At 58.4% G+C, this 56,825-nt stretch carries 53 protein-coding genes and 4 pseudogenes (2 of these 57 only partly in view); 20 read left to right on the top strand and 37 right to left on the bottom strand.

The features are described from left to right. Positions 1-146: the beginning of a transcriptional regulator gene (locus tag AC1ROI_RS15540; RefSeq protein ID WP_102594245.1), read on the bottom strand. It extends 244 nt beyond the left edge of the window; the window shows 146 of its 390 coding nt (coding positions 1-146); it begins with the start codon at positions 144-146; its stop codon lies off the left edge, out of view. Between the two features lie 176 nt (positions 147-322). Here AC1ROI_RS15540 and AC1ROI_RS15535 point away from each other — a divergent pair, with 176 nt between their 5' ends. Continuing rightward, positions 323-1,057: a DUF899 domain-containing protein gene (locus tag AC1ROI_RS15535; protein ID WP_102594244.1), complete on the top strand. Its 735-nt coding sequence runs from the start codon at positions 323-325 to the stop codon at positions 1,055-1,057. Between the two features lie 4 nt (positions 1,058-1,061). Here the strand turns inward: AC1ROI_RS15535 and AC1ROI_RS15530 are convergent, their stop codons facing one another. From AC1ROI_RS15530 to AC1ROI_RS15495, 8 genes and pseudogenes are all read right to left on the bottom strand, one after another. Further along, positions 1,062-1,391, bottom strand: coding sequence for a hypothetical protein (locus AC1ROI_RS15530; protein ID WP_077749142.1), 330 nt, complete (start codon positions 1,389-1,391; stop codon positions 1,062-1,064). A gap of 110 nt (positions 1,392-1,501) precedes the next feature. Continuing rightward, entirely contained in the window at positions 1,502-1,630 is a 129-nt protein-coding gene (locus tag AC1ROI_RS15525) for a hypothetical protein (RefSeq protein ID WP_256577996.1), read from the bottom strand. A gap of 107 nt (positions 1,631-1,737) precedes the next feature. Further along, entirely contained in the window at positions 1,738-2,295 is a 558-nt protein-coding gene (locus AC1ROI_RS15520; RefSeq protein WP_102594243.1) for a hypothetical protein, read from the bottom strand. Between the two features lie 362 nt (positions 2,296-2,657). After that, a complete protein-coding gene (locus tag AC1ROI_RS15515) occupies positions 2,658-2,894 on the bottom strand; it encodes a hypothetical protein (RefSeq protein ID WP_102594242.1) in 237 nt (78 codons plus the stop codon). Positions 2,895-2,981: 87 nt separating this feature from the next. Then, positions 2,982-3,554: pseudogene (locus tag AC1ROI_RS15510) on the bottom strand (hypothetical protein); the annotation flags it as partial. Positions 3,555-3,870: 316 nt separating this feature from the next. Beyond that, positions 3,871-4,158, bottom strand: a complete 288-nt coding sequence (locus AC1ROI_RS15505; RefSeq protein ID WP_102594259.1) for a barstar family protein — start codon at positions 4,156-4,158, stop codon at positions 3,871-3,873. A 10-nt stretch (positions 4,159-4,168) separates the two neighbouring features. Beyond that, positions 4,169-4,531, bottom strand: a complete 363-nt coding sequence (locus tag AC1ROI_RS15500; protein ID WP_102594240.1) for a ribonuclease domain-containing protein — start codon at positions 4,529-4,531, stop codon at positions 4,169-4,171. 79 nt (positions 4,532-4,610) lie between these two features. Continuing rightward, positions 4,611-4,964, bottom strand: coding sequence for a DUF596 domain-containing protein (locus tag AC1ROI_RS15495; RefSeq protein ID WP_102594239.1), 354 nt, complete (start codon positions 4,962-4,964; stop codon positions 4,611-4,613). Positions 4,965-5,387: 423 nt separating this feature from the next. Between AC1ROI_RS15495 and AC1ROI_RS15490 the strand changes: the two are divergent. Beyond that, positions 5,388-5,850, top strand: a pseudogene (locus tag AC1ROI_RS15490) (IS3 family transposase); the annotation flags it as partial. 266 nt (positions 5,851-6,116) lie between these two features. Here the strand turns inward: AC1ROI_RS15490 and AC1ROI_RS15485 are convergent. The 5 genes and pseudogenes from AC1ROI_RS15485 to AC1ROI_RS15465 form a co-directional block, all read right to left on the bottom strand. Next, a complete protein-coding gene (locus AC1ROI_RS15485; protein WP_102594238.1) occupies positions 6,117-6,467 on the bottom strand; it encodes a hypothetical protein in 351 nt (116 codons plus the stop codon). 230 nt (positions 6,468-6,697) lie between these two features. After that, a complete protein-coding gene (locus tag AC1ROI_RS15480; RefSeq protein WP_146012945.1) occupies positions 6,698-7,078 on the bottom strand; it encodes a hypothetical protein in 381 nt (126 codons plus the stop codon). 400 nt (positions 7,079-7,478) lie between these two features. Then, positions 7,479-7,787: a hypothetical protein gene (locus AC1ROI_RS15475; RefSeq protein WP_102594237.1), complete on the bottom strand. Its 309-nt coding sequence runs from the start codon at positions 7,785-7,787 to the stop codon at positions 7,479-7,481. Between the two features lie 211 nt (positions 7,788-7,998). Further along, positions 7,999-8,241, bottom strand: a complete 243-nt coding sequence (locus AC1ROI_RS15470) for a hypothetical protein (RefSeq protein WP_102594236.1) — start codon at positions 8,239-8,241, stop codon at positions 7,999-8,001. A 309-nt stretch (positions 8,242-8,550) separates the two neighbouring features. Next, a pseudogene (locus tag AC1ROI_RS15465) lies at positions 8,551-9,402 on the bottom strand (ShlB/FhaC/HecB family hemolysin secretion/activation protein); the annotation flags it as partial. 201 nt (positions 9,403-9,603) lie between these two features. On the opposite strand from AC1ROI_RS15465, the gene AC1ROI_RS15460 reads away from it, so the two are divergent. From AC1ROI_RS15460 to AC1ROI_RS15450, 3 genes are all read left to right on the top strand, one after another. Further along, a complete protein-coding gene (locus tag AC1ROI_RS15460) occupies positions 9,604-9,879 on the top strand; it encodes a hypothetical protein (protein ID WP_010462036.1) in 276 nt (91 codons plus the stop codon). 259 nt (positions 9,880-10,138) lie between these two features. Further along, positions 10,139-10,723: a papain-like cysteine protease family protein gene (locus tag AC1ROI_RS15455; protein ID WP_010462038.1), complete on the top strand. Its 585-nt coding sequence runs from the start codon at positions 10,139-10,141 to the stop codon at positions 10,721-10,723. Between the two features lie 12 nt (positions 10,724-10,735). Beyond that, entirely contained in the window at positions 10,736-11,335 is a 600-nt protein-coding gene (locus AC1ROI_RS15450) for a hypothetical protein (protein ID WP_010462039.1), read from the top strand. A 231-nt stretch (positions 11,336-11,566) separates the two neighbouring features. Here AC1ROI_RS15450 and AC1ROI_RS15445 read toward each other — a convergent pair whose 3' ends face one another. Then, positions 11,567-12,913: a DEAD/DEAH box helicase gene (locus AC1ROI_RS15445; protein WP_008153197.1), complete on the bottom strand. Its 1,347-nt coding sequence runs from the start codon at positions 12,911-12,913 to the stop codon at positions 11,567-11,569. Positions 12,914-13,106: 193 nt separating this feature from the next. Between AC1ROI_RS15445 and AC1ROI_RS15440 the strand changes: the two genes are divergently transcribed. Then, positions 13,107-14,405 (top strand): mechanosensitive ion channel family protein, encoded by a 1,299-nt coding sequence (locus AC1ROI_RS15440; protein ID WP_102594235.1) that lies wholly within the window; start codon positions 13,107-13,109, stop codon positions 14,403-14,405. Between the two features lie 40 nt (positions 14,406-14,445). On the opposite strand, the gene AC1ROI_RS15435 is transcribed toward AC1ROI_RS15440, so the two are convergent. From AC1ROI_RS15435 to AC1ROI_RS15425, 3 genes are all read right to left on the bottom strand, one after another. Further along, positions 14,446-15,309 (bottom strand): carboxylate/amino acid/amine transporter, encoded by an 864-nt coding sequence (locus tag AC1ROI_RS15435; RefSeq protein ID WP_010462042.1) that lies wholly within the window; start codon positions 15,307-15,309, stop codon positions 14,446-14,448. A 335-nt stretch (positions 15,310-15,644) separates the two neighbouring features. Further along, a complete protein-coding gene (locus AC1ROI_RS15430) occupies positions 15,645-16,244 on the bottom strand; it encodes an FMN-dependent NADH-azoreductase (RefSeq protein WP_102594234.1) in 600 nt (199 codons plus the stop codon). 237 nt (positions 16,245-16,481) lie between these two features. Next, positions 16,482-16,796 carry a hypothetical protein gene (locus AC1ROI_RS15425; RefSeq protein WP_010462048.1) on the bottom strand — a complete coding sequence of 105 codons (315 nt, stop codon included), beginning with the start codon at positions 16,794-16,796 and terminating at the stop codon, positions 16,482-16,484. Between the two features lie 49 nt (positions 16,797-16,845). Between AC1ROI_RS15425 and AC1ROI_RS15420 the strand changes: the two genes are divergently transcribed. From AC1ROI_RS15420 to aqpZ, 5 genes and pseudogenes are all read left to right on the top strand, one after another. Continuing rightward, entirely contained in the window at positions 16,846-17,769 is a 924-nt protein-coding gene (locus tag AC1ROI_RS15420; protein ID WP_010462050.1) for a PA3225 family LysR-type transcriptional regulator, read from the top strand. Positions 17,770-17,783: 14 nt separating this feature from the next. Further along, a pseudogene (locus AC1ROI_RS15415) lies at positions 17,784-18,589 on the top strand (alpha/beta fold hydrolase). A gap of 3 nt (positions 18,590-18,592) precedes the next feature. Then, entirely contained in the window at positions 18,593-19,153 is a 561-nt protein-coding gene (locus AC1ROI_RS15410; RefSeq protein WP_010462054.1) for a peptidylprolyl isomerase A, read from the top strand. An 85-nt stretch (positions 19,154-19,238) separates the two neighbouring features. Beyond that, positions 19,239-21,071 (top strand): ABC transporter ATP-binding protein, encoded by a 1,833-nt coding sequence (locus tag AC1ROI_RS15405; protein ID WP_010462056.1) that lies wholly within the window; start codon positions 19,239-19,241, stop codon positions 21,069-21,071. A 362-nt stretch (positions 21,072-21,433) separates the two neighbouring features. Further along, a complete protein-coding gene (gene aqpZ / locus AC1ROI_RS15400; protein WP_010462058.1) occupies positions 21,434-22,129 on the top strand; it encodes an aquaporin Z in 696 nt (231 codons plus the stop codon). A gap of 15 nt (positions 22,130-22,144) precedes the next feature. On the opposite strand, the gene AC1ROI_RS15395 is transcribed toward aqpZ, so the two are convergent. Then, entirely contained in the window at positions 22,145-23,269 is a 1,125-nt protein-coding gene (locus tag AC1ROI_RS15395) for a GNAT family N-acetyltransferase (RefSeq protein WP_010462060.1), read from the bottom strand. A 284-nt stretch (positions 23,270-23,553) separates the two neighbouring features. On the opposite strand from AC1ROI_RS15395, the gene AC1ROI_RS15390 reads away from it, so the two are divergent. After that, on the top strand, positions 23,554-24,870 hold the full coding sequence (locus AC1ROI_RS15390) for a putative porin (RefSeq protein WP_010462062.1): 1,317 nt from the start codon (positions 23,554-23,556) through the stop codon (positions 24,868-24,870). A 133-nt stretch (positions 24,871-25,003) separates the two neighbouring features. Here the strand turns inward: AC1ROI_RS15390 and AC1ROI_RS15385 are convergent, their stop codons facing one another. The 5 genes from AC1ROI_RS15385 to aceK form a co-directional block, all read right to left on the bottom strand. Further along, positions 25,004-25,240 (bottom strand): anti-sigma factor family protein, encoded by a 237-nt coding sequence (locus AC1ROI_RS15385; RefSeq protein ID WP_010462064.1) that lies wholly within the window; start codon positions 25,238-25,240, stop codon positions 25,004-25,006. Further along, on the bottom strand, positions 25,234-25,845 hold the full coding sequence (locus AC1ROI_RS15380; protein ID WP_102594233.1) for an RNA polymerase sigma factor: 612 nt from the start codon (positions 25,843-25,845) through the stop codon (positions 25,234-25,236). Before AC1ROI_RS15380 ends, AC1ROI_RS15385 begins: the two co-directional genes overlap by 7 nt. A 153-nt stretch (positions 25,846-25,998) precedes the next feature. Beyond that, positions 25,999-27,120 carry a beta-ketoacyl-ACP synthase III gene (locus tag AC1ROI_RS15375; protein WP_077749153.1) on the bottom strand — a complete coding sequence of 374 codons (1,122 nt, stop codon included), beginning with the start codon at positions 27,118-27,120 and terminating at the stop codon, positions 25,999-26,001. A 344-nt stretch (positions 27,121-27,464) separates the two neighbouring features. Continuing rightward, the gene (hrpA, locus tag AC1ROI_RS15370) at positions 27,465-31,376 is read right to left on the bottom strand and encodes an ATP-dependent RNA helicase HrpA (protein WP_102594232.1); all 3,912 of its coding nucleotides are present in this window, start codon (positions 31,374-31,376) and stop codon (positions 27,465-27,467) included. A gap of 231 nt (positions 31,377-31,607) precedes the next feature. Next, a complete protein-coding gene (gene aceK, locus AC1ROI_RS15365; protein ID WP_102594231.1) occupies positions 31,608-33,326 on the bottom strand; it encodes a bifunctional isocitrate dehydrogenase kinase/phosphatase in 1,719 nt (572 codons plus the stop codon). Positions 33,327-33,484: 158 nt separating this feature from the next. Here aceK and AC1ROI_RS15360 point away from each other — a divergent pair, with 158 nt between their 5' ends. Beyond that, positions 33,485-34,393, top strand: coding sequence for a DMT family transporter (locus AC1ROI_RS15360; RefSeq protein ID WP_010462074.1), 909 nt, complete (start codon positions 33,485-33,487; stop codon positions 34,391-34,393). 109 nt (positions 34,394-34,502) lie between these two features. Here AC1ROI_RS15360 and AC1ROI_RS15355 read toward each other — a convergent pair whose 3' ends face one another. From AC1ROI_RS15355 to AC1ROI_RS15330, 6 genes are all read right to left on the bottom strand, one after another. Then, the gene (locus AC1ROI_RS15355) at positions 34,503-36,083 is read right to left on the bottom strand and encodes an aldehyde dehydrogenase (NADP(+)) (RefSeq protein ID WP_102594230.1); all 1,581 of its coding nucleotides are present in this window, start codon (positions 36,081-36,083) and stop codon (positions 34,503-34,505) included. 42 nt (positions 36,084-36,125) lie between these two features. Then, positions 36,126-37,121: an AraD1 family protein gene (gene araD1, locus AC1ROI_RS15350; protein ID WP_102594229.1), complete on the bottom strand. Its 996-nt coding sequence runs from the start codon at positions 37,119-37,121 to the stop codon at positions 36,126-36,128. Positions 37,122-37,149: 28 nt separating this feature from the next. Next, positions 37,150-38,325 carry an L-rhamnonate dehydratase gene (locus tag AC1ROI_RS15345; RefSeq protein WP_010462080.1) on the bottom strand — a complete coding sequence of 392 codons (1,176 nt, stop codon included), beginning with the start codon at positions 38,323-38,325 and terminating at the stop codon, positions 37,150-37,152. Positions 38,326-38,638: 313 nt separating this feature from the next. Continuing rightward, positions 38,639-39,643 (bottom strand): 4-hydroxythreonine-4-phosphate dehydrogenase PdxA, encoded by a 1,005-nt coding sequence (locus tag AC1ROI_RS15340; RefSeq protein ID WP_102595481.1) that lies wholly within the window; start codon positions 39,641-39,643, stop codon positions 38,639-38,641. After that, on the bottom strand, positions 39,640-40,611 hold the full coding sequence (locus tag AC1ROI_RS15335; RefSeq protein WP_010462085.1) for an amidohydrolase family protein: 972 nt from the start codon (positions 40,609-40,611) through the stop codon (positions 39,640-39,642). The genes AC1ROI_RS15340 and AC1ROI_RS15335 overlap by 4 nt, the downstream gene beginning before the upstream one ends. Further along, a complete protein-coding gene (locus AC1ROI_RS15330; protein ID WP_102595480.1) occupies positions 40,604-41,944 on the bottom strand; it encodes an MFS transporter in 1,341 nt (446 codons plus the stop codon). The genes AC1ROI_RS15335 and AC1ROI_RS15330 overlap by 8 nt, the downstream gene beginning before the upstream one ends. 377 nt (positions 41,945-42,321) lie before the next feature. On the opposite strand from AC1ROI_RS15330, the gene AC1ROI_RS15325 reads away from it, so the two are divergent. From AC1ROI_RS15325 to AC1ROI_RS15310, 4 genes are all read left to right on the top strand, one after another. Next, on the top strand, positions 42,322-43,338 hold the full coding sequence (locus AC1ROI_RS15325; protein WP_077749158.1) for a Bug family tripartite tricarboxylate transporter substrate binding protein: 1,017 nt from the start codon (positions 42,322-42,324) through the stop codon (positions 43,336-43,338). A gap of 52 nt (positions 43,339-43,390) precedes the next feature. Further along, a complete protein-coding gene (locus AC1ROI_RS15320; RefSeq protein WP_010462091.1) occupies positions 43,391-43,924 on the top strand; it encodes a tripartite tricarboxylate transporter TctB family protein in 534 nt (177 codons plus the stop codon). Beyond that, on the top strand, positions 43,921-45,450 hold the full coding sequence (locus tag AC1ROI_RS15315) for a tripartite tricarboxylate transporter permease (protein WP_010462093.1): 1,530 nt from the start codon (positions 43,921-43,923) through the stop codon (positions 45,448-45,450). Before AC1ROI_RS15320 ends, AC1ROI_RS15315 begins: the two co-directional genes overlap by 4 nt. Positions 45,451-45,519: 69 nt before the next feature. Continuing rightward, positions 45,520-46,461, top strand: a complete 942-nt coding sequence (locus tag AC1ROI_RS15310) for a LysR family transcriptional regulator (protein ID WP_010462095.1) — start codon at positions 45,520-45,522, stop codon at positions 46,459-46,461. Positions 46,462-46,507: 46 nt separating this feature from the next. On the opposite strand, the gene AC1ROI_RS15305 is transcribed toward AC1ROI_RS15310, so the two are convergent. From AC1ROI_RS15305 to cysK, 3 genes are all read right to left on the bottom strand, one after another. Beyond that, positions 46,508-47,371 (bottom strand): DMT family transporter, encoded by an 864-nt coding sequence (locus AC1ROI_RS15305; protein ID WP_010462097.1) that lies wholly within the window; start codon positions 47,369-47,371, stop codon positions 46,508-46,510. Between the two features lie 449 nt (positions 47,372-47,820). Beyond that, the gene (locus AC1ROI_RS15300; protein WP_083374789.1) at positions 47,821-48,759 is read right to left on the bottom strand and encodes an aspartyl/asparaginyl beta-hydroxylase domain-containing protein; all 939 of its coding nucleotides are present in this window, start codon (positions 48,757-48,759) and stop codon (positions 47,821-47,823) included. A 215-nt stretch (positions 48,760-48,974) separates the two neighbouring features. Further along, positions 48,975-49,949, bottom strand: a complete 975-nt coding sequence (gene cysK, locus AC1ROI_RS15295) for a cysteine synthase A (RefSeq protein ID WP_102595478.1) — start codon at positions 49,947-49,949, stop codon at positions 48,975-48,977. 97 nt (positions 49,950-50,046) lie between these two features. Here cysK and AC1ROI_RS15290 point away from each other — a divergent pair, with 97 nt between their 5' ends. The 3 genes from AC1ROI_RS15290 (at position 50,047) to AC1ROI_RS15280 (ending at position 53,333) form a co-directional block, all read left to right on the top strand. Further along, positions 50,047-51,153, top strand: coding sequence for a DUF748 domain-containing protein (locus tag AC1ROI_RS15290; protein ID WP_441346750.1), 1,107 nt, complete (start codon positions 50,047-50,049; stop codon positions 51,151-51,153). Between the two features lie 142 nt (positions 51,154-51,295). Continuing rightward, complete coding sequence (locus AC1ROI_RS15285) at positions 51,296-52,141, top strand: AAA family ATPase (protein WP_010462104.1); 846 nt, start codon at positions 51,296-51,298, stop codon at positions 52,139-52,141. A 13-nt stretch (positions 52,142-52,154) separates the two neighbouring features. Continuing rightward, positions 52,155-53,333 (top strand): vWA domain-containing protein, encoded by a 1,179-nt coding sequence (locus AC1ROI_RS15280; RefSeq protein ID WP_077749161.1) that lies wholly within the window; start codon positions 52,155-52,157, stop codon positions 53,331-53,333. Between the two features lie 112 nt (positions 53,334-53,445). Here AC1ROI_RS15280 and AC1ROI_RS15275 read toward each other — a convergent pair whose 3' ends face one another. The 4 genes from AC1ROI_RS15275 to AC1ROI_RS15260 all read right to left on the bottom strand — a co-directional run. Then, complete coding sequence (locus AC1ROI_RS15275) at positions 53,446-54,372, bottom strand: 5-oxoprolinase subunit C family protein (protein WP_077749162.1); 927 nt, start codon at positions 54,370-54,372, stop codon at positions 53,446-53,448. After that, positions 54,369-55,073, bottom strand: coding sequence for a 5-oxoprolinase subunit PxpB (gene pxpB, locus AC1ROI_RS15270; protein WP_010462110.1), 705 nt, complete (start codon positions 55,071-55,073; stop codon positions 54,369-54,371). Before pxpB ends, AC1ROI_RS15275 begins: the two co-directional genes overlap by 4 nt. Next, on the bottom strand, positions 55,070-55,822 hold the full coding sequence (locus AC1ROI_RS15265) for a 5-oxoprolinase subunit PxpA (RefSeq protein WP_102595476.1): 753 nt from the start codon (positions 55,820-55,822) through the stop codon (positions 55,070-55,072). The genes pxpB and AC1ROI_RS15265 overlap by 4 nt, the downstream gene beginning before the upstream one ends. Positions 55,823-55,884: 62 nt before the next feature. Next, on the bottom strand, positions 55,885-56,825 hold the 3' portion of the coding sequence (locus AC1ROI_RS15260; protein WP_010462114.1) for an MFS transporter. It continues 346 nt past the right edge of the window; the window shows 941 of its 1,287 coding nt (coding positions 347-1,287); its start codon lies off the right edge, out of view; the stop codon is at positions 55,885-55,887.

The raw sequence follows: 56,825 nt of genomic DNA, 5'->3' as shown, positions 1-56,825 counted from the left end.
AGGTGATCCAGATTTTCAGTCGCTTCGCCTTCCGACGCTTTCTCCGCCGCATGCTGCTCGGCGTACGGGCGCGGCGTGAAACTGGCCTCACCGCGTTGCACTTCGTGCAGCAAGCGTTCAATCAAATCCCAGTTGTAAGTGGTCATCCTGATTCAACCTCCAAAGCCTGTGAGAGAGGGCCTTCTTAAGTTGTGACCGGCACCGCGCGCAGCCGTTCAGCCGAGTTTTTTGCGGCTGCCGACCGACGGCATGTCGAATTGGACGCAGGTCAAACGACTAGGCTCTGTAAGTCACCTCCCAGCCTTGCGAAGGAGAAAACCTGATGAACGTTCAGAATCATCCCGTCGTGTCCCGCGATGAATGGCTCGCCGCACGCAAACAACACCTGGCCCACGAAAAAGCCTTCACAAAGGAGCGGGACAAACTTAGCGCCGAACGCCGCGCCCTGCCCTGGGTGAAAATCGACAAGGACTACCACTTCCAGGGCCCGAACGGCGAACTGAAACTCGCCGACCTGTTTGGCGGCCGCAGCCAACTGGTCATCTACCACTTCATGTTCGCCGCTGGATGGGACGAAGGTTGCCCCGGCTGCTCGTTCCTGTCCGACCACATCGACGGCGCCAACCAGCATCTGGCCCATCATGACGTGGCAGTGGTCGCGGTTTCTCACGCACCGTTCGCCGAATTCCAGGCTTTCAAACGGCGCATGGGCTGGAAGTTTGATTGGGTGTCGTCAGAAGGCTGCGATTTCAACTACGACTTTGGCGTCTCTGCCCGGGCCGAAGATGTCGCTGCCGGCAGAGCCACCTACAACTACGAAAAATCCGACGGCGCCGAGGAAGAACTCCCGGGGCTCAGCGTGTTCTATCGCAATGAAGCGGGCGAAATTTTTCATACCTACTCCACTTATGCTCGTGGCCTAGACATGTTGGTAGGGGCCTATAACTATCTCGACCTGACGCCGAAGGGCCGTAATGAAGAGGAAATCATGGAGTGGGTGCAGCACCACGACAAATACGACGACAAGACGTCATCCAGCTGCTGCCACGGGGGATAGTGCGCTAGAACACATAACAACTTTCAGGCCGCGATGTCTCGAACCGCCACGACCGGATCACACCATCGGCCGTGGTGTACACCGAGTAACTGCAATCGAATAGCCAGTTGAAGTAGTAACGATTGCCATCGCCCTCGACCACTCGTTCATAGCGGTGTTCGTGATTGTTTGGGGACCACAGCATGAGCTGACAGCGAGCATCGCAAGGTTTGTTTTCGAGATCGGGCATCGGCTGCCCGACCAGGCTGTTGGCGCTGTCGATCCATGCTGAACGAGAAGGTCCGCAAGCTGATAGCGACAGGAAAAGTACCATCAACACTACTTTTGGAAGCATGTTCGATCCTTGGGCACAGGAAAAAGGGGAGGAAGGCTAAGCATCCACGAAATCCCGGTCGATCCACCACTGCGCCGCTGAACTTTTGCCGTACTTCGGCCCTCAACCGGTTAACCCGTCTTAACCCGGACTGAGGCGTGGGTCAGGGCCGCGACTTGTTCGGAGGTCAGGCTGACGCGGAGCGACAGGTTGAGTTCCTGTTTGCTGGCGACCGCGTTGTTCATCAGGTACTTGAACATGCTCTCGTCGGAGGTCTAACGAGTGCGCGAGAGCTGGTCGGCGGTTGCGGGCTGAATGAAAACCTTTTGGGTCGCCCGTTTTATGTAGCGAGCAATAGATATCCTTTTCACACAGCCGGTGCACTCATCACGGGAACACGCTGCTGAGGCAGGGTCACATCGTAAACATGCTGTTCACAGCCCTGCCCGACAAACTGGAACTCCACCAAATAGACCTTACTTCGCTCTGGCGTAAAAGTGTTCTTCAGCGGGCCGCAACTATAAATGCCGCCGGCGCCCCTGCCATTCGAATATCCCGACACCTCAAAAGGCTTGTCGGCATCAGCCTGTACTTCCAACTGCGGGAAGCGTTTAACCGTGGCGCTATTGGCTACTTCGTTAAGTTTGGCGATCCAGCCGAACACCTTGCCCTGGCCGGAATCCACCACGGTCCCTAGCACTTCCATTCTCTGGTCAGTGTCGGCTGCACGGCGGACCGAAAACTCGACTGGAAATGTGTTGCCCGACGCTTTCATGATGACCTTGGCGTGCTGCGCATCGACAGCTACCGTGTTTTGGTGCAACTGGATTCCGTCCTTCAACAGACTGGGGGACGAGTCTCTGACGTTGGAATGGCAGCCTGACAATGTGGAAATCAGGGTCAGCAGCAATGCGGTTTTGTTCACGTAGAATGTCCTTTTATTTCCATTAAATATCGAGTGTGAGCATACAAGATTCCAATATGCGTCCATTTTGGTGCTTATCACTCTTCATCCAAAAAATCCCCTGACGGAGCATATTCATCATTTTCTAATATTGAGCAACAACCCAATCCACCCATTTTATTGCATGCCCGAACAAGTAAATCGCTCCGCCTTACCGCTACAAATAGCCTGCCTACTTCAACATCGCTAACAGCTCAGCGTTTAGTGATTCGTCACTTATTCCTTCAGTTTTTTCTGCCCCCCGCCAATGCCAGATAAGGCGCAGGGCCAAGCTATCCAACTCGACAAACTGAAAAGAACGTCCATTTTTTGTTTCCAAATCCTCAGGAAGTCCATTGCGTTTTATCAGGGAAGCTTCCATTTTTCCAAAGGCGGGCCAACTTCATACCCGCTCTTTTCGACCATACCCCATTAACATCCAGAGGACATTCTCTCAACACGCGAATAGCTTCACCATTTTTCTCTAGCTGTATCAACCCAACTTCCAAATTCCGGCCGAACGTGCACACAACATACTCTTCAGTTTCTGCGACCTTATCCATCTCTATATAAAATGCCATACAACCCTTCTCAGTTACCTAATGGACTTGGGTATCTAATCTGGGGACAAAAGGGGACAGATTTATTTTCTGGTCTGCTCATCGGGTGCCAGAAAAAATAAATCCGTCCCCTTTTCTCACTCTGCCGGCGCGAACCAACATTTCACCGTTGGAAGTGATACGGCCCGAATTGCCGAGTTGTCCACCAACTTTGACCGTCGAGTAGGTACCACTGGCGATACTGCCAGCGGCACCAATGTTCAGTTGCGCTGCTGTCAGAGAAAGACCACCCAGACTCGACATCCGCCCGTTGCCGCTGTAACTGCCGCCCAACTGCATATCCACGACACCATCGCTGGCGATCAGGCCATCGTTGGTCCAGTTACCGCCACGCGCTTGCAAGTAGTCAGAAGCCAGCAGCTGACCGCTGGCGGTCTGACTGAAATTACCGACATTAACGTTCAAGCACCCGGCCTGGATGACGCTGGAGTTGGTCCAGCTATCGGCATTCAGATCCAGCGTGCCGCCGGTGATGATGCTGCCCCCAGCACCAATGACGTTGGCGGTGGAGATATCAAACCGGCCAAGACCGACGTGATTGAGTTGACCACCGGCATTCAGAAAGCTGCCAACGGCCAAGTTCAGGTCGGTGTTGGCGGTCTCGAGCACGCCATTACGACTAAAGGGGACAGATTTATTTTCCGGTCACACAGCTGTCTAGTCCTGAAACGGGTGTAAACCTATTTCAGGAAGGGACAAAATAGACAAATAGACAAATAGACAAATAGATCTGTCCTCTTTTCTATTTCATTTTTTGCTTTTAGCTCAACTGGTTAGCTGCTAAGTAAGTGCCATTCAGGACAGATTTATTTTCTGACTTCTTCATCGATAGCCGAACAAATAATTCCGTCCTCTTACGGTACAATGTCTACACCCCGCTGAGCTGGCTTAAGACCCCAGACTTCTGAAAGACTCGTTGTGAGATCTTTTGCACAAACTAATCAAGTTCGTACGTAAATTTATCCCTCCACCCGAAACCTTCATCCTGCTGCTTGACCCGTTCCAAGACTTCTACGATTTCCACAAAAGAAGTACCCAAATTCATCTTAGATACTTGAGCACTCCTCCACACCAAGACCACGGGTCTCTCCACGCCTGCACTGAGCAAGTCCCATAATGCGTCTCGATTGAAACCATAAAACTCCTGCACACCTAGTGCTGTCGCCAATTGCTGATGAAAGTCCATTTCACTCATTATTTTTTCACCACAAATTACAACATCCACGAACGCCACCTCACTTCCAACTCCCAATAGGTGCCACAGTCTTATAGTGATCAGTCGTTATGTATAGTAGGCCATCACTGGAATATAACAACCTTGTTCCTGGCTGATTACTACGGGACATAGTACTAGTAAGCCCAACATCCGCCTCAAACCATGTCCTACCTGCAGATGACGGGAGAATGTTCGTACTGTTAGCAAAAACGTCACCACCCAACTGCCCACTTGGAACACTGTTGTTCAGTGCTTTTCCGGGCTGCCATCCTTGTTGAGCAGCCTGTGCCTTAGTAACGTAATTACTCGGAAGCTGCCCCGTCGTTCGCAGACTGTCGACAATGCTATTTGCTGCCTCCGTTGTCTTGAGATCTAGCTTCAATCCAGCATAGCTGGCGGCATTATGCGCTGCATTGTCTACAGCCTCACCTGTAGCTTTTGCACCAACTAACCTAGATAAATTATGTCCATATCTCCTGGCCAGCGGAGGTGAACCATACTACTCCAACCGGAACGGTAGTTAAAAACCAAAATCCAAAACCATCAAGTTCATCTTCCTCAGGGTGAACAGGCCACGCGAGTGCAATGATACTAATTTGCTCATCAATACTACCAGAGAGATAATTTCCATCTGACGCCAGCTTTAAATGCCCTTCGAGCATTAGACGCCTCAGTAATTCGAAAAAAATTTCCGCTCTTTCTTCATCACTTATTTTCAAGTGCGAAATTTCCACACTTAAGTGCTGCCAAATCGATCCAATTGATAGGCCGAAGGAGCTACTTAGAATAGCTGAGTACAAAAAATCTATATTCATTTAAATTTAATCTCGATTCGTTTTCCAGCATTAATAGACGGATTTATTACGTCTATGGTCCAAGTTGCGCCTGACTGTTGAGTTGAGTTCGAGAAATTCCTCAACGTAATTTTGCTACCTGCGTTAGCTCCAGAAGTAATCGTTGCAGCATAAACATCCCCTTTCCCGGGAATCGACTTTACGACTGGCATATATTCAGTTCCTGTCAACTGTCTAAAATAGCTCATTACATCTGATGTCGTAGTGCCAGAATAAACAGGCGCACCAACACTGAGATAAGGGTCAGCTTGGAGCGTCTTTCCTCCTATACTCAATTGAAAATCCTTTGGTTGAAGACTTGAATTATTGTACTGGACTAAAGGGGACAGATTTATTTTCCGGTCACACAGCTGTCTAGTCCTGAAACGGGTGTAAACCTATTTCAGGACGGGACAGGCTTATCTGAGCCTTGTGACGGATGCTTTTTCGCGAAAGATCGTGGGCTATCACGTCCATGAAAGCCTTCATGCCGAGTCGGTAGCACACGCGCTGAGCTGGGCGGTAAAGCACCGTCGGACAGAGCAGCCGTTGGTGCACCACTCAGATAGAGGTATCCAATATTGCTCGGGGATGTACCAAGCGTTGCACGCGAAATACGGCATTCGATGTTCAATGACGGATGGCTATGACTGCTACCAAAATGCCTTGGCAGAGAGGGTCAACGGGATACTGAAGACAGAGCTTATGCTTCAGCGGCCGCAGGATTTGACGCAAGCGAAGAAGATGGTGAGTGAGTCGGTATCGATCTACAACGGCGAGCGACCGCACCTGTCTTTGAAATACAAAACGCCCGATGCGGTGCATCGGGCGTTAGGGTGAAACAGGTGTAAACCTATTTCAGGACTAGACACCTGCTCATCGGGTGCCAGAAAAATAAATCTGTCCCCTTTTCTAAGAAATAGAATTTTTTTTCGGTCTGCCCGGGCATCCCCGCCGAGCTCGTCGCCCAATCAAAGCTTCAATTTCGGCAGCAAATCGCGAACCGCCAAGTACAGATAGAAAATCGGAGAAAAACGGGGACAGACCACATTTAAATCGAAAGGAGCACTGCTCTTTCTTCAAGAAAAACGTGGACTACCCCTGTTTATCCCGCCTCCTTTTCTCTTCTAGCCCTTAATCCTCAAGAATGGACCAATCAATACAAAGATCTGGATAGACCCTTAAACGCAACGCCACCGTTGAACCGTTAAAACCTCCTTGCGCACAAAGAGCATTATCAGTACCCGTCGAAATCCATACTTCACTAATCCCTTCGGAAAGAAACTTTGTCACCACATTATCTTTAAACTTTAAAACGGTCTGAACCCATCCCTCAACGACGGAAAAAGAAAAAATCAACACGCCCTCTGAACCCACAGAGATTTCATAGGCGAAATGTCCTTTCTCTCCGTCAAAAAACGATGGTTCCGTACAAAAAAACTCAAACAACTCACTGGCGTCAGGATAGCTATTCAGATTACTCATTGTTTAGTCATGCCTTTCGGAATGGTAGTAATAAAACGTCTGGACCCATCAGGAAGCACTTCATAGGTTGAGAAAAACATCACCGCTTTATTACTCAAAAAAAGGGGACAGATTTATTTTCTGGCCTGCTCATCGGGTGCCAGAAAAATAAATCTGTCCCCTTTACTGTCCCCTTTACTTACGAGACCGGCTAATGGGCGTCCCCTTTTTCCTACACCCTAAGTCTTCACTTATGCAAAAGCAGTAACTCGCCCTTCTTTAAAGCTATACAACCCCTCTAGGACTCCAGAGAGACAGCCCAGATCAAAAAGAACTTCAGAAGAGAACGAAACAGGAAGAACCGAACGAACAACTTGCAATTCCGGAGAGTAATCAGACCAGTTCGGCTCGACCATTCCACTCCAGAAGCTAATACATCCGGCGCCCCCAACAAACACCACTGGCTTCAAATTTTCAACAGAAGAACTGTAGCTCCAGTAAATATAACCCGCATAGCTCGCACGCTCTTTAGTTTTAAACCACGCTCTGACGATTATTTGAAAACCGGCATCAATCGCTTCTTTGGAGTGCACAGGACGCACCGTTAGTTCATCCTTGACAGTTTCATCCATAGGAAAATACCAAACCCCATGCTTCTCAATATCCTGCGCAGTCAAATCGTATACTTGCTTATCGCACATAACTGACCTATTTAAGTAGATGCTTAAAAAAAAAGGGGACAAAAAAAGGGGAAAGATTTATTTTCTGGCCTGCTCATCGGGTGCCAGAAAAATAAACCTGTCCCCTTTTCTTAGGAGAAAAAACATTAAGTATTTGGTGACAAGTGCGACATCTATTACGATTTTACTTCCCCAGAAGTCGTCGCCAAAAACCCGCTGTGAAAAAACGCTATAGATTTATTTTCTGGCCATCGCATAGCCAAACAAATAAATCCACCCCCTCACACTCCCCTTTACTCCAGATCGCCAAAGTGCGACACAGAAAACGTGGTCTGCCCCCGTTTATCCCTGTTCAATACTCAAAATCGGTAGACACCTCAAAATTGCGGTCAAACTTCATAACAAAGCAACGCCATCTACCGCCCGTATGCTTACACATAAGCTCGTTCAACTTCGAAACTAACGCCGAAACCTCCACCTCACACGAATCGGACAAAAAATCCGAATGCCGGACTCCATCTTTACAATATGAAAAACTGGACTCAACCCAACCCTCATCTAAATCCAGCTCAGCTTTATAAACAATTTCTTCACAGGCTTTCGGCGCCTCGTCATAAATGAGAGCGGCCAAGGAATTTAAAATACCTAACTGTTCTTTCATTACATTATCCGCCCTTCTGGTTTAGAAAGCGCTTGGTTTTCGCTTCACCGTCAATTGTGTACTTTACAACAATTGAGTCAGGTCTGGCAGAGCCGGTATCAGAGCGCTGAAACTGCACATGGTTTCTCGGGGACAGACCACGTTTAAGTTGAAGGAGCACTACCCCACTTTCAAGAAACACGTGGTCTGCCCCCATTTATCTGCTGTATCTCTATTCGAACTCTTTATTTTTTAATTCAGCCATTAGAAAAACTTGGGCGCGGGCAGATAACTCATGCCATAGAGAAATGCTTAGCACCACATTTTTTTTGTTAGGGTAAAAGGTAAATTCAATGACTTCTTTCTCAGAAATCCCAATATCCATAAAAGGCTCTCTTTCGCCTTTAAAATAAACACACAAGTAAGGAAAAAAACTATTTATATCCCCTACTTTCTCAAATTCTAGCTGTTTCATCAGTTCTTGACTCCACGGAAGCCGATAAATTTTCCATCCATTCCCCAACTCGCCGCCCTGCCGTTTGGCAATGTGTAGGTCACCCAACCAGCTGGATACCTCCCACTTACACCAGTGATTTTGACCCCGCCTCGTAGAACATCTCTAATCGAATTTTCTGCAAGTTCATTCAATTGAGCATCACTCCTGTAAACCTTGCGCAGTGCTGCCGTATCCTCAAAGCCAAAATACTCCGGATGCTTTGTAACCGCCCGGCCGGCGTTGGAAATAACCTGACCTGCCTTGAATGGCTGCATCGTGGCATTTATCGTTGTAATTGAGCAGCGCGTTGTTGGAGGTGTGCTGGTGATCGGTCATCGCATCGTGACCGCCGCGCAGATTCAACTGGTCCGCCAACCCCAGCGGACTGTCCCAATCAAACGTGGTGCCCCACTGCTGCTCACCAGTGCTGCGCTGGCCGTCGTTGCTGCGGGACAACCCGGCACGCCACGGCTTCTGTGGAGTGTTCTTGACCAGCACTTCGCTGCCGCCGACGTTCTTGCCCGGCGCCAATTCCATCTGCGCCTGATTCGATGGCAAACGGTTGAGCTGATCGACCAGTTGCTCGATTTCTCGCAGATTGACCAGCTCGCCGGACTTGCCGGGAAAAGCCATGCCCAGTTCGCGGTCCGACAGCTTACTGCCGTCGGCACCTTTCAACCCTTCGAGCCTGCCTTCGACCACCAACACCTTCAGATGCCCGCCGGACAAATCCTGCTGCGGCAAGTAGGCGCGGCTGGTGACCAGGCCTTTCTCGATGTAGTAGTCGGTGATGACTTTCAGCAGTTCGTTGAGCTGCGTGACGCCCAGGCATTGGCCGATGTAAGGCTTGAGCAGGCGATTTTTATCGCTGTCCGAAAGACTGTCGGCGCCTTTGAGCTCTATGTCCTTGATCGGAAAGCAACGGGTATCGGCGGGCGCCGTCGGGGCGGCGGGTTTGACTTCTTTGCCGGGTAATTCCTTGAGCTCTTCGAGACGCCGACGCTGCTCTTCGAGCAGGCGGTCCTGGCGTTCACGGATGAGGTCGGTTTCCCCGGGAGTCGGGGCGGCATGAGCAAGATTCAACGGAGAAAGGCACAGCAAAGCCAGGCACAACCTCGCCACGAGGGCGGGTGGGTACATGTTCGATCCCTCGAAATGGAGACTGATAGCACAATAGTGGCGCGATACTAGAGTGCCATCATTCTGACGTCAATTCTTGGATCCAGAGGAGATAAAAAGTCGACGAACGGTAATGTCTACCCGACTAAAGGATGATGAGTGAACTTTCATAGCCCAACAGCCTCAACCGTTTAACCGCCCGAAACGGAACCGAGGCTCACAATGAAAACCCTGCTGAAACTCACCCTCGTCACCACTCTCGCCTGCGCCCTCCCTGCCTGGGCCTGCACCCCCGAAGAAGCTACCGCCAAGCGCGAACAACTGGCCAAGGAAGTGACCAAACTCACCGAGCAGAACCCGGCCAAGGCCAAAGAGATCAACGCCGAGCTGCAAAAGATGGATTTGGGCACCGCCAGCGCGGATCTTCCCGACAAATGCCAGCTGATTGATCAGCGGCTGAAAGAGCTGAAGACGGCGGACAAAAAGGCCGAGAGCTGAAACCAGGGATTGGCGCCTTCGGTCACTCCTACGCAAAAATGACGCTTCTTCCGGCGCTGCCAAAGGCGCCGCCCTTTCGATCTGGAATTTGCACTAGTGCATTTAATTATTTGCACAGACGCATATATCTGCCTAAGGTTACCCCGAGCCCGGATCGGAGCCGGCCATCCAACATGGCAAACCGCATACGCCGATCGCTCAGCCACACCGCTACATACCCACTAGCTGGACGCTAGTTTTCACTCATGGAGGATTGAAAATGTTAACCACTGAAGCCACGTCATTCACCGGCGAAACCCTGCCAAGGTGCCTGACCGGTCATCTGCTCAACCCGCAACTGTCCGATGTCGAATCGGCTGCCCCCCTCAGCGCACTGGCTGCTGCCAGCCTCAACTTCACAATGCAGAAGCAAACCCAGACCAACTGGTGCTGGGCGGCGGTTTCCGCCTCGGTCGGCAACTATTACGGCACCGGGTCCTGGACCCAATGCGGCGTGGCCACCACTGCGCTGGACCGCAACTGCTGTAATCAACCGGGGCCGTGCAACGTGTATGGTTATCTGGATACAGCCCTGAGAATCACCCGCAGTTTCAACGGCATGAATCAGGGTTCGCTGCAGATGTCGGCCATCCAGAATCAGATCAACATGGGCCGACCGATCGGTTTGCGCTGTGCCTGGTTCGGTGGCGGTGCGCACTTCCTGACGATCTATGGCACCAACGGCAACTACGTGCTGGTCGCAGACTCGATCTACGGCTACTCGACCCGAGCGTTGAACTCCTTCCCCGGTTCTTACAACGGCGGCGGCAACTGGACCAACACTTACTTCACCGTTAAAAACTAGGAGGGCGACATCATGCAACTGACTTATCCAAAGGCGCCTTCCAACGGCGTGCAGACATTGCGTCCGGCGCTTCAAGCCGCCCTGCAAACCCAAGGCTTCGGCGTCAATCGCCAGTTTGCCAGCGCCACGCCCGGCAACATCAGCCTGAGCGAGGCCTACCGTGGTTACTCGCTCAGCCTGGAGGACGTGAGCCAGGGCAAAGGCCTGAAAGACGCTAAAGTCGGCGATTGGCATTACCTGGTGTTTTCCAATGGCGTGACGATTGCCGATGCGCAATTGGCCGACGTCCGCGGCCATGTCGAGTTCGCGTCGCTGAATCATGGGGCCATCGCCGCTGCGACGGTCGGGGCGTTGAAACTGGCGGAACAGTCGCCGCAACTGCAGGGTAAAACCGTTGAGCTGCGGGTGCTGTTTGTTTCGGCGCTGCACTTGGTGGCGATCTGGCTGCATGCCGACACTGAAGACGTGCTGATCCCGATTGAGCCGACGCCAAAGGAACTGGCGGTCACACGGTTGTACGGCGAGGCCGAGCTGCTCACGCTACTCAAACCGAAGGCTGATCAAGCCAAACAACGCTTTGATGCGGACACCAGTGGGCTGTTGGGGAGCTGACAAACGCTGGAGATAAAAAAACCCGGACACTTGTCCGGGTTTTTATTGGATCGCTACGGCTAAAACCAGTCAGTCAGAAGCAACACGGATCCTGTGGCGAGGGAGCTTGCTCCCGCTGGACTGCGCAGCAGTCCCTTCTTTTCAGGGCCGCTTCGCGCCTCAGCGGGAGCAAGCTCCCTCGCCACAAGGTTTTGTGTTCGCCATACCTACCCTAACTGACCTGACAACGCCTTATTCAGCAGCCGGTGCTTCCGGCTTGCGGCGCTTGAGCGGCGCCATGCCGTCCTTGCTGACCAGCGACAGGGCGTCGGTCTTCGGGCGGTTGGCGATCTTGCGCTTGGTCGGGGCCTTGGCGCCGGTTTTCTTCTTGTCGCCCTTGGCGTCGACCTTTTTCTTCTTCACGCCAACGGCTTTGCCCGAGGCTTTGACCTTTTTCGGTCCGCCGTAGGTGCCTTTGACTTCCTTGATGGTGCGGCGCTCGAAGCTCTGCTTGAGGTAGCGCTCGACGCTCGACATCAGGTTCCAGTCGCCGTGGCAGATCAGCGAGATGGCCAGGCCATCGTTGCCGGCGCGGCCGGTACGACCGATGCGGTGAACGTATTCGTCGCCGCTGCGCGGCATGTCGAAGTTGATCACCAGGTCCAGGCCTTCCACGTCGAGACCGCGAGCGGCGACGTCGGTGGCGACGAGGATTTTCACGCCGCCCTGCTTCAGGCGGTCGATGGCCAGCTTGCGGTCTTTCTGGTCTTTGTCACCGTGCAGCACGAACGCTTTGTATTCCTGCGCCACCAGGCGGCCGTAGATACGGTCGGCCATGGCCCGGGTGTTGGTGAACACGATAGCCTTCTGATAGGTCTCGTTGGCCAACAGCCAGTTGACGATCTGTTCTTTGTGCTGGTTGTGGTCAGCGGTGATGATCTGCTGACGGGTGGTCGCGTTCAGATCGCTGACGTTGTTCAGCTGCAAGTGTTCCGGGTTGTTCAGGACCTTGGCGACCATCTCGCGCAGGCCCGAACCGCCGGTGGTGGCCGAGAACAGCATGGTCTGCTGACGGTTGGTGCATTCTTCCACCAGACGCTGCACGTCTTCGGCAAAGCCCATGTCGAGCATGCGGTCGGCTTCGTCGAGGACCAGCACTTCAACTTCTTTCAAGTCGAGGTTGCCGGCGTTCAGTTGCTCGATCATCCGGCCCGGCGTACCGATCAGGATGTCCGGCACTTTGCGCAGCATGGCGGCCTGGACCTTGAAGTCTTCACCACCGGTGATCAAACCGGACTTGATGAACGTGAACTGCGCAAAGCGCTCGACTTCCTTGATGGTCTGCTGGGCCAGCTCGCGGGTCGGCAACAGGATCAGGGTCTTGATGCTGACGCGGACTTTGGCCGGGCCGATCAGACGGTTGAGGATCGGCAAAACGAATGCAGCGGTCTTGCCGCTACCGGTTTGCGCTGTCACCCGCAGGTCACGCCCTTGGAGCGCCAGCGGAATAGCCGCTGCTTGCACAGGCGTTGGCTCGACAAATTTAAGCTCGGCCACGGCTTTGAGCAGGCGTTCGTGCAGGGCGAATTGGGAAAACACGGGTGCTACCTCGAAGAAATACAAAAAAACAGCTGCATAGGGTAACGGTTTCGAGCGCCGAGGCCGAGTTTCTTTATGCAAACGGCGGTAAACAGTGGCTTTTTTGTTGCCTGATTTGTCTCAAAACGTCATGCAAAGCGTCTTAGATGCTCTAATCGCCCCGTCGCGTCCTACAGAAGAACCGTTTTTACCCATGGATATCAAACAGCTCTGGCTCAACGCCCAAGACCTCTGGGGTGCCCTCGATCAGCACCCGCTCCTGCATTCCAGCCTGGCACTGATCCTGCTGCTGGTGGTGGCGCTGGTCCTCGGACGAGTGGCGCGCTACCTCATTATTCATGCGACCAAAATGCTCGGCCGGCAACCGGCCTTGCACTGGGTCAACGACTTTCGGCATAACAAGGTCTTTCATCGCCTGGCACAGATGACGCCGTCGCTGGTGATCCAGTTCGGCCTGCACCTGGTGCCGGGGCTGAGCAAGACCAGCCTGATATTCCTCGGTAACGTCGCGCTGGCGTTCACCATTCTGTTCCTGATGCTGTCGGTCAGCGCCCTGCTCAGTGCCCTGCTGGACATCTACGCGCGCACCGAACATGCCCGTACCCGGTCGATCAAAGGCTACGTGCAACTGACGAAAATGGTCCTGTACGTGTTTGGCGCGATCATCATCGTCGCCACGCTGATCGACCGTTCGCCCCTGTTGCTGCTGTCCGGCCTGGGCGCCATGTCGGCAGTGATTCTGTTGGTCTACAAGGACACGCTGCTGTCGTTCGTCGCCAGCGTGCAACTGACCAGCAACGACATGCTGCGGGTCGGCGACTGGATCGAAATGCCGCAAGTCGGTGCCGACGGTGACGTGGTGGATATCACGCTGCACACGGTGAAAGTGCAGAATTTCGACAAGACCATCGTTTCGATACCGACCTGGCGCCTGATGTCCGAGTCGTTCAAGAACTGGCGCGGCATGCAGCAGTCCGGCGGACGACGGATCAAGCGCAGCCTGTTCATCGATGCCAGCGGCGTGCGATTCATCCGTGATGACGAAGAGTTGAAGCTGAGCCAGGTGCATCTGCTGACCGACTACATCGGCCGCAAACAGGCGGAGCTCAAGGCCTGGAACGAGGCGCAGGGCAACGTCGCGGCGATGTCGGCCAACCGTCGGCGGATGACCAACATCGGGACGTTCCGCGCCTATGCGCTGGCCTATCTGAAGAGTCATCCGGAGGTTCAGCCGAGCATGACCTGCATGGTCCGCCAGATGCAAACCACCGCGCAGGGTATTCCGCTGGAAATCTACTGTTTCACCCGCACTACAGCGTGGGCGGATTACGAGCGGATTCAGGGGGATATTTTCGATTACCTGCTGGCGGTGCTGCCGGAGTTCGGATTGAGCCTGTATCAGCAGCCGAGTGGCGGGGACTTGCGGAGCGGGTTACTTCCGGCGGTTTTAGGCGCGGGCCATATACCCGAGCCCGAAAAACACATCATGTAGCCCACCGAACTGATCGCTCCCACGCTCCGCGTGGGAATGATCATGCGATAGCTGGCCTGCGTACACCCAACCGACTGATCCACACCGCCATCAAAATCACCGATCCGCCGAAGAACAACCGCCCCAGCTCTTCATGCTGATTCCAGATCAACAGATTGATCAGCAACCCCACCGGCACATGCAGGTTGTTCATCACCGCCAATGTTCCACCGTTCACCATACAGGCGCCCTTGTTCCACCAGTACAACCCCAACGCGGTCGAGACCAGGCCGAGGAACACCAGCACACCCCATTGCAGCGGCGCCTCCGGCAGGAAATTCTGTTTGCCGAACATCAGGAATGCCGGTAATGCCACCGCCAGCGCGCCCAGGTAAAAGTAGCCGAAGCGTCGGTAATGCGGCAGATCGCTCGGGTGGCGCGCCACCAGATGTTTATAAAGCACTTGCCCGGCGGCGTAGGTGAAGTTGGCCAGTTGCAGCAGCAGGAAGCCCATGAAGAAATCCGGGTTGATCCGGTCGTAACGAATCACCGCCGCACCGAGCACCGCCACCAGTGCGGCCACCAGCGCCCACGGATTGAAGCGCCGATTCAAGGCATCTTCGATCAGGGTCACGTGCAGCGGTGTGAGGATGGTGAACAGCAACACTTCCGGCACGGTCAGCACCCGGAAGCTCAGGTACAGGCAGACGTAGGTCACGCCGAACTGCAACGCGCCGATCAACAGCATGCCGCGCATGAACGCCGGCTCGACTGAACGCCAGCGCGTCAACGGGATAAATACCAGCCCGGCCAACAAAACCCGCACCAGCACCGCGAAGTAACTGTCGACATGACCGGCCAGGTATTCGCCGATCAGACTGAAGGAAAACGCCTGGATCAGCGTGACAAAAAGTAGATAGCCCATGCTCGCCTCGTTTCGAATGGCGGCGACGATAGCGGGTTTTGCAGGCGATCACGAGAACACATTGATCCCTGTAGGAGCGAAGCTTGCTCGCGAAGATGCTGTGTCAGCCGCTATCTATGTTGGATCTGACATCGTCTTCGCGAGCAAGCTTCGCTCCAGGTTCGTGTTCAACCCCAAAAATCCCAGGCAAAAAAAAGCCCGATCTCGCTAAAGCGTTCAATCGGGCGACAGCACTCAGGAGCAACAAGTGCAAAGGGAGGTTCGATGCGCGTAAAGCCTTGAAGGGGTTGCGCCAGGCCACTTGAACATCAAGGGATTATCTGGCGATTAAAGCCTCAGGCCACCTGGGAAAGCTTGGCGTTGGCCTGGTTCAAGCCTTTCTCCTGGAAGTCACCGCCCAGGTTCATGCCTTCGGCGTGAATGAAGGTCACGTCGTGAATCCCGATGAAACCCATCACCTGACGCAGGTACGGTTCCTGGTGATCGGCGGTGCTACCGGCGTAGATCCCGCCGCGAGCGGTCAGCACGTAGGCGCGCTTGCCGCTGAGCAAACCTTGCGGGCCGGTCTCGGTGTACTTGAAAGTCACGCCGGCACGCAGCACATGGTCGAGCCAGGCTTTGAGGGTGCTGGGGATCGCGAAGTTGTACATCGGCGCGGCCATGACCAGTACGTCAGCGGCCAACAGTTCGTCGGTCAACTGGTTGGAGCGTTCCAGGGAGACCTGTTCAATGTCGCTGCGCTGTTCGGCGGGTTTCATCCAGCCGCCCAGCAGATTGATGTCCAGGTGCGGCACCGGGTTGACGGCGAGGTCACGCACGGTGATCTGGTCGTTCGGGTGAGCGGCTTTCCACTGGCTGATAAACGTCTGGGTCAACTGACGGGAAACCGAGTCTTGCTGACGGGCGCTGCTTTCGATGATCAGAACGCGTGACATGGGATGTAGGCTCCATCTGAGAATGCTGTAAGGCGATGGAGTGAAGGTTAAACAGAGTCATATCGATGAAAAAGCGCAAATAACTGCTATAACCCATCAATAAATTCGTTTATAAGCTGATCATGCCCTGCACCTGCAGGAGCAAGGCGTGCCCGTGAAGGGGCCGGTGTCATTCAACATCCATGTCGACTGGCACACCGTCTTTGCGGGCAAGCCTCGCCTCTACAGGGTTTTATGTCATTTGGGGGTGCAGCTCAGGTTGATGCGCATCTTGATGATGGTGCGGGTGAACTTGGCGGTGGCATTTTTGTGTTTGCCAGCGGCCACTTCGATAGAGCGGGTGCGCGGCGCTTCCGGGCCATTGTTGAAAACCACCTTGCAGATCGCATCGGTATCGCCGTAGTTGTTGACCTGAATGGATGCGATGTCGTTATCCGTGTCGTGGGCGTTGTAGTCGATCTTCATGCCGTTGAGGTTTTTCTCCACATCAATCGGGTAAGCAAACGCAGTCAGCGGCAGCAGCGCCAGCACCAAACAACAGAATTTTTTCATTCAGCAGTCTCCAATAAGGACTGCCAGCTTAGGACAAGAGGAGCTATTCATGAAAGCGCCCCGCGTGACCCTTGATCAATGGCGAACATTACAAGCCGTGGTCGACCACGGCGGTTTCGCCCAGGCCGCCGAAGCGCTGCACCGCTCGCAATCGTCGGTGAGCTACACCGTGGCGCGTATGCAGGACCAGCTCGGCGTGCCGCTGCTGCGCATCGACGGCCGCAAAGCGGTGCTGACCGAAGCCGGCGGCGTGTTGTTGCGCCGCTCGCGGCAACTGGTGAAACAGGCCAGTCAGCTGGAAGACCTGGCCCACCACATGGAGCAAGGCTGGGAAGCGGAAGTGCGGCTGGTGGTCGATGCGGCTTACCCGAGCGCCCGCCTCGTCCGCGCATTGACCGCGTTCATGCCGCAGAGCCGTGGTTGCCGGGTGCGTCTGCGCGAAGAAGTGTTGTCGGGCGTTGAAGAAGTACTGCTCGAAGGCGTGGCCGACCTGGCCATCAGTGGTTTCAGCATTCCGGGCTACCTGGGCGCGGAGTTGAGCGACGTCGAGTTTGTCGCGGTCGCCCACCCCGAACATGCCTTGCATCGCCTCAACCGCGAACTTAATTTCCAGGACCTTGAAAGCCAGCTGCAAGTGGTCATCCGCGACTCCGGTCGCCAGCAGCCACGAGACGTCGGCTGGCTCGGCGCCGAACAGCGCTGGACCGTCGGCAGCCTGGCCACCGCGGCGACGTTTGTCAGCAGTGGCCTGGGTTTCGCCTGGCTGCCCCGGCACATGATCGAACGCGAACTCAAGGAAGGCACGCTCAAGCTGCTACCGTTGGACCAGGGCGGCAGCCGCAACCCGAGTTTTTATCTGTATTCGAACAAGGACAAACCCTTGGGCCCGGCGACACAAATCCTGATCGAACTGCTGCGCACCTTCGACACCGCGCCGCTGGATGCGCCGTTCGCCGCCCCTGAACAAGCCTGACACGGAGTATCCGCATGGCCTATTTCGAACATGAAGGTTGCAACCTGCACTATGAGGAATACGGTCACGGCACGCCGTTGCTGCTGGTCCACGGGCTGGGTTCCAGTACCCTGGACTGGGAAAAGCAGATCCCGGCGCTGTCAGCCCATTACCGTGTAATCGTTCCGGATGTGCGCGGTCACGGCCGCTCCGACAAACCCCGGGAGCGTTACAGCATTGCCGGGTTCAGCGCCGACCTGGTCGCCCTGATGGAACACCTGAACCTCGGCCCCACGCATTACGTGGGCTTGTCCATGGGCGGCATGATCGGTTTTCAACTGGCCGTGGATCAGTCGCACATGCTTAAAAGCCTGTGCATCGTCAACAGTGCGCCGGAGGTCAAGCTGCGCACCCGCGACGATTACTGGCAGTGGTTCAAACGCTGGAGCCTGATGCGTGCCCTCAGTCTGGGCGCCATCGGCAAGGCTTTGGGTGCCAAGCTGTTCCCCAAACCCGAACAAGCTGATTTGCGCCAGAAAATGGCCGAGCGCTGGGCAAAAAACGACAAACATGCTTATCTCGCCAGCTTCGATGCCATTGTTGGCTGGGGTGTTCAGGAACGACTTTCCAAAGTCGCCTGTCCAACCCTGATCGTCACCGCCGACCGCGATTACACGCCGGTCTCGCTGAAGGAAACCTACGTAAAACTGCTGCCCGATGCGCGGCTGGTGGTGATCGCCGATTCCCGCCACGCCACCCCGCTGGATCAACCCGAACGCTTCAACCAAACCCTGCTCGAGTTTCTCACCGCAGTCGACACCCCCTCACTCAGGATCACTGACCCATGCTGAAAAAAATTGCCCTCGTCGCCGGCTCCGTTCTGTTTGCCGCCAACCTGATGGCCGCAACGCCCGCCGCCAAGGCGCCGCACGTATTGCTGGAAACCACCAACGGCCAGATCGAAATCGAACTGGACCCGGTCAAGGCACCGATCAGTACCAAAAACTTCCTTGATTACGTCAACAGCGGCTTTTACAACAACACGATTTTCCACCGCGTGATTCCTGGCTTCATGGTCCAGGGCGGTGGTTTCACTCAACAGATGCAGCAAAAAGAAACCAAGGCGCCGATCAAGAACGAGTCCAAGAACGGCCTGCATAACGTGCGTGGCACGCTGTCAATGGCCCGCACCTCGAACCCGGATTCGGCCACCAGCCAGTTCTTTATCAACGTCAAGGACAACGATTTCCTCGACCAGGGCGATGGTTATGCCGTGTTCGGAAAAGTCGTCAAAGGCATGGATGTGGTGGACATCATCGTCAATTCCCCGACCACCACCAAAGGCGGCATGAAAGATGTGCCGGCCGACTCTGTTTTCATCAAGTCGGCCAAAGTGATCAACTAATCTGCACAGGAGTGCTTGAGCGGCTGCCGGCATCCGGCGCCGCTCATATCGTTTAAAGGAGAGCCCGCGCGCGGGCGGAGAACTGATGCTTTATCGCCGTTTCGAGAAACTGATCGACATATTCCGCGACGCTCCGACGGCGGCTCCGCCAGATCGGGTTCTCCCCTTCTATACCTATTACTTGAAGCAGGTCTGGCCGAGTTTCGCCGCCCTGCTGATTGTCGGCCTGTTCGCCTCCTTGATCGAAGTCGCGCTGTTCAACTACCTGAGCCGCATCATCGACCTGGCCCAAGGCACGCCGAACCCCGATTTCTTCCAGGACCACGCACTTGAACTGACCTGGATGGTGGTAGTGACCCTGGTTCTGCGACCGATTTTCTTCGGCCTGCACGACCTGCTGGTGCACCAGACGCTGAACCCTGGCATGACCAGCCTGATTCTCTGGCAGAACCACCGCTATGTCCTCAAACAGAGTCTGAACTTCTTCCAGAACGACTTCGCCGGGCGCATCGCCCAGCGCATCATGCAGACCGGCAACGCCCTGCGCGATTCCGCCGTGCAAGCGGTGGATGCCCTGTGGCATGTGCTGATCTACGCCATCAGCGCGCTGGTGCTGTTTGCCGAAGCCGACTGGCGCCTGATGATCCCGCTGACGACCTGGATCGCCGGGTTCATCGGCGCGCTTTATTACTTCGTGCCGCGGGTCAAGGACCGCTCGGTGCAATCCTCCGATGCGCGCTCCAAACTCATGGGACGGATCGTCGACGGCTACACCAACATCACCACCTTGAAGTTGTTCGCCCATACCAACCATGAACAGCAATACGCCAAGGAAGCTATCAAGGAGCAAACCGAAAAAGCCCAACTGGCCGGGCGCGTGGTCACCAGCATGGACGTGGCCATCACCAGCATGAACGGCTTGTTGATCGTCACCACCACCGGCCTGGCCCTGTGGCTGTGGACGCAGTCGCTGATCTCGGTGGGCGCGATTGCCCTGGCGACAGGCCTGGTGATCCGCATCGTCAACATGTCCGGCTGGATCATGTGGGTGGTCACCGGCATCTTCGAAAACATCGGCATGGTCCAGGACGGTTTGCGGACCATCGCCCAACCGGTCAGCATCACTGACCGCGATCAGGCCAAACCGCTGGCCGTGCCCCGAGGCGAAGTGCGTTTCGAGCACGTGGATTTTCACTACGGCAAGAAGAGCGGAATCATTGGCGACCTTAACCTGACGATCAAGCCCGGTGAGAAAATCGGCTTGATCGGGCCATCCGGTGCCGGCAAATCGACCCTGGTCAACCTGCTGCTACGCCTCTATGACGTGCAGGGCGGGCGAATCCTCATCGATGGGCAGAACATCGCCGAAGTCGGCCAGGAAAGCCTGCGCGAGCGCATCGGCATGATCACCCAGGACACCTCGTTGCTGCACCGTTCGATTCGCGACAACCTGCTTTACGGCAGACCCGATGCCACCGACGCCGAGCTGTGGGAAGCGGTGCACAAGGCGCGCGCCGATGAGTTCATTCCGTTGCTGTCGGACGCCGAAGGCCGTACCGGTTTCGATGCGCACGTGGGTGAGCGCGGGGTGAAACTCTCCGGCGGTCAGCGTCAGCGGATTGCGATTGCTCGTGTGCTGCTCAAGGACGCACCCATCCTGATCATGGACGAGGCGACCTCGGCGCTGGACTCGGAAGTCGAAGCGGCGATCCAGGAAAGCCTGGAAACCCTGATGCAGGGCAAAACCGTGATCGCCATCGCCCACCGACTCTCGACCATCGCCCGGATGGACCGGCTGGTGGTGCTGGAAAAAGGCAAGATCGCCGAAACCGGCACCCACGCCGAACTGCTGGCGCATGGCGGGTTGTATGCGCGGCTGTGGCAGCACCAGACGGGTGGGTTTGTCGGTATCGATTGATATCGTGAGATCACCACCGAACCTGTCAGAGTGAGCTTTTGTGGCGAGGGAGCTTGCTCCCGTTCGGCTGCGCAGCAGTCGTAATTTCAGGCGGCCTGGTTTTTCTGACACTGTGGAGTTTTTGCCATGGGGACAGCTTCGCTGTCCAGCGGGAGCAAGCTCCCTCGCCACAAGCGCCCTCTAAATCCACCAAAAAACCGCCACAGCCTGCTAACCACAGGCCCTGGCGGTTTTTTGTGGCCGCTGGAAATCCGCAGAAACCCTGCTGTACTCAGCCAAGGTTCTGGAGATGAGCCTGTCGTAAGTCTGCAGGATGCATCACGCGATACAGTCTCGATAGGTCGCCTATCAAGGACGCTCTCATGTCGCTGTTCAAACGTTCTGTCACTGAGTTGTTAGGTACGTTCTGGCTGGTATTGGGGGGTTGCGGCAGTGCGGTGCTTGCTGCGTCTTCGCCTCTCGGAATCGGGGTGCTGGGTGTGGCCATCGCGTTTGGCCTCACCGTGTTGACCATGGCCTTCGCCATCGGCCATATCTCCGGTTGCCACCTCAACCCTGCCGTCTCCGTCGGCCTGTGCGTCGGCGGTCGGTTCCCGGCGCGGGAATTGCCCGCGTACATCATCGCCCAGGTGATTGGCGCCATTATCGCCGCCGCTCTGATCTACTACATCGCCAGCGGCAAGGAAGGCTTCGACCTCTCCGCCGGCCTGGCGTCCAACGGCTACGGCGAACACTCCCCGGGCAAGTACTCGATGGCCGCGGGCTTTGTCTGTGAACTGGTGATGACTGCGATGTTCGTGCTGATCATCCTCGGTGCCACCGACAAACGTGCGCCCGCCGGGCTTGCACCGATTGCCATCGGCCTGGCCTTGACGCTGATTCACTTGATCTCGATTCCCGTCACCAACACTTCGGTCAATCCGGCCCGCAGCACCGGTCCGGCGCTGATGGTCGGTGGCTGGGCCATCGCGCAATTGTGGATGTTCTGGGTGGCACCTCTGTTGGGCGCGGTGATCGGCGGCGTGACCTATCGCTGGCTAGGCAAGGAAGGCACTTGAGGCCACGGGCGAGGATCATGCTTGCCGATAAGGCAACGCGGTCCTCGCTTCCTCGGCATAGGCCAACACCCCAAGACGCTCCTGGTGAAGGAAGTCTTTGACCGCGGCTTTCAGTCCCGGATGACGCAGATAGTGCCAGGAATGGGTGATCACCGGTTCGAACCCGCGAATCAGCTTGTGTTCGCCCTGGGCGCCGGCGTCAAAACGCTGGAAGCCATTGGCAATTGCGTAGTCCATGCCCTGGTAGAAGCAGGTCTCGAAATGCAGGCGGTCGAACTCCGCCAGGCAGCCCCAGTAACGCCCGTAAAAACTGTCGCCGCCCACCAGACTGAAGGCCATGGCCACGGGTCGTGAACCTTGCTTGGCCAACACCACGCGAATGGCTTCGGGCATGCGCTCGGCCAACAGACTGAAAAATTCCCGCGTCAAATAGGGCCGTTGCCTACGCACTGCGTAGGTATTGGCGTAGCAGGCATAGACAAAATCCCACTGCGCCTGATCCAGCTGCTTGCCTTCCAGCCATTCGAACTCAATACCCTGCCCCGCCACTTGCTCGCGCTCTTTGCGCATCTGTTTGCGTTTGCGCGAACTGAGGACGTCGAGGAAGTCTTGAAAGTCCCGATATCCGCGATTCTGCCAGTGGTACTGACAGCCGATCCGCTGCAACCAGCCGGGTTGTTCGGCCAATGCCGCATCGGTGAAAGGGTCTGTGAAGTTGATGTGGGCGCTGGAGAGTTCTTCGATTTCAAGGTAGCCCGGCAGGCTCTTCAGTAGTTCAAAACCGTCCTCGACATTACGCGCCAGCAACCGTGGCCCACTGACCGGGCTGAACGGCACGGCGGTCAACAGCTTCGGGTAATAGTCGATGCCGGCACGCTCGCAGGCATCGGCCCAGGCGTGATCGAACACGTACTCGCCGTAGGAATGCCACTTGCGGTAACTGGGTAACGCGGCGATCAGACGCCCTTCTTCGAGGTGCAACAGATGCTCGGGCTGCCAGCCGGAATGTGGGCCGAGGCTGCCGCTGTCTTCCAGTGCACTGAGAAAGGCATGGCGTAGAAACGGCTGATTCTCCGGCACCAGGGCATCCCACGTGCGCGGACCAATATCGGACAGGCTTTCCAGACGTTGCAGCGGCATTGACACCCTCTCGACTTCTTCGCGTAACAGCCCGGCGAGTATCGCCTATCGCCCGCCATTACACATCCGTCAAAACCGCCTGACAGGGTTCTGGATCAAAAGTTCATACGGTCTTTGTATCGTCATCGAGACGCCATCACTTTGCCACCGCTCTGTAATAAACCATCGCGATACTGGCGCCAGTTTTTAGAGCGTCGGGTTCTACCCGGCCACTGTTTCCGTCCCTCAACGGTCGGTTGTGTCCCGGATGGCTCAGTCATCCCCTTACATCTTCGGAGATTGATATGCGTCTTGCTTCCACGAAAACTGCGGCGGCCCTGTGTGGCGGTCTGCTGCTGGCCATGAGTGTTCCGGCCAGTGCCGCAGTCGACGCCAAACTGCTCGACATGCTTAAGGCAAACGGCTCGATTACCAATGCGCAATACAGCGAACTGCAAGCCGAGCTGGCCAGGGATCAAAAAGATCAGCAAATCGCCCGTCAGGCTCAGCAAGAGACCAACGAGCAGATCGCGGCCACCGCGAAGAAAACCAATGAGCTGAGCACCTTCGACCAGAAACTGGCCTGGGCTGCCAAGACCCAATTCAAGGGCGACGTGCGTTTCCGTCAGGAAACGGTCAAGAACGATGGTGTCTCGAACAACCGGGACCAGGACCGTCAGCGCGTTCGTGCCCGTCTGGGTGCCTATACCGAAATCAACCCGCAAGTCGACACCGGTATCCGTATCGCCACCGGCAACAACGACGACGCGCGTTCCACCAACCAGAGCCTGGACAACTACTTCGACAAGAAGTCGATCTGGCTGGACCAGGGTTACGTCGACTACCACCCGGACGCGATCAAGAACCTGCACATCGTTGGCGGCAAGATGCCACAGCAATGGGTGAGCATGGGCGACATCATCTGGGATAGCGACATCAGCCCTGAAGGTCTGTCCGTGTCGTATAAATACCCGCTGGGCGCCAGCACCGAGGTGTTCGGTAGCGCCGGCCACTACACCCTCAAGGACAACGTCGACGGCGACGGCGTACAGTTCAAGCACGACTTGCGTCTGTACGCCGGCCAGTTGGGCGCGCGCTTCGCCCTCACCGACAACCTGAAACTGACTCTGGGTGGCAGCGTCTACGGCTACGACAACGACGACGACATCACCGCCGGCGGCACCAGCATCCCGTCCGTACTGGCCACCAACGGCAACACCCCGAACGAGCAATTCAAACTGTACGAAGGCTTTGGTCAGATCGACATCACCGGCCTGCCACTGCCGCTCTCGCTGTACGGTCAGTACGTCAACAACAAAGACGCCAGCAACGATCAGGATTCTGCCTGGCTGGCCGGTGTAAAGACCAAGTTCTATGGCTTCGCCGTGGACTACAACTACCGCGACGTGCAGCGTAACGCCGTGGTCGGCGCCTTCACCGACTCCGACTTCGCCAACGGTTTCACCGGTTCGCGTGGCAGCAAGTTGAAAGTGAGTTACGAGCTGGACAAGAACTTCGCCCTGGGCGCGACGTACTTCATGGCTAACTCTGACTACACCAACGCCAACCTCAAGGATTCGGACATCAACACTCTGCAACTGGACGCCGAAGCCAAGTTCTAAGCAGTACCGCTCCACGCCTCAGGTCATGGACGCTTGAGGCGCTTTACAGTCTGGCGTGGATGGATCGATCCCCATCATCCGTTCGATGCATCCACGCCGGCCTGCTTCTGTTCCCTGCGATAACGCCACGACTTTACGGAATGTCCTTGCGACGCTCCGCAGCGAGACGTTCGGCGAGTGCATCGACCTCCGGCACAGCCTCCTCCGGCAAGACGCGCAGCGTCTGCTGCATCAAACGCATCTGACGAATGAACCGCCGGCAATTGGGGCAGAACATTAAATGATGCCGCACCAGCAACTTCTCCCTAAAGCTCAACTGGCCATCGAGATAATCACTGGCGCGTGCCACTTGCTCCTTACAGGTCAGCATTCGCCGGTTTCCTCAAAATGCTCCACGGTCGCAAAGACCTTCAACCGTGCCCGATGCAGCAGCACGCGAACATTGGAGAGCGATATGTCCAGAAGATTACAGATGTCTTCCAGTTCCAGTCCCTGACGCTCGCGCAACAGCAAGACGCTGCTTTGCAGTTCCGACAGGCTGAGCAACGTGTGTTCGAGGCACTCGCGCAACTCGCGTTCGGTGAGCAACGCCTCCGGGGTGTCTTGGTGCCAGGCGAACGGCGCCACCAGCCAATGGCCATCAGCGGACGAAAAACGATCATCATCAATCGTGCCATGGGGCGATGGAAGGTCATCAAGCAGCACCTCGCGACGGTTCTGCTTGTAACGGCCCTTCGCCGCATTGGCGGTGATGGTCAGCAACCAGGTCTTGAGGCTCGAACGCGCCTCGAACTTGCTCAGGTTGCGCACGACCGACAGCCACGCATCCTGCACCACTTCGTCAGCATGCCGGTTGCCGACGATCGCATAAGCGACTGCACGCATCGGGCTCTGGTAAGTGCTGACCAACTCTTTGAAGGCTTGTTGTTCACCTGCCAGCAATCGTTGCAGCAGTTGCGCGTCGTCAGCCGCCATTCACAAACCCCTTGTCCTGACCTCGAAAAATGAGTCAGCAGGGCGTCGCCGTCGGCAACGTCCTGCTGTCATTTCCGAAAACTACAGCGTCCCGACTGCTTCGGCTGTAGGAAAAACCACCGCAAATCAACGGAAATAACGACAGCCTTTCCCTCAACGCTTGCGCAACAGCACGCTACCAATCGAGTAACCCGCGCCGAACGAACTGAGCACGGCCAGGGAACCGGCGGGCAGATCATCCTGATGTTTGTGAAAGGAAATCACCGACCCGGCGGAGCTGGTGTTGGCGTAGGTGTCGAGAATCACCGGGGCTTCTTCTTCGGTGGCTTCGCGGCCCAGCAGTTTCTTCACGATCAGGTGGTTCATGCTGAGGTTCGCCTGGTGCAACCAGAAACGTTTCACGTCACTGACGTTGAGCTTGTTCTCTTCCAGGTGCGTAGCGATCAGCTCGGCCACCATCGGGCAGACGTCGCGGAACACCTTGCGGCCTTCCTGCACGAACAGTTTGTCCTTGGCTCCGATGCCCTCTTCCGCCGCGCGGTTGAGGAAGCCGAAGTTGTTGCGAATATTGTTGGAGAACTTGGTCAGCAGTTTGGTGCTGACGATGTCGAACTGGTACGGGGAGGTCGCCAGGTCGGCACGCTCGATGATCACCGCCGTCGCCGCGTCGCCGAAGATGAAGTGGCTGTCACGGTCGCGGAAGTTCAGGTGACCGGTGCAGACTTCCGGGTTGACCATCAGGATTGCCCGGGCCTGGCCCAGTTGCACGCTGTTGGCGGCCGCCTGGATGCCGAAGGTCGCCGAGGAGCAAGCCACGTTCATGTCGAAACCAAAGCCCTGGATACCCAGCGCTTCCTGGACTTCGATGGCGATGGCCGGGTAGGCGCGCTGCAGGTTGGAGCACGCCACAATGACGCCGTCGATGTCGGCGGCGGTCTTGCCGGCACGCTGCAAGGCTTGTTCGGCTGCGCCGATGGCCATCTGGCAAAGCACCGACCATTCGTCGTTGGAACGCTCAGGCAGACGCGGCGCCATGCGTTGCGGGTCGAGGATGCCATCCTTGTCCATCACAAAGCGGCTTTTGATACCGGAAGCTTTTTCGATAAACGCAGCGCTGGATTCGGTCAACGCTTCGACTTCGCCACGAGCGATGGCGTCGGCGTTATCGGCGTTGAATTGCGCGACGTAAGCGTTGAAAGACTGCACCAGCTCTTCATTGGAGATGCTGTTGGCCGGGGTGTACAGGCCGGTGCCGCTGATGACGACGTTATGCATGGTCGTTTCTCTAATCTGTTCAGGCAGAAAGCGTTGGCACCGACGTACCAACACACAAAGGGTCTGTTCCCGTCACGGAAAGCACACCTGGCATCGCTTTATTCCGTACCGCCCGAACCTTGAGAGGCTCAAAACTGCGGGACCGGCGTTTATAGGCGCGAAGTTTGCCATAAACATTGGGTTTTGGCGCCATTTTGCTCGATGACTCCCACCTGCCAGGCAATACAAAAACCTGTGGGAGCGAGCCTGCTCGTGATGGGGCCATCACCTCCAACATCTATGTCGACTGTGATGCCGCCAGCGCGAGCAGGCTCGCTCCCACAGGTATTGCACAAGTCTCGGGGTCAGGGTTCGACCTGGGTCCATTGCTTGTTCAGGCGCTTGTCGGAGATTGGCACTTTGGTCCCCAGTTGCTGGGCGAACAGCGAAACCCGGTATTCCTCCAGCCACCAGCGATAGAGCTCCAGTTGCGGATCGCGCTTGCCTTCCTGGGCGTGTTTGTTGGCGCGGGTCTGGTATTGGGTCCAGAGACCGGACAGTTCGCCACTCCAGACCCGATCCCTCTGCACCTGTGCACCAATCTTCTCGAAGCGTTGCTCGACAGCCTTCAGGTAACGCGGCAATTCCTTGAGCCACTGCATCGGCGTCTCCCGGACAAACCCCGGATACACCAGATGACTGAGCTGTTGCTTGATGTCGTTCAGGGCCACGGCTTGCGCCAGATCAATCTTGCCCTTGAAGCGTTTTTGCAGGCCGTGCCAGTGCTTGAGAATCTCCAGCGTCAACTTGGCTAGGCGCTCGGCGTGCTCAGTCCAGCCACCGCGCTTGCGCTCGGCCAACGAGGCCAGCCCGGCGCCATCCCGTGGCAACGGGTCTTCGCCCTCGAGAATGCAACTGTCGAGGCTGGCCAGCAGAATGTCTTCCACCAGCGCATCAATGCGCCCCAGTTCACGGTACATCAGCCCCAGCTCGGTCAGCCCCGGCAGCTTGCCGCGCAGGAACTTCGCCGGCTCGGCCAACTGCTGCATCAGCAATCGCTGCAAGGCGCGGCGATGCTGGAACTCGGCTTCGGCGGGGGTCGAAAAACGCCCTTCCTTGACTGTCCCGCTCTCTTCCACCAGCGCCGGATACACCGTCATCGACAACCCGGCGATCTTCTGCTGGGTTTTCTCGGCGACGGCGGCAAAGACTTTCGGCTCCACCGGCTGTTGGTTTTTCGCGGTTTGCGGCACGGCCAACGCGGCTTGGCTGGCTTCGGCAAAGCGTGCGGTCAACTCGGCCAGATCTCGCCCTTCGCCGAGGAACTTGCCCTGGCCGTCGACGATTTCCAGGTTCATGCGCAGATGACTGTCGACTTGCTGTGAAGCTTCCGCCCACGCCTCATCGCTGACCCGCGCGCCCGTCATGCGCAGCAGCTCGCGGCCCAACGCCTGCGGCAACGAGCCCTCGGCGAAGGTCATGCGCTGCAACGCGGCTTTGACGAAGTCCGGCACCGGCACGAAATTCTTGCGCAGGGCCTTGGGCAGGTTGCGCACCAGCGCGATGCACTTGGCCTCGATCACGCCCGGCACCAGCCATTCCAGACGTTCCGGCGGCAGCATCGGCAACAGCGGCGCCGGCACACGCAGGGTCACACCATCGCGCGGGTGGTTCGGTTCGAAGTGGTAACTCAGGGCCAGTTCCAGATCGCCGATGTGCAAGGTGTCCGGGTAATGCAGGGCGGTGACTTCACTGGCCTCACGGGCCAGCACGTCTTCTTCGCGCATGATCAGCAGCTGCGGGTCTTTCTGGCTGTTGACCCGGTACCAGCTGTCGAACGTTGCGGTCTGGTGGATCTCCGCCGGCAAACGCGCATCGTAGAAAGCGAACAGGGTTTCTTCGTCAGCGAGAATGTCGCGACGCCGAGCCTTGGCTTCCAGTTCGTCGAGTTGTTCCAGCAGTTGCGCATTGGCCGTCAGGCACTTGGCCTTGGATTGAATCTCGCCGCGTACCAGGCCTTCGCGAATGAAGAACTCACGAGAAACCACGGGATCGATCGGCCCGTAATGCACCGGCCGGCGACCCACCACGATCAGCCCGAACAGCGTGATCTGCTCGAAGGCCACGACCTGGCCACGCTTTTTCTCCCAGTGCGGTTCGAAGTGGTTTTTCTTGATCAGGTGCCCGGCCAGCGGCTCGATCCAGTCCGAGTCGATCTTGGCCACCATCCGCGCATAGAGCTTGGTGGTTTCCACCAGTTCGGCGGTCATCAGCCATTGCGGGCGCTTCTTGCCCAACCCGGAGGACGGGTGAATCCAGAAACGCCGCTGACGGGCGCCGAGGTAATCGCCCTCATCGGTTTTCTGGCCGATCTGGCTGAGCAGGCCCGAGAGCACGGCTTTGTGCAGCTTCGGGTAATCCGCCGGCTCTTTGTTCAGGCTCAACTGCATGTCGCGGCAGATCAGGCTCAACTGACGGTGCGAGTCGCGCCATTCGCGCAGACGCAGGTAATTCAGGAAGTTCTTGCGGCACCAATTGCGCAGCGGGCTGGCGGTCAGGGCCTGACGCTGTTCTTCAAAACCACGCCACAGATTGACCAGCCCGGCGAAATCCGAATCCACGTCTTTCCACTGTGCGTGGGCTTGATCCGCCGCTTGCTGGCGCTCCGGCGGACGCTCGCGCGGGTCTTGAATCGACATGGCGCTGGCGACGATCAACACTTCCTGCAAGCTGCCGAGTTTCGCCGCTTCCAGCAGCATGCGGCCCATGCGCGGGTCCACCGGCAGGCGCGCCAACTGGCGGCCGAGCGGGGTCAGCTGGCTGTTGCGGTCCACGGCCGAGAGTTCTTGCAGCAGGTTGAAACCGTCGCTGATCGCCTTGCCATCCGGCGGTTCGATAAACGGGAAGTCGGTGATCTCGCCGAGGCGCAAGTGCAGCATCTGCAAAATCACGGCGGCGAGGTTGGTGCGCAGAATTTCCGGGTCGGTAAATTCAGGGCGACCGATGAAGTCGTCTTCGCCATAGAGGCGAATGCAAATACCCGGCTCGACCCGACCGCATCGACCTTTACGCTGGTTGGCGCTGGCCTGGGAAATGGCTTCGATGGGCAGACGCTGAACCTTGGCGCGGTAGCTGTAACGGCTGATGCGCGCGGTGCCGCTGTCGATCACGTAACGGATGCCCGGCACCGTCAGCGAAGTTTCCGCGACGTTGGTCGCCAGCACCACGCGACGGCCAGGGTGCGACTGGAAAATCCGCTGCTGTTCGGCCGGCGACAAGCGCGCGTACAGCGGCAGAATCTCGGTGTGCTTGAGCTGGGCCTTGCGCAGCATGTCGGCGGCGTCGCGAATCTCGCGCTCGCCGGGCAGGAACACCAACACGTCGCCGGGGCTCTTGCGCTCGCTACGTTCGAACGCGGCAATTTCGTCGAGGGTGGCGAGGATCGCCTGATCCACGGTCAAGTCGTCCTCGACGCGGTTGCCCTCCTCGTCCTGCTCAAGCGTCAGCGGGCGATACCAGGTTTCAACCGGGAAAGTCCGGCCCGAAACTTCAACGATGGGTGCGTCATCGAAATGCCTGGAGAAGCGTTCCAGGTCGATGGTCGCCGAGGTGATGATGACTTTCAGGTCCGGGCGACGCGGCAGCAGGGTTTTCAGGTAACCGAGCAGGAAGTCGATGTTGAGGCTGCGTTCGTGGGCTTCGTCGACGATGATCGTGTCGTAGCGTTCGAGGTAACGGTCGTTCTGGGTTTCCGCCAGCAGGATGCCGTCGGTCATCAATTTGATCAGGGTGTTGGAGTCGCTCTGATCCTCGAACCGCACCTGATAGCCGACCAGCGCGCCCAATGGCGTCGCCAGTTCTTCGGCAACCCGGCTGGCCACGCTGCGCGCAGCGATTCGACGCGGTTGGGTGTGGCCGATCAAGCCATGCTGGCCGCGGCCGATTTCCAGGCAGATCTTCGGCAACTGGGTGGTTTTACCCGAGCCGGTTTCGCCGGCGATGATCAGCACCTGATGCTTGAGCAGCGCTTCCTTGATTTCGTCGCGCTTGGCGGCGATCGGCAAACTGTCGTCGTAACGAATCACCGGCAGGCTGGCACGCCGCGCCAGCACCTGGTCACAGGACGCCTGCATGCGCGTCACCCACTGGGCCAGCTTGGCCTCGTCAGGTTTCTTGCGCAGCTCAAGCAACTGCCGCCGCAGCCGGTGGCGGTCGGCGAGCATGGCGTGATCGAGGTTTTTCAGCAGTTTGTCGATGGAAGGCGATTCGTCAGTCATCAGGTACGCAAAAGTCGTCTAGTGGCGCAGGGGCCGGATTGTCGCAGATTTGGGGGCTCGGCGACGAATTCAACCTGCCTTTGTGGTGAGGGAGCTTGCTCCCGCTCGGCTGCACAGCAGTCGTAGTCCGGTCATCGAGTTTTGTCTGAAGCTGCGCGGTGGATGGTTTTAGGGTCGCTTCGCGACCCAGCGGGAGCAAGCTCCCTCGCCACAGGGGGTTCACTCAGGGGTTTATTCGTTATCCAGGCCTTTGCGGCGATACGGGAATACGTCGATGATTTTGCCGGCACGAATGGCTTCCTGCAGGCTTTTCCAGTAATCGGCGTTGTATAGCTCGCCATGCAACTGGTCAAACAGCTTCCTTTGCCCGGAATCGGCAAACAGGAACGGCGGAAACTCCTCGGGAAACACATCCAGCGGCCCGATCGAATACCACGGCTCGGAGGCCATTTCGTCTTCCGGCGTACGCGGTTCCGGGATGTGGCGGAAGTTGGCTTCGGTCAGGAAACAAATTTCGTCGTAGTCATAAAACACCACGCGACCGTGCCGGGTGACGCCGAAGTTCTTCAACAGCATGTCGCCGGGAAAGATGTTCGCCGCCGCCAGTTGCTTGATCGCCAGCCCATAATCCTCCAGGGCCTCGTGGACCTGCGCCTCGTTGGCGTTTTCCAGGTACAGGTTCAGCGGCGTCATCCGCCGCTCGGTCCAGCAGTGACGGATCAGCACGGTGTCGCCTTCCACCGACACCGTGGACGCCGCCACCTCAAGCAGCTCTTCCAGGCACGCCGGGTCGAACTTGCTCAACGGGAAGCGAAAATCGGCGAACTCCTGGGTATCGGCCATGCGTCCGACGCGATCGACGCTTTTCACCAAACGGTATTTTTCGATCACCGTGGCACGGTCGACGTTTTTCGACGGCGAGAAACGGTCCTTGATGATTTTGAACACGGTGTTGAAACCCGGCAGGGTAAACACGCTCATCACCATCCCGCGCACGCCGGGGGCCATGATGAATTGGTCGTCGGTGTTGGCCAGGTGATTGATCAGCGCCCGGTAGAACTCGGACTTGCCGTGTTTGTAGAAGCCGATGGAGGTGTACAACTCGGCGACGTGCTTGCCCGGCAGGATGCGCTTGAGGAAGCCGATGAACTCCGCCGGCACCGGCACATCCACCATGAAATACGAACGGGTGAACGAGAAAATGATCGACACATCGGCTTCGTCGGTAATCAGCGCATCGATCTGAATCCCGCGCCCTTCACGGTGCAGCAGCGGAATCACCAGCGGCCATTGTTCGTCCCGGGTATAGATGCGCCCCACCAGGTACGCGCCTTTGTTGCGGTAGAGCACCGAGGAGAACAGCTCGACGCTCAGTTCAGGGTCCTTGCATACCCAATCCGGCAGGTTCTCACGCAGTTGGGCTTCGAGGCGGTGCAGGTCGCCGGCCAGGTCGGCGTAATCCTCGCTGAAGCTGTAATCGGCAAAAATGCTCGCGAGCATGCCGGACAACTGGCCCTGGGGCTTATAGGTTCGGGTTTGCGCGGCGCGGGCCCGGCGCAGGCTGGGCCGGGTGGTGTGGATAAACATGCAGCCGTCGCTGATCAGGTCATGGCTGAACAGCCCGCAGAAAATCGAGTTGTACCAGGTCTCGGACAGTTCATCATCGAAACGCAGGTCGATCAGCGTGATGTAAGCGCTTTTGACCAGAGGCCAGCAACTGACGTCCAGCGTGTCGCTGTCAAACGCGACGCGCAGCCGTTCCACGGTTTCACTGACTTTTTCTTCGTACAGATTGATCCGCGCGGCCGAGGCGATTTGCGCCTCCTGCCACTGGGCCTGCTCGAAGCGGGCCCGAGCGCCGTCGGTGATCTGGCGGAAATGCTCGCGGTAATCGTCAAAGCCATCGAGGATCATTCGGGCGATGTCGGCGGCTGGCCATTGCTGCGGCATGGGTGAGACCTCTGCGGGAATTCGTGAGCCCTGAGCTTAGCCAGTGAACCGGGTGCAGGAGAAGCGTAATTTTCGGCTCGAGTTAAATGCTCGTTTTTCGGTTGCCATGGATAAGGCGCTCGGCAACACTCTCGTCCCCATCAAGGAAGGAGTGCACCGTGAGTCCTGTCGATATTTTCCGATTGCTGTCGCTGGCCGCGATCTGGGGCGCGAGCTTTCTGTTCATGCGCATCATCGCCCCGGTGATTGGCACCATCCCCACGGCCTTTTTCCGCGTGTCGATTGCCGCCGTCGGCTTGCTGGTGATTCTCGGCCTGATGCGCATCAGCTGGGACTTCAAAGGCAAACTCAAGACGGTGATGTTGCTCGGGGTGATCAACTCCGGGATTCCGGCGACCCTCTATTCCGTGGCCGCCCAAGTGCTGCCGGCCGGTTACTCAGCGATCTTCAACGCCACCACGCCGCTGATGGGCGTGTTGATCGGCGGCCTGTTCTTCCATGAAAAACTCACCGCGGCCAAGCTTGGCGGGGTGTTCCTCGGGCTGTTTGGCGTAGGCGTGCTGACCCGTGCCGGTCCGGTGGCGTTCGACATGGAATTGTTGATGGGCGCCGCCGCCTGCCTGCTCGCCACCACCTGCTATGGCTTTGCCGGGTTCCTGGCCCGCCGCTGGCTTGACCACGCCGGCGGTCTCGACAGCCGTCTTTCAGCGCTGGGCAGCATGCTCGGGGCGACGCTGTTCCTGTTGCCGTTGTTCGGCTACAGCGTGATCAGCCAGCCACCGGCAAGCTGGGGCGGCTGGAATGTCTGGTTGTCGTTGCTTGGATTGGGACTGATGTGTACCGCCCTGGCGTACATCATTTACTTCCGCCTGCTCAGCTCGATCGGGCCGGTGAGGTCGATGACCACGACCTTCCTGATCCCGCCGTTCGGGGTGTTGTGGGGAGCGCTGTTGCTGGATGAGCCGTTGTCGATGGCGCATATCTATGGCGGGGTGTTGATTGCGGCGGCGTTGTGGCTGGTGTTGAAGCCGGCGGTGGTGAAAGTGGCTGAGGTGACTGCCAAGTAGTTTGGCGGTGTGGCTGATGACGCCTTCGCGAGTAGGCTCGCTCCCACAGGATTTTGTGTTCACCGCAAATCCAATGTGGGAGCGAGCCTGCTCGTGAAGGCGGTAGAGACTACAACGCTGACTGACTCACCTCCCCATCCACCAACCGCCGAATCCCCAGCGGATTGGCGTTCTGCAACGCCTCGGGCAACAACGCATCCGGGTAGTTCTGGAAGCACACCGGCCGCAGGAACCGGTCAATCGCCAAGGTGCCAACCGATGTGCCGCGCGAATCAGACGTCGCCGGATACGGCCCGCCATGCACCATCGCCTCACATACCTCGACCCCGGTCGGGTAGCCATTGAGCAGAATCCGCCCGACCTTTTCCTGCAGCAACTCCGCCAGCCAACGGTACTCCAGCAACTCGTCCGTCTCGCCAATCAGCGTCGCCGTCAATTGCCCGCGCAGACCGTGCAACGCTGCCGCCAGCTGCGCTCGGTCCTCAAGCTCGATGACGATGGTGGTCGGTCCGAACACCTCCTCCTGAAGCAGCTCATCGCCCTTGAACAACAGACTGACGTCAGCCTTGAACACCTGCGGTTGTGCCTGATTGCCCTGTTGCGGCTTGCCCGCCAAGTGCGTCAGCCCCGGATGTTCGTGCAACTCGCCAAGGCCTCGGCTGTAACTGACCAGCGCGCCGGCATTGAGCATGGTCTGGGCCGGTTGCTGGTTCATGCTGGCGCAAAACGTTTCCAGGAACTGGCTGAACTGCGGCGAACGCAAACCGATGACCAGGCCCGGGTTGGTGCAGAACTGCCCGCAACCCAGGGTCACCGAACCGGCCAGTTGCGCAGCGATTAGCTCACCGCGAACCTTGAGCGCTTCGGGCAGCAGGAACACCGGGTTGATGCTCGACATTTCGGCAAACACCGGAATCGGCTGTGGTCGGGTCGCGGCCATGTGGCTCAAGGCATTGCCGCCCTTGAGCGAACCGGTGAAGCCCACCGCTTGAATCGCCGGATGCTTGACCAGCCATTCGCCGACACCCCCGCCGTAGATCATGTTGAAGACGCCGGGCGGCATTTCGGTGCGCTCGGCGGCGCGGATGATTGCGTCCGCGACCCACTCGGCCGTCGCCATGTGCCCGCTGTGCGCCTTGAACACCACCGGGCAACCGGCGGCCAGCGCCGAAGCGGTATCGCCACCGGCGGTTGAAAATGCCAACGGAAAGTTGCTGGCACCGAACACGGCGACAGGCCCCAGGCCGATGCGGTGCTGACGCAGGTCCGGACGTGGCAACGGCTGGCGATCCGGCAGTGCCCGATCAATGCGCGCGCCGTAGAAATCGCCGCGACGCAGGACCTTGGCAAACAAGCGCATCTGGCCGCTGGTGCGCCCGCGCTCACCCTGGATACGCCCGGCCGGCAACGCGGTTTCGCGGCACACGGTGGCGACGAAGTCATCGCCCAGAGCATCGATTTCATCGGCGATAGCGTCGAGGAACAGCGCACGTTTTTCCGCGCTGAGGTTGCGGTAAACCGGGTAGGCAGCGGCCGCAGCGCTGGCTGCCGCGTCCACTTCCGCTTCAGTGGCCTGGAAAAAACGGACCGGCAGCGCTTCGCCCGTCGTTGCATCGAGGCTTTGCAGCTGTTGCGTACCGTTGGCGCTGCGGCGACCGCCGATGTAGTTGTGTCCGAGTAGCGTGGTCATGAGTGATCCCTTGACCGGCCGACAACGCCGGTGATTGAAGACTTAAAGCGTGCGCACCTGGCCGATGGCCAACGGCTGGGCACTTTCGCCGATGCCGTTTTCCAGGGGCGCGCCGAACTCATCGAGGCTGATCTGGAAGCGATCGCCCGGCTGGGTTTTTATCCCGTCGGCAAACGACAACGTTGCGGTGCCGAAGTAATGCACGTGGACATCGCCGGGACGCAAAAACTGCGCGTATTTGAAGTGGTGGAATTCGAGGTTGGCGAGGCTGTGGCACATGTTGTCTTCGCCGCTGAGAAACTCCTTTTCCCAGATCGTTTCGCCGTTGCGCTTGATCCGACTGGTGCCTGCAAGGTGCTTGGGCAACTCGCCGACGCGCAGCTCCGGACCGTAGGCGCAGAAGCGCAGTTTCGAATGGGCGAGATACAGGTAATTGCGCCGCTCCATCACATGGTCGGAGAACTCGTTGCCCAAGGCATAACCGACGCGGTACGGCTGGCCGTCGTCGCCGATCACGTAGAGGCCGGTCAGCTCGGGTTCCTCGCCGGCGTCTTCGGCAAACGGCGGCACCGGGAAATCCGCGCCGGGGCGTACGACGATGCTGCCATCACCTTTGTAGAACCATTCCGGTTGCGCCCCGACCTGCCCGGCCGCCGGTTTACCACCCTCCAGGCCCCATTTGAAAATGCGCATGGTGTCGGTCATGCCGGCTTCGACCGCGCCCTCCTGCTGGTGCATTTTGTCCCGCGCCGAGGCGCTGCCCAAATGGGTCAGTCCGGTGCCGCTGATCAGGCAATGGGCTGGGTCTTCGTGGTCCAGCGGCGGCAGGACTTTGCCCTGCTGCAACAGCTGTGCGTAATCCGGTCCCGGTTCGGTGCCGCGCAGTGCGACTTCTTCTTGCAGGCTGCGTTGGGCACGAATCGCCGCGAGGGCCAGTTCACGGGTGCTACGGGTGCCTTGCAGCACCTTTACCTGCGAGCCCTCGACGAGACCCACCTGGCGTTCACCGGCAGTGTTTTCAAATTGAATCAGGCGCATGACGGCCTCCAGAAAATTGGGATTTGGATCACTCGATGATGTTGAAGTCGCTCAAGTACTCATCGGAGATTTCCAGGCCCAGGCCGGGCTTGTCATCGTCGAGCTGGATGTAGCCGTTGACCGGTTGCGGCTCGCCCTTGAACACGTAGTAGAAGAGTTCGTTGCCGACCTCGACGTCGAACACCGGGAAGAACTCGGCCATCGGCGAGGCGGTGGTGGACATGGTCAGGTGGTAGTTGTGCATCTGCCCGGCGTGCGGGATCACCGGCACCGACCAGGCTTCGGCCATGGCGTTGATCTTGCGCGCTGCGGTGATACCGCCCACGCGGTTGGTGTCGTACTGGATCACGTCGACGGCGCGGCGTTCCAGCAGGTCTTTGAAGCCGTAGGAGGTGAACTCATGCTCGCCGCCGGAGATCGGCATGATCCCCATCTTCTTCAGCTCGATGTAGCCTTCGATGTCGTCGGCAATCACCGGCTCTTCCAGCCAGCGTGGTTCGAATTCAGCAAGTTTGGGCAGCATGCGGCGGGCGTACTCCAGGGTCCAGCCCATGTAGCACTCGAGCATGATGTCGATGTCGGGACCGGCCAGGTTACGCAGGGCACGCACTTGCTCGATGTTCTTGCGCATGCCCGCCGGGCCGTCTTTCGGGCCGTAGCCGAAACGCATTTTCAGCGCGGTGAAACCCTGGTTCAGATAGCCCTGGGCCTCTTCGAGGAACAGGTCGAGGTTGTCATTGGCGTAGAGCTTGGAGGCGTAGGTCCAGATCTTTTCCTTGGTCCGGCCGCCGAGCAGTTTGAACACCGGTTTGTTCACGGCTTTGCCCATGATGTCCCAAATCGCGATGTCGATCGCCGAGATCGCCGCCATGCCGATGCCTTTGCGGCCCCAGGCGTGGCTCTGGCGGTACATTTTCTGCCAGATGTATTCGTTGTCGAACGGGTCTTCGCCAATGGCAATCGGCGCCAGGTAGGTGTCGATGATTTCCTTGGCCACACGCGGCGCCAGGGCGCAGTTACCGATGCCGACGAGGCCGGTATCGGTCTCGACTTCCACCACCAGCCAGCCATGGAAACGGAACGAGCCCATGGCGTCGCCACGTTCGAACAGGATGTCGCTGGCGTTGGTGCAGAAGTGTGCTTGAGGCGGAACGACTTTGCCTTTCCACTCAAAAACGCGGGTACGGATGGCTTTGATTTTCATGAATACAGTTCCTTGCGCTGCCGGCTTTTTGTAGTTGTCGGGTCGCTGCACAAAACCGCGCGGGGGGCGGGTTCCGGCATTCGATGGAGCGACTTTAGCCAGCGCTCGGGGGTGCGGATAATCACTTATGCGTATCCGGCGATAACCTGCGGTGATAGGAAAAACCGAATAGTGAGTGGATAGGGTTATCAGCCACACACAAAACAAATGTGGGAGCGAGCCTGCTCGCGAAAGCGGTAGTGCAGCCACCTTTTTAGTGACTCTCAGACCGCTATCGCGAGCAGGCTCGCTCCCACAGGGGATCAGTGTTGTGTCAGTAGTTGTTGACGCCCATTCGGCAGGCGATTTCGAAGGCCTGGCGGATCGCGCCGACGTTGGCCTTGCCCTGCCCCGCGATGTCGAAGGCGGTGCCGTGGGCCGGCGTGGTAATCGGGATCGGCAAGCCACCCTGCACCGTCACGCCTCGGGAGAAGCCCATCAACTTGATCGCGATCTGCCCCTGGTCGTGATACATCGTCACCACCGCGTCAAAGGCACTGGCATCGCCCTGGACCTTGAGGAAAATCGTGTCCGCCGGGTATGGCCCTTCGGCCGCAATCCCCAGCGCCTGGGCCGAACGAACCGCCGGGCCGATGATGTCCAGTTCTTCGCGTCCGAACGAGCCGTTGTCGCCGTTGTGCGGGTTCAGCCCACACACGCCAATGCGCGGTTTTTCCAGGCCGTTGCGCTTGAGCGCGGTGTCGATCAACTGGATCGCTTCCACTACCCGCGTCTGGGTCAGCATGCCTGGCACTTGCGCTAATGCCACGTGGGAGGTCACGCGGGAGGTCCAGAGGTTGTCGAGCACGTTGAATTCGCAGAACGGCCCGTGGAAATCCAGCAGCTCGGCGAACCAGTGCAGCTCATCGCTGTGGGCCATCCCGGCCATGTGCAGCGAGGTCTTGTTCAACGGCCCGAACAACACCGCGTCGGTGGTCCCGGCCTCGGTCAGGCGCAGGGCTTGTTCCAGCGTGTCGAGGCTGTAGCGACCGCCGATGACACTGGCTTCACTGCGTGGAAATTCACCGACGGTGTCTCCACGAAAGTCATAGAACAGCGGTGTGTCATCATGAAACTCCAACTGATCCAGCGACTCGACGCGACGGTAAGGAAACTCCGTCCCGGCGATGCGCATGCCGCGACGCATTTCGGCCTCGTCGGCGATCAAGATCACATTGGCCTGGCTGCGCACTTCAGGCTCCGCAAGCAGGCGTGCGATCAGTTCCGGGCCGATGCCTGCCGGGTCACCCAGCACCATCGCGATGGTTGTTTTGTTCATGCTTCACTCCTCAAGGGTTCAGGCCATTGGCGGTCAACGGCGCAAGGCTCGCAGCGATAAACCCGCTGCGCGTTGCTGTAGAACAGTCGCTCCTGATCGGCGCTCGGCAGATCAGCAACGATGGATTTGAAACCGCTGTAGATGTCGTCGAACGAGCCGCACAGGCTGTCCACCGGGAAGTTGCTGGCGAACATTGCCCGGTCAGTGCCGAACATGGCGATCACTTCACGCACGATCCAGGCGTTGTCCTTGGCGCGCCATGCCTGGCCCCTCTGGCCAAGGCCGGAAATCTTCACCTGCACATTTGGCCATTTGGCCAGCCGAGCCATCGCCAGGCGCCAACCGGCCAGGCCTTCGGCGCTGCGGTCATTGGGCAACCCTGCGTGGTTGAGAATCAACGTAGTGCCGGGAAAGTCCCGAGCCAGCCGTTCGGCTTCGTGCAGGTTCCACCAGGGGGTCTGCAAATCGAAGTGCAACCCCAGCCCTTCGAGGGCGGCAAAACTGCGCCGCCAGTGTTCGTCGCTCATCAGGCTGCGCACATGACCAACCTGCGCCGGTGAAGTCGCTCCACCCGGTTTGTGACGCACGCTGCGCACGCATTTGAAACTCGCTTGTTCGGTCAGTACCGCGAGGGCGTCCGGGTGGTCGAGCCAGGCCTGCGCCACGACCGCATTGGGTACGCCGTAACGGGCCGTCAGACTTTCGATAAAAACGGTTTCGCCAATCGGGTCTTGCGGGTCCCATTCGGTCTCGACGTACACCGTTTGCACCACACGGTGCGGGCCGGCGTCAGCGAAATAGTCCTCAGGAAAATAGCGCCGTTTAATCGCACTGTAGTCGCCGTAGCGGAACGGGATATTGGCTTCGGGCGCCAGCCACGGATGGTCATTGATCGTTGGGTCCCAGAAGTGATGATGGGCATCGATGATCGGACCGTTCCATGCTTCGCCAGATAAGTGTTCAGCCATGGCGCACCTCGTCGAGACTGATGAACAACGTCGCCAGCACAAAGACTGCCGAGCACACGGCAAAGAACCCCAGCACCGGCGCAAAACCTCCGGTCATTTGCACAATGATGCCCACCAGGATCGGTACCGCGATCCCGCCGGTGCTGCCGGCCATGTTCATCACGCCGCCGATCAACCCGACCCGCGCCGGTGCCGCCAGCAATGCAGGGAAGCTCCAGTAGAGGCTGCCCCACATCAGGAAAAACGCGGTCATGGCCAACAACGCCACGGCGGCAAACGGATTGCTCAGCGTCGGCAACAACAGAAAGGCGCCGAGGGCGACCACACCGGAAAACGCCAGCAGGCTCTTGACCGCCACGCCACGGCTGACACCCTTGCGGATCAGCCCGTCGCAGAGAAAACCACCGGTCAACGAACCCAGGGCCCCGCACACGAAAATCACGAAGGTGGCCGCGCCGATGCCTTTGATATCGAAGCCGCGAGCCTGGGCCAGATAGCTCGGGCCCCAGGTCAGCAAACCGAAATACACCATCGCCCAACTGGCACGGCCGATCAGCAAGCCGCTCAGGGAACGGGCCGCGATGCCCAGGCCTTTGACCGGCACACGGGCAGCTTCGGCAGCCGGCGTCGCGCGCCCGGCGTTGATCTTCTCCAGTTCTTCGGCATTCACTTGCGGGTGAGTGGCCGGGTCATCGCGCAGATAACGCCGGGCCAGCCAGGCCAGCACCAGGGTCGCGATACCGGCAATCACGAAGGCCAGGCGCCACGAGTCCAGGGATGCAATCAGGTAAGCAATGATCAACCCGCCCAGCGCCACGCCCAACGGGCTGCCGCTGTCCATCAGCACCGCGCCGCGACTGCGTTCGCTCGGCGCCAGCCACAGGGAAATCAGCTTGCCACCGGACGGGAACAACGGCGCTTCGGCGGCCCCGAGTGCAACGCGGGCGAACAGCAATGACAAGCCGCCGGTCGCAAACGCCGCCAACACTTGAAAGGTGCCCCACAACCCGGTGGACCAACTGATGACCCGATGCGGGCCGAAGCGATCGATCAGCCAGCCACCGGGAATCTGCAACAGCGCATACGCCCAAAAGAAGCTGCTGAGGATCAGCCCTTGCATGCTTGGCGACAGGGAAAATTCATGGGCAATGGTCGGCATGGCGATCGACAGCGAGACCCGGTCGATCAGGTTGACCATGGTCAGCGCGAAGACGATCGCAAAGATCCGCCAGCGCACGCTGCTGGCTTTGGTGGTGCCGGCCAGGGGTGTGGCCGCGTCGATCGGTTGGGCAGCTGCGCCAGGCAGATGCAGGGAAGCACTGGGACGAGCCATGGTGCGTACCTCGTTTCTTATTGTTGTGAATGCCGTGCGAGGCCGGTTCGCCGCGCTGATGAGCACTATCGAAGGCTCGGTGATAACCGTCTAATCAATGATTGAGATACGGCGATAGCCTCGGGTTATGGCATACCGCGCTTTCAGGGGGCTTTCATCGCCGGCCGCCTTGACTGACTTTCCTCTCAAAACGCTCTGGCACACAGTTTCCAGCCCTCGTCACGTATTTGCCCTTGATGACATATAACCGCAGGCTATCGGTGTATGTATTGTTTTGACTAGACGCCGAAGCGGAGGCTTCCCACACTCAGTCCAGGCTTGCAGCTTTTGAGCACCGACAAGTCATTCATAACAATTACAAAAAACGAGGCCCTTCCATGCGAAATGCATTCGTCCGTCGCACATCCCGTCTGTTTCTTGGCTGCACACTGGTCGCCGCCGGCGCCCTCCCCGCACTCGCCAACGCTGCCTGGCAGCCGGACAAGAACGTCGAAATCCTCGTTGCCGGCGGCCCCGGCGGCGGTACTGACCAGCTCGGTCGGCTGATCCAGTCGATCATCACCACACACAAGTTCCTCGACGTGAATACCATCGTCCTCAACAAGGGCGGCGGCAACGGTGCCGAAGCGTTCCTTGACCTGAAAATGAACAAGGGCGATCCGGAAAAACTGGTGATCGGCACCAACAACATCTACCTGTTGCCGCTGGTTTCCAAGCTTGGCTATCAATGGCAGGAGCTGACTCCCGTGGCGGCCGTTGCAGAGGACGACTTCATTCTCTGGAGCTACAAGGATGCCCCCTGGAAAGACGCCAAAGGCTTCTACGAAGCGGCCAAGACTGATCCGTCGAAACTGCGCATGGGCGGCAGTCAGTCCAAGGATGTCGACCAGACCCTGACCCTGCTGCTGAACCAGACCAACAACAGCAAACTGGTGTACATCCCGTTCAAGAGCGGCAGCGAAGCCGCGACCCAACTGGCCGGCAAACACATCGCCGCCAACGTCAACAACCCCAGCGAAAGCATCAGCCAATGGCGCGGCGACCAGGTCGAACCGCTCTGTGTGTTCAGCAAGGAACGCATGAGCTACACCGAGAAAGTCGCGGGTGATAAATCCTGGGCCGACGTTCCGACCTGCCACGAACAAGGCCTGGGTATCGATCAATACCGCTTCCCGCGCACCGTGTTCATGCCCGGCGACGTCACCGCCGAACAGCGGGCGTTCTATGTCGAGCTGATGCGCAAAGTCACCGAGACTCCAGAGTTCAAGGCCTACGTGAAGCAGAACGCGCTGGTGCCGACGTTCCTCGAAGGCGAGCCGCTGACTGCCTACATTGAGAAAGACACCGCCCGCGTCACCCCGGTGTTCAAAGAAGCCGGCTGGCTGAAAAACTGAGTTGTTCACGGCCGTGCGCGTGCGCACGGCCGTCACCTCTGGAGGTGCTTTCATGTCCCATTCTTCGGATTCACCGGCGCTGGTCGGTACCCGCTGGGTCGAGCTCGGCCTGACACTCTTCACCACGCTGATCGGCGCGGTGGTGATGTTCGGCAGTCTCGAACAAGGTATCGGCTGGGGCGATTCAGGCCCCGAGCCGGGTTACTTCCCCTTCTACATCGGATTGCTGTTGAGCGCCGCGAGCGTGGGCAACGGCGTGTTGACCGTGGTGCGCTGGCACGCCCTGAGCATTGCATTCGTCAGCCGCAGTGCATTCAAGCAAGTGCTGTCGGTGTTCATCCCGATTGCGCTGTTCGTCGGCGCCATGCCGTTCACCGGCATTTACGTGGCCTCGGCCTGCTTCATCGCCTGGTTCATGTGGCGTGACAAGGTGCGCGCCAAGCCTTACGGCAAATGGATGATCGGCACCGTGTCCCTCGGCGCGGTGCTGGCCAGCTACCTGATTTTCGCGTTGTGGTTCAAGGTCCCGCTGGATGCCGGCCCGATGGGCGACTGGATTGCACTGGCCGGGAGAAGTTTCAAATGAGCGAATTCGATTCCCTGCTGCAAGGCATGAACCTGATCCTCACCCCGGGCCACATCGGCCTGATGGTGATCGGCGTGCTGCTGGGCATTCTGGTCGGCGTATTGCCCGGCCTCGGCGCCCCCAATGGCGTGGCGTTGTTGCTGCCGCTGACCTTCACCATGTCGCCGGTGTCGGCGATCATTTTGCTGTCGTGCATGTATTGGGGCGCGCTGTTCGGCGGTTCGATCACCTCGATTCTGTTCAACATCCCCGGTGAGCCCTCATCGGTGGCGACTACGTTCGACGGTTACCCGATGGCCCGCGAAGGTCGCGCTGCCGAAGCGTTGACGGCCGCATTCAGTTCGGCGCTGATCGGCGCGCTGGCCGGGGTGTTGTTGCTGACCTTCCTGTCGACCAAGATTGCCGCATTCGCCATGTCTTTCAGTTCGCCGGAGTTCTTCGCGGTGTACCTGTTGGCGTTCTGCACCTTCATCGGCATGAGCAAGAATCCGCCGCTGAAAACCGTGGTGGCGATGATGATTGGTTTCGCCATGGCCGCCGTGGGCATGGACACTGTCTCCGGCAACCTGCGCCTGACCTTCGATCAGCCGGCGTTGATGACGGGCATCAGCTTCGAGGTGGCCGTGATCGGCTTGTTCGGGATCGGCGAAATTCTCTGCACCGTCGAGGAAGGCCTGGTGTTTCGCGGCGAGCATGCGCGCATCACGCCGATGGTCATCCTGCGCACCTGGGCCAAGTTGCCGCGTTACTGGTGGACGATCCTGCGCAGCACCCTGGTCGGTTGCTGGATGGGCATCACACCGGGTGGCCCGACGGCGGCCTCGTTCATGAGCTACAGCCTGGCGCGGCGCTTTTCGAAGAACCGCGAGAACTTCGGCAAGGGTGAACTCGAAGGCGTGATCGCCCCGGAAACCGCCGACCACGCCGCCGGCACCAGCGCGCTGTTGCCGATGCTGACCCTCGGCATTCCCGGATCGGCGACCGCAGCGGTCATGCTCGGCGGGTTGATGATCTGGGGCCTGCATCCTGGCCCGACGTTGTTCGTCGAGCAGCACGATTTCGTCTGGGGCCTGATCGCCAGCATGTACCTCGGGAACGTGGTCAGCCTGATCGTGGTGCTGGCCACCGTGCCGCTGTTCGCTTCGATCCTGCGCATTCCGTTCTCGATCATCGCGCCGATTATCATCATGGTCTGCGCCATCGGTGCCTACTCGGTGCACAACTCGTTCGTCGACGTGGTGTTGATGTTGGGCTTCGGTGCGCTGGGTTATCTGTTCAAGAAACTCGGTTACCCGATTGCGCCGCTGGTGTTGGCGGCGGTACTGGGCGACAAAGCGGAAGATGCGTTCCGCCAGTCGATGCTGTTCTCCGACGGCCACGTGGGGATTTTCTGGTCCAACCCGTTAGTGGGCTGCCTGACCACGGCGGCGTTGCTGATGCTGTTCTGGCCGTTGATTTCCAAGGCGCTGGGCACCCTGACGGGGCTGCGCAAACCCCAGGTCGCCAAGCCTAAATCGGTGCTGTAACACGGCAATGCTGGCAACGCCTGGCATTTGTTGTCAGGCTTGCCGCAGTCCTAATTGCGAGCACGGCCCATGACCCGAATTCCTGCTGCCAATGTGATCCACAGTCGACTGCGTCTGCGCCAACTGCGGCTGATGCTGGCATTGCAGGAATTCGGCTCGTTGCGCCGCGCCGCCGACCACATCGGCATGACCCAGCCGGCAGCCACCAAGATGTTGCACGAAGCCGAGGACTTGCTCGGCGTCGAACTCTTCGAGCGTCTGCCCCGGGGCATGCGCTCGACCCCGTTCGGGGAAACCGTCATCTACTACGCGCGCATGGTGTTTGCTGAACTGAGCGGCATGCGTGAAGAACTGGTCGCGCTCGAATCCGGCAACCTTGGCCGGGTCGCGGTCGGTGCGATTCCGGCGCTGGCCTCGGGGCTGTTGACCCGCACCATCGCGACCTTGAAGCAAAGCCATCCACGCTTGTCGATGAGCATTCAGGTCGACACCAGCGACGTGCTGGTGCAGGCGCTGTTGCAGGACCAGCTGGATATCGTATTGGGCCGGATTCCGGCGGGCGCACGGGCCGAAGAGTTGCTGTTCGACAGCCTCGGCGAAGAAGCCTTGTGCGTCATCTCCGGCGCGCAGAACCCGTTGGCGAAAGAGAAAAACCTGAGCTGGGCCGAGTTGCAGAACATGACTTGGGTGCTGCAACAGCAACCGAGTCCGATGCGCGCGATCATCAATCAGGTATTCCACAATGCGCGGGTCGACATCCCCAGCAGCATCGTTGAGACCACCTCGATCATGACCTTGCTGTCCTTGATCCAGCAGACCGACATGCTGGGCGTCACACCGGTGTCGGTGGTGGAGGATTACCCGGGCCGTGATTTGCTGGCGGTGTTGCCGATCAAGTTTGAAGCACGGCTGCCGCCGTACGGGCTGATTACCCGCCGTCACCGCATTCAATCGTCAGCGATGCAGGCGTTCATGAATTCGGTGCGGGCCGAGCACGCGCTGGCCAAATAAAAAAGGCCCGGAGCCAATGCTCCGGGCCTTTCATTTTCACGCTGCTTTACGCTGTTTTACGGAACACAAATACCAGCCCGACGATGATCAGCAGCATGCCGAGCATGCTCAATACCGCCAGCCGATTACCGAAAATCAGGTAGTCCATCACCGCCGTCACGGCCGGCACCAGGTAAAACAGACTGGTGACATTCACCAGATTGCCCCGGGCGATCAAGCGGTACAGCAGCAACGTTGCCAGCACCGACACCACCAATCCCATCCACAGCACCGGCACGATAAACCCGCTGCCGTGTTCGAAATGAAACGGCTGGAACGGCACGAAGATCCCGCAGAGCAGCAGCCCCGCGAGGTACTGCACCGGCAGTGTGCCGAGGGGATTGTCGGTGATGCGCTTCTGCATGATCGAGCCAAAGGTCATGCTCGCCAACGCCAGCAAACCAAAAAGCATCCCGGCCAAAGACATGCCCGCCAGACCGATGCCCTGGTAAACCACCATGATCAACCCGACCAGGCCCAGCGCCAGACCGAACATCCGGCTGGCCGAGCGCTGACGCTCCATGATCACCACCGTGAGAATCGGCTGCACACCCATGATGGTTGCCATAACGCCCGGTGTGACTTTGAGGTCCAGGGCCAGCAGATAAAAAATCTGATAAGCCCCCAACAACACCACGCCCGTGGCCATCGCATACAACATCGCTTTGCCACCCTTGGGCAATTTCAGCTTGAGCAACGGCACCAGCAGCATCAATCCGCACAAGGCGATGGCAAAGCGAATCAGCAGAAAGGCAAAGGGCGATGCGTGGGCCAAGCCCCATTTGGAGAAGATCGCACCGCTGCTCCACAGCAGAACGAACAGGCTCGTGGACGCCGCCGCGAGCGCGGATTTTTTCGACAGGACAAACATGAATACCACCTGTAGTCAGGCAAGAAGCCAACTCAGCCGAAGCTGAAATACAGTAGTTTTTTTCAGGCGGGCGCGCAGAACAGCAAAGAACGCTGATCAGCCCGAAACGCCAACGCCCGGCGGTGATACGACTGCGTACACCGGCGTGCTACTGACAGGTGGGGGGTAATGACTGATCTGCGCAGGCTGCTTATTCCCGCACGGCACGACGCCAGCGTTGACCGCTGAATCGACTACCGCATTGATGAGGGAAGCTGGCATGGGCTGATCTTTTTTGATGGGGTGGGCGGTGGGTAACAGAACCACCGAGCGCCGACTATAACCAGCGGCGGACATGGATTGCAATGACTTGGACAAAGGGCCAGTCACGACACCTCGTCGCGGGCGCGCCATTTAAATTCTTCTCATAAAAAAACCGCTCCCAAGGAGCGGTTTTCTTTTGAATCCAGTCACGCAAACAACCAATACCCCAACAACGTCAGCACCACCACCGCCAACACCGGCCGCAGCACGCGGTACGCCTTGGGATTACGACGCTTCCAGCGTTTGACCACACCACTGACCTTGTCGCTGGAATTCTTGCTCCAGGCATACGCCTGATTAATCCCGCCGACACGTTCATCATCAAGGTTCTGAGGTGCGGTGGCGCGACCGAGCAAGCCGCTGAGCCAGCGGTTGATGAAGGTCATGACGCGGTTGCTCAGCGGTCGTTCGATGTCGCAGAACAGAATGACGCGGGTTTTCTCGGATTCGTTCTTGACCCAATGCACGTAGGTCTCATCAAACATCACATCTTCACCATCACGCCAGGCATACACCTGGCCGTCGACAAAGATACGGCAATCGTCGGAGTTCGGCGTCGACAGCCCCAGGTGATAGCGCAGCGAACCGGCAAACGGGTCGCGGTGCGGGTTGAGGTGGCTGCCACCCGGCAGCAACGCGAACATTGCACCCTTTACGTTGGGAATACTGCTCACCAGCGCCACGGTTTTCGGGCATAAGGCTTCAGCGGATGGCAGGGGTTTGTCGTACCACTTGAGGTAAAAACGTTTCCAGCCTTTCTTGAAAAACGAACCAAACCCCGCATCGTTGTGTTTTTCGGCGGCGCGGATGTAACCCTCGTCGAACAGGTGCATGGCTTCGTCGCGGATGACTTCCCAGTTGTCTTTGAGCACGTCCAGTTCCGGGAACTTGCTGCGGTCCAGATAGGGTTTGGACGGCACGCCGGAGAACAGGTACATCAAGGCGTTGTAAGGTGCAAACAAGGCCGAGTGATTGACGAATTGACGCAGAACCGGCAATCGCGCCTTGCCGCGCAAATGCACATAGAGGGTGCTGCCCAGAAATAGCAGCAACACTGACGCTTTCGCGGCAAAGGAAAAGGTCATCTACGGCTCCTTGAGGTTAGGCTCTTCGCACAACGCCATTTACCCGACGTGGCAGCCGGCCATGATAAACACTACCGGCCTCGGGAAAAACCCGCAAAACTCGACATTCAGTATTAAGGTTTGTGCAATAAAGCACTTATTAACATAAGGTTCCTGAACGGGGGCTGACCTGAATCAGCCCTCTCACCAAAAGATCAAACCATCGCAGGCAGCGCCTACTGCTGATTTTCCTGCTCGGTAAACAGGTCGCTGAACAACATGCTCGACAAGTAGCGCTCACCGGAATCCGGCAGGATCACCACGATGGTCTTGCCTTGCATTTCCGGTGTTTCGGCCAGACGCACCGCCACCGCCATCGCGGCGCCACAGGAAATACCGCACAAAATCCCTTCTTCCTGCATCAGGCGCAGCGCCATGGCCTTCGATTCGTCATCGGTGACCAACTCAACCCGATCGACGATCGACAAGTCCAGATTCTTCGGGACAAAACCGGCACCGATCCCCTGGATCTTGTGCGGGCTCGGCTTGATCTCTTCACCGGCTATCGCCTGGGTAATCACCGGCGACACCACCGGCTCCACGGCTACCGAGATAATCGGTTTGCCCTGGGTATTCTTGATATACCGCGAAACACCGGTAATGGTTCCGCCGGTTCCAACGCCCGCGACCAGCACATCGACTGCGCCGTCAGTATCGTTCCAGATTTCCGGACCGGTGGTTTTCTCGTGAATGGCCGGGTTGGCCGGGTTGTCGAACTGCGACGGCATGAAGTATTTGGCCGGATCGCTGGCCAGGATCTCGGAAGCCTTCTCAATGGCGCCCTTCATGCCTTTGGCCGGTTCGGTCAGCACCAGTTCGGCGCCCAGTGCCTTGAGGACTTTGCGTCGCTCGATGCTCATCGACGCGGGCATGGTCAGCATCAACTTGTAACCACGGGCCGCGGCAACAAAGGCCAGGCCAATGCCGGTATTGCCCGACGTCGGTTCGACGATGGTCATGCCAGGCTTGAGTTTGCCGGAGCTTTCGGCGTCCCAGATCATGCTCGCGCCGATCCGGCATTTGACCGAGTAACCCGGGTTGCGCCCTTCGATCTTGGCCAGGATGGTCACACCGCGCGGGGCAATGCGGTTGATCTGCACCAGCGGCGTATTGCCAATGGAATGGGCGTTGTCAGCGTATATACGGCTCATGGCTGGGTCCTTGTACAGCGTTGAATAAGCCCCCAAAGGTATGCCTGTTGCCAGTGGTCGTCCAGTCAGGTCGAACGTCCGGTAAACACCGCAGTCAATGGCTTTACATCGTCAGAGATTTGCCGCCATGAAACGTCGATACCGTTGGCCCCTGTGGACCCTCGCCGGTCTCGCTGTGCTGCTGATTGCCCTGCACTTCGCCCTGCCCTACCTGGTGCGCGATTACTTGAACGAGAAACTGGCGGACATGGGCGATTACCGGGGCCAGGTCACCGACGTCGACCTCGCACTGTGGCGCGGCGCCTACAAGATCAACGGGCTGAAAATCGTCAAGGTCGACGGCAAGGTCCCGGTGCCTTTCGTCAATGCACCGCTAATCGACCTGTCTGTCAGTTGGCACTCACTCTGGTCCGACCGCGCTGTGGTGGCCGAAGTGCAGTTCTTCAACCCTGAGGTGAACTTCGTCGACGGCGGCGCCAACAAACAAAACTCCCAGACCGGTCAAGGCACCGACTGGCGCGCACAGTTGAGCAAACTGGCGCCGTTCACCTTTAACGAAATACGCATCTACGACGGCAAGATCAACTTTCGAAACTTCAATTCCAAGCCCCCCGTCAACATGAACGCCACTCAGGTCAACGCCAGCCTCTATAACCTGACCAACGTGGTCGACACCGAAGGCAAGCGCGACGCGCGCTTTGAAGGCAAGGCCCTGTTGCTGGGCCACGCCCCACTGGAAACCACAGCCACCTTCGACCCCTTGAGCAATTTCGAAGACTTCGAATTCCGCCTGCGCGCCAAGGATATCGAGCTCAAGCGCATGAACGACTTCGCCTCGGCCTATGGCAAATTCGACTTCAACGCCGGTCACGGCGATGTAGTCATTGAAGCGCAGGCCAAAAAAGCCCAGTTGACCGGCTATATCAAGCCGCTGCTCAAAGACGTGGACGTGTTCAACTGGCAGCAGGACGTGGAAAACAAGGACAAAGGGCTGTTCCGGTCCATCTGGGAGGCCATTGTCGGCGGCTCCGAAACCGTGCTGAAAAACCAGGGCAAGAACCAGTTTGCTACTCGCGTAGAACTGAGCGGCAACGTGCATCGACAAGATATCAGCGCGTTCCAGGCGTTTTTGCAGATTTTACGCAATGGTTTCGTTCAGGCATTCAATGCCCGGTATGAGCGGCCGAAACCGGATCAGGGTTAAGTCACCAAGTGACGCCCCATTCAGAGACTGAATAAGCCGTCTGCGTTCACAGTCGACCGGCCTGCGCGTTATAGTCGGGCACTACACTTATTGCGCCCCGCCCTGCCTGATTCAGGTCGGCTTACCGTTCGAGGATTAGCAGATGAAGTTCGAAGGCACCCAGGCCTACGTCGCCACCGATGACCTGAAGCTGGCGGTCAACGCCGCCATTACCCTGGAGCGTCCACTGCTGGTCAAGGGCGAGCCAGGCACCGGCAAAACCATGCTCGCCGAGCAATTGGCCGAGTCCTTCGGTGCAAAATTGATCACCTGGCACATCAAGTCCACCACCAAGGCGCATCAGGGCCTGTACGAGTACGACGCGGTCAGTCGCCTGCGTGACTCGCAACTGGGCACGGAAAAAGTCCACGACGTTCGCAACTACCTGAAAAAGGGCAAGCTCTGGGAAGCGTTCGAGTCGGAAGAGCGAGTGATTCTGCTGATCGACGAAATCGACAAGGCCGACATCGAGTTCCCGAACGACCTGCTGCAAGAACTCGACAAGATGGAGTTCTACGTTTACGAGATCGACGAAACCATCAAGGCCAAGAAACGCCCGATCATCATCATTACCTCCAACAACGAGAAAGAGCTGCCGGACGCCTTCCTGCGCCGCTGCTTCTTCCACTACATCGCGTTCCCGGATCGCGTGACGCTGCAGAAAATCGTCGACGTGCACTACCCGAACATCAAGAAAGACCTGGTCAGCGAAGCGCTGGACGTGTTCTTCGACGTGCGCAAGGTCCCGGGCCTGAAGAAGAAGCCGTCGACCTCGGAACTGGTGGACTGGCTGAAGCTGCTGATGGCCGACAACATCGGCGAAGCCGTACTGCGCGAACGCGATCCGACCAAAGCGATCCCACCCTTGGCAGGCGCCCTGGTGAAGAACGAACAGGATGTTCAATTGCTTGAGCGCCTGGCGTTCATGAGCCGTCGCGGCACCCGCTAAGAGGCTGATCGCCATGCTGCTCAACCTGTTCAATGAAATGCGCGCAGCCAAGGTGCCGGTCTCGGTGCGTGAGCTTCTGGACCTGATCAATGCGCTGAAACAACGCGTGACCTTCGCCGACATGGACGAGTTCTATTACCTGTCCCGGGCGATTCTGGTGAAGGACGAACGGCATTTCGACAAGTTCGACCGCGCGTTCGGCGCCTACTTCAATGGCCTGGAGAAACTCGACGATCACCTTCAGGCGTTGATTCCTGAAGATTGGCTGCGCAAGGAATTCGAGCGTTCCCTGACCGAAGAAGAACGGGCCGCGATCCAGTCCCTCGGCGGTCTGGACAAGCTGATCGAAGAATTCAAGAAACGCCTCGAAGAACAGAAAGAACGCCATGCCGGCGGTAACAAATGGATCGGCACCGGCGGCACCAGTCCGTTTGGCTCCGGCGGCTTCAACCCGGAAGGCATTCGCGTCGGCGATGCCGGCAAGCGCCAAGGCAAAGCGGTCAAGGTGTGGGATCAGCGCGAGTACAAGAACCTCGACGACTCGGTGGAACTGGGCACGCGCAACATCAAGGTCGCCCTGCGCCGCTTGCGCAAATTCGCCCGTCAGGGTGCGGCGGAAGAGCTGGACATCGACGGCACTATCGACCACACCGCGCGCGATGCCGGCCTGCTGAATATCCAGATGCGGCCGGAGCGGCGTAACACCGTCAAGCTGTTGCTGCTGTTCGACATCGGCGGCTCGATGGACGCGCATGTGAAGATCTGCGAGGAACTGTTCTCGGCCTGCAAGACCGAGTTCAAGCACCTGGAGTACTTCTACTTCCACAACTTCATTTATGAGTCTGTGTGGAAGAACAACATGCGCCGCACTTCCGAGCGCACGTCGACCCAGGACCTGCTGCACAAGTACGGCGCCGACTACAAAGTGATCTTCATTGGTGACGCTGCGATGGCACCGTATGAAATCACCCAGGCCGGCGGCAGCGTCGAGCACTGGAACGAAGAAGCCGGTTATGTGTGGATGCAGCGGTTCATGGAGAAGTACAAGAAGGTCATCTGGATCAACCCCTATCCGAAAGATACGTGGGGGTATACGTCGTCGACCAATATTGTGCGGGACTTGATTGACGACCAGATGTACCCGTTGACGTTGCGGGGGTTGGAGGAAGGGATGCGGTTTCTGTCCAAATAGAGATTTTTGTTGTCTGTGAAAACGTCTTCGCGGGCAAGCCTCGCTCCTACAGGTTTCTGTGTTCGTGCATCGTGCACCAACCCTGTAGGAGCGAGGCTTGCCCGCGAAGCTTTTAGCGGTTTGAAAATCGCTGCAAATACTCGACCTGTTCGCGATGCGCCACCTCCTGCACCACAGGCCGCAACCGCACTTTCGCCCCCGGCAAGCACTGCGCCAGCCGCGCGAGTGCCAACGGCGTCAACGCCCCCAATCGCGGATAACCGCCAATGGTCTGCCGATCATTGAGCAACACAATCGGCTGCCCGTCCGGCGGGACCTGGACCGCGCCTAGAGGGATGCCTTCGGAAATCATCGGCTGGCCCTGGTACTGCAACGGCGTTCCCAGCAAGCGAATGCCCATGCGATCGGCACGGCTGTCGAGGGTCCAGACGCTGTTGAACGCATCGAACAGGCTCTGCCCGCTGAACTCACCGATCTGCGCGCCGAGGACCACATCCAGTGGCGAATCGACTTTGAAATTAGGCCGGTGTTCTGCCGGTAACTCCCGCAGCAATAACAGCGCACTCCCGCGATAGCTCAACGGCGCGCCTTTGGCCAATGGGCGGCCCATACCATCCAGGCCGCCGAGTTCTTCACGGACCACCGTCGCGCTGCTGCCCAACACCTTTGGCGCGTCAAACCCGCCCGGTGCCGCCAGATAGGCTCGCGCCCCGAGCAGCGGTTGAGTGAATTGCAATCGCTGGCCCTTGTTCAGCCGGAAACTGCGCCACGGCGCCAATGCCTCGCCATCCACTTTCGCGCCCAGGTCCGCCCCGGCCAGCGCCAACACGCAGTCTTCCTCGGCTACGACGCTGAAACCGCCGAGGGTGATTTCAATCACCGGCGCATCAAGGCCATTGCCCAACAACCAATTGGCCCACGACATCGAACGCCAATCCAGCCCGCCGCCCTGGGTCACACCCAGATGCCGCACGCCGAAACGACCCGCGTCCTGCAACAGGCACAGCGGCGTACTCGCCTCAATCAATAGACGGCTCATGCCTGGGCCTCCAATGGCGTGTCGTCACCGCCCAGGTTGATGAACTGCGCATGGTCGACCGCTTCAAAGCGCACGGTGTCACCCGGTTGCATCAGGCTGTAACCATCGCGTTCGCGGTCGAACAATTTGGCGGGCGTGCGGCCGATCAGGTTCCAGCCGCCGGGGGACACCACCGGGTAGGCGGCGGTTTGCCGCTCGGCGATGCCGACACTGCCGGCCGCCACCTTTTTACGCGGCGTATTCAGGCGCGGCGCGGCGAGCACTTCTTCCACCAGCCCCATGAAAGCGAACCCCGGCGCGAAACCCAGGGCGAACACTTGATACTCGCGCTCGCTGTGGCGGCGGATCACCTCGTCCACCGACAGCCCGCTGCGCTGAGACAACAAGCTCAACTCCGGACCGACGCTCAAGTCATACCAGACCGGCAGCACATGGCATTTACCGCGAGTGCTCGCGTTGGGCGACAGGTCGATCAGCGCTTGGGCGATCAATTCCCGGGCTTGAGTCGGACTCAACGCGGTCAGGTCGTAATGCACCATCAACGTCGTGTAAGACGGCACCAGATCAATCAGATGCCCGGCAAACGCAGCGCGCAGGTTTTCGCTGGCCGCCAGCATCCACGGCATGTTGGCTTCGGCAATTTCATCGAACAGACGCACCATCAGGCAATCCAGCGCCACCACCTCAACCCGCGGTTTCATGGTGCGCTCTGCTGATCAAGGGCTTCGCGAATCCGCCGCACCGCGGCCACCGAACTGGCGTTGTCACCGTGGACGCACAGGGTGTTGGCCCGCAAGTGCAAGGCGCTGCCGTCGCTGGCGGTGAGGTTGTCGCCACGGGCGATGGTCAGCGCTTGCTCGATAATGGTTTCGGGATCGTGGTGTACCGCCCCCGGCAGTTGCCGTGAAACCAGCATGCCGGCACTGTCGTAGGCACGGTCGGCGAAGGCTTCGAACCACAAGGTCACGCCGTATTCATCACCCAGTTGCTGGGCGGCGCTGTTGTCGCGCGTGGCCATGAGCATCAGCGGCAAGGTCCGGTCATACGCCGCCACGGCCTGAAGCACCGCGCGCAATTGCGCCGGGTTGGCCATCATGTCGTTGTACATTGCGCCGTGGGGTTTGACGTAACTGACGCGCCCGCCTTGGGCCCGGCAGATGCCGTCGAGGGCGCCGATCTGGTAATGCAAAATGTCCTGAAGTTCCTGGGCGGTGTAGGCCATGGAGCGGCGGCCGAAACCCACCAGGTCCTGATAGGCCGGGTGCGCGCCGATCTGCACGCCGTTACTCAGGGCCAGGCCGACGGTCTTGCGCATGATGCTCGGGTCGCCGGCATGGAAGCCGCAGGCGATGTTGGCGCAATCGATGAAGGGCATGACCTCGGCGTCCAGACCCATGGTCCAGTTGCCGAAACTCTCGCCGATGTCGCAATTCAATAGCAGGCGGCTCACGGTGAACACTCCTGTAGGCATTTTCTTTTTTTGCTGTCGGGCAGATGCCCGCAGATTATCAGCTACTCGGCTTCAAGTTGTTTGCCACGGGTTTCCGGCAAGCTCAACGCAGCAAGGATCACCACACCGTAGGACACCGCCGCAAAAGCCCCGATGCCTACGCTCAATGGCACCTTCTGGCTCATCAAACCGATCAGCAACGGAAACAACGCCGCCAGGGCCCGCCCGATGTTGTAGCAAAAGCCCTGCCCCGAACCGCGAATCCGTGTCGGAAACAGCTCGGTCAAAAACGCGCCCATGCCACTGAAAATCCCCGAGGCGAAGAAGCCCAGCGGGAAGCCCAGCCACAGCATCACGCCGTTACTGACCGGCAACTGGGTGTAGAGCAACACGATGGTGAACGAGCCGACGGCGAACAGGATGAAGTTTCGTTTGCGGCCGAGGATGTCCGTCAAATAGGCACTGATGACGTAGCCGACGTAGGAACCGACGATCACCATCGCCAGATAACCGCCCGTGCCGAGTACGCTTAAACCGCGTTCGTTTTTCAGAAACGTCGGCAGCCAGGACGTGATCGCGTAGTAACCGCCCAGTGCGCCCGTGGTCAGCACCGAAGCGCGAATCGTGGTGAAGAGGATACCGGGGGCGAAGATCTCGTAGAACTTCGCGGCGTTGCCCGGCTCCTGCTTGGCCTTGGCTTCGCGGTAGATTTCCGGGTCCTTGACCAGTCGACGGACGAAGATCACGAAAATCGCCGGCACGATGCCGAGGATGAACAGCGCACGCCAGGCATCTTCCGGCGGCAATACCGAGAACAGCAGCGCATAGAGAATCGCCGTCAGCCCCCAACCCAGCGCCCAGCCCGATTGCACCATGCCCACGGCCTTGCCGCGGTCCTTGGCGCGAATCACCTCGCCCATCAGCACTGCGCCGGCGGTCCACTCACCGCCAAAACCGAAGCCCATCAAGGTACGGCTGATCAACAGTTGCTCGTAGTTTTGCG

It is taken from the genome of Pseudomonas sp. GW823-FHT02C02 (assembly GCF_058797635.1).
This window is presented reverse-complemented; position numbering and strand designations above follow the sequence as displayed.

What these genes read in the sequence shown, in the direction of transcription:
- AC1ROI_RS15535 (WP_102594244.1), top strand. Translation starts at nt 323, where the DNA reads ATGAACGTTCAGAATCATCCCGTCGTGTCCCGCGATGAATGGCTCGCC.
- AC1ROI_RS15530 (WP_077749142.1), bottom strand. Translation starts at nt 1,391, where the DNA reads ATGCTTCCAAAAGTAGTGTTGATGGTACTTTTCCTGTCGCTATCAGCT.
- AC1ROI_RS15525 (WP_256577996.1), bottom strand. Translation starts at nt 1,630, where the DNA reads ATGTTCAAGTACCTGATGAACAACGCGGTCGCCAGCAAACAGGAACTC.
- AC1ROI_RS15515 (WP_102594242.1), bottom strand. Translation starts at nt 2,894, where the DNA reads ATGGCATTTTATATAGAGATGGATAAGGTCGCAGAAACTGAAGAGTAT.
- AC1ROI_RS15495 (WP_102594239.1), bottom strand. Translation starts at nt 4,964, where the DNA reads ATGAATATAGATTTTTTGTACTCAGCTATTCTAAGTAGCTCCTTCGGC.
- AC1ROI_RS15485 (WP_102594238.1), bottom strand. Translation starts at nt 6,467, where the DNA reads ATGAGTAATCTGAATAGCTATCCTGACGCCAGTGAGTTGTTTGAGTTT.
- AC1ROI_RS15480 (WP_146012945.1), bottom strand. Translation starts at nt 7,078, where the DNA reads ATGGATGAAACTGTCAAGGATGAACTAACGGTGCGTCCTGTGCACTCC.
- AC1ROI_RS15475 (WP_102594237.1), bottom strand. Translation starts at nt 7,787, where the DNA reads ATGAAAGAACAGTTAGGTATTTTAAATTCCTTGGCCGCTCTCATTTAT.
- AC1ROI_RS15470 (WP_102594236.1), bottom strand. Translation starts at nt 8,241, where the DNA reads ATGAAACAGCTAGAATTTGAGAAAGTAGGGGATATAAATAGTTTTTTT.
- AC1ROI_RS15460 (WP_010462036.1), top strand. Translation starts at nt 9,604, where the DNA reads ATGAAAACCCTGCTGAAACTCACCCTCGTCACCACTCTCGCCTGCGCC.
- AC1ROI_RS15455 (WP_010462038.1), top strand. Translation starts at nt 10,139, where the DNA reads ATGTTAACCACTGAAGCCACGTCATTCACCGGCGAAACCCTGCCAAGG.
- AC1ROI_RS15450 (WP_010462039.1), top strand. Translation starts at nt 10,736, where the DNA reads ATGCAACTGACTTATCCAAAGGCGCCTTCCAACGGCGTGCAGACATTG.
- AC1ROI_RS15440 (WP_102594235.1), top strand. Translation starts at nt 13,107, where the DNA reads ATGGATATCAAACAGCTCTGGCTCAACGCCCAAGACCTCTGGGGTGCC.
- AC1ROI_RS15435 (WP_010462042.1), bottom strand. Translation starts at nt 15,309, where the DNA reads ATGGGCTATCTACTTTTTGTCACGCTGATCCAGGCGTTTTCCTTCAGT.
- AC1ROI_RS15430 (WP_102594234.1), bottom strand. Translation starts at nt 16,244, where the DNA reads ATGTCACGCGTTCTGATCATCGAAAGCAGCGCCCGTCAGCAAGACTCG.
- AC1ROI_RS15425 (WP_010462048.1), bottom strand. Translation starts at nt 16,796, where the DNA reads ATGAAAAAATTCTGTTGTTTGGTGCTGGCGCTGCTGCCGCTGACTGCG.
- AC1ROI_RS15420 (WP_010462050.1), top strand. Translation starts at nt 16,846, where the DNA reads ATGAAAGCGCCCCGCGTGACCCTTGATCAATGGCGAACATTACAAGCC.
- AC1ROI_RS15410 (WP_010462054.1), top strand. Translation starts at nt 18,593, where the DNA reads ATGCTGAAAAAAATTGCCCTCGTCGCCGGCTCCGTTCTGTTTGCCGCC.
- AC1ROI_RS15405 (WP_010462056.1), top strand. Translation starts at nt 19,239, where the DNA reads ATGCTTTATCGCCGTTTCGAGAAACTGATCGACATATTCCGCGACGCT.
- aqpZ (WP_010462058.1), top strand. Translation starts at nt 21,434, where the DNA reads ATGTCGCTGTTCAAACGTTCTGTCACTGAGTTGTTAGGTACGTTCTGG.
- AC1ROI_RS15395 (WP_010462060.1), bottom strand. Translation starts at nt 23,269, where the DNA reads ATGCCGCTGCAACGTCTGGAAAGCCTGTCCGATATTGGTCCGCGCACG.
- AC1ROI_RS15390 (WP_010462062.1), top strand. Translation starts at nt 23,554, where the DNA reads ATGCGTCTTGCTTCCACGAAAACTGCGGCGGCCCTGTGTGGCGGTCTG.
- AC1ROI_RS15385 (WP_010462064.1), bottom strand. Translation starts at nt 25,240, where the DNA reads ATGCTGACCTGTAAGGAGCAAGTGGCACGCGCCAGTGATTATCTCGAT.
- AC1ROI_RS15380 (WP_102594233.1), bottom strand. Translation starts at nt 25,845, where the DNA reads ATGGCGGCTGACGACGCGCAACTGCTGCAACGATTGCTGGCAGGTGAA.
- AC1ROI_RS15375 (WP_077749153.1), bottom strand. Translation starts at nt 27,120, where the DNA reads ATGCATAACGTCGTCATCAGCGGCACCGGCCTGTACACCCCGGCCAAC.
- hrpA (WP_102594232.1), bottom strand. Translation starts at nt 31,376, where the DNA reads ATGACTGACGAATCGCCTTCCATCGACAAACTGCTGAAAAACCTCGAT.
- aceK (WP_102594231.1), bottom strand. Translation starts at nt 33,326, where the DNA reads ATGCCGCAGCAATGGCCAGCCGCCGACATCGCCCGAATGATCCTCGAT.
- AC1ROI_RS15355 (WP_102594230.1), bottom strand. Translation starts at nt 36,083, where the DNA reads ATGACCACGCTACTCGGACACAACTACATCGGCGGTCGCCGCAGCGCC.
- araD1 (WP_102594229.1), bottom strand. Translation starts at nt 37,121, where the DNA reads ATGCGCCTGATTCAATTTGAAAACACTGCCGGTGAACGCCAGGTGGGT.
- AC1ROI_RS15345 (WP_010462080.1), bottom strand. Translation starts at nt 38,325, where the DNA reads ATGAAAATCAAAGCCATCCGTACCCGCGTTTTTGAGTGGAAAGGCAAA.
- AC1ROI_RS15340 (WP_102595481.1), bottom strand. Translation starts at nt 39,643, where the DNA reads ATGAACAAAACAACCATCGCGATGGTGCTGGGTGACCCGGCAGGCATC.
- AC1ROI_RS15335 (WP_010462085.1), bottom strand. Translation starts at nt 40,611, where the DNA reads ATGGCTGAACACTTATCTGGCGAAGCATGGAACGGTCCGATCATCGAT.
- AC1ROI_RS15330 (WP_102595480.1), bottom strand. Translation starts at nt 41,944, where the DNA reads ATGGCTCGTCCCAGTGCTTCCCTGCATCTGCCTGGCGCAGCTGCCCAA.
- AC1ROI_RS15325 (WP_077749158.1), top strand. Translation starts at nt 42,322, where the DNA reads ATGCGAAATGCATTCGTCCGTCGCACATCCCGTCTGTTTCTTGGCTGC.
- AC1ROI_RS15320 (WP_010462091.1), top strand. Translation starts at nt 43,391, where the DNA reads ATGTCCCATTCTTCGGATTCACCGGCGCTGGTCGGTACCCGCTGGGTC.
- AC1ROI_RS15315 (WP_010462093.1), top strand. Translation starts at nt 43,921, where the DNA reads ATGAGCGAATTCGATTCCCTGCTGCAAGGCATGAACCTGATCCTCACC.
- AC1ROI_RS15310 (WP_010462095.1), top strand. Translation starts at nt 45,520, where the DNA reads ATGACCCGAATTCCTGCTGCCAATGTGATCCACAGTCGACTGCGTCTG.
- AC1ROI_RS15305 (WP_010462097.1), bottom strand. Translation starts at nt 47,371, where the DNA reads ATGTTTGTCCTGTCGAAAAAATCCGCGCTCGCGGCGGCGTCCACGAGC.
- AC1ROI_RS15300 (WP_083374789.1), bottom strand. Translation starts at nt 48,759, where the DNA reads ATGACCTTTTCCTTTGCCGCGAAAGCGTCAGTGTTGCTGCTATTTCTG.
- cysK (WP_102595478.1), bottom strand. Translation starts at nt 49,949, where the DNA reads ATGAGCCGTATATACGCTGACAACGCCCATTCCATTGGCAATACGCCG.
- AC1ROI_RS15290 (WP_441346750.1), top strand. Translation starts at nt 50,047, where the DNA reads ATGGCTTTACATCGTCAGAGATTTGCCGCCATGAAACGTCGATACCGT.
- AC1ROI_RS15285 (WP_010462104.1), top strand. Translation starts at nt 51,296, where the DNA reads ATGAAGTTCGAAGGCACCCAGGCCTACGTCGCCACCGATGACCTGAAG.
- AC1ROI_RS15280 (WP_077749161.1), top strand. Translation starts at nt 52,155, where the DNA reads ATGCTGCTCAACCTGTTCAATGAAATGCGCGCAGCCAAGGTGCCGGTC.
- AC1ROI_RS15275 (WP_077749162.1), bottom strand. Translation starts at nt 54,372, where the DNA reads ATGAGCCGTCTATTGATTGAGGCGAGTACGCCGCTGTGCCTGTTGCAG.
- pxpB (WP_010462110.1), bottom strand. Translation starts at nt 55,073, where the DNA reads ATGAAACCGCGGGTTGAGGTGGTGGCGCTGGATTGCCTGATGGTGCGT.